General features: G+C 60.6%; 47 protein-coding genes and 1 tRNA gene (2 of these 48 only partly in view). 23 read left to right on the plus strand and 25 right to left on the minus strand.

Annotated features, from left to right (window positions below):
• From AB5287_RS02945 to AB5287_RS02970, 6 genes are all read left to right on the plus strand, one after another.
• Nucleotides 1-40: the 3' end of a deoxyguanosinetriphosphate triphosphohydrolase gene (locus AB5287_RS02945; protein ID WP_368220613.1), read on the plus strand. 1247 nt of this gene lie to the left of the window's left edge; the window shows 40 of its 1287 coding nt (coding positions 1248-1287); its start codon lies off the left edge, out of view; its stop codon occupies nt 38-40.
• Between the two features lie 163 nt (nt 41-203).
• A complete protein-coding gene (gene dnaG, locus AB5287_RS02950) occupies nt 204-2303 on the plus strand; it encodes a DNA primase (RefSeq protein WP_115769058.1) in 2100 nt (699 codons plus the stop codon).
• A gap of 193 nt (nt 2304-2496) precedes the next feature.
• On the plus strand, nt 2497-3372 hold the full coding sequence (pdxS, locus tag AB5287_RS02955) for a pyridoxal 5'-phosphate synthase lyase subunit PdxS (protein WP_007053677.1): 876 nt from the start codon (nt 2497-2499) through the stop codon (nt 3370-3372).
• An 85-nt stretch (nt 3373-3457) separates the two neighbouring features.
• A complete protein-coding gene (pdxT, locus tag AB5287_RS02960) occupies nt 3458-4096 on the plus strand; it encodes a pyridoxal 5'-phosphate synthase glutaminase subunit PdxT (RefSeq protein WP_007056414.1) in 639 nt (212 codons plus the stop codon).
• 57 nt (nt 4097-4153) lie between these two features.
• Nucleotides 4154-5818 (plus strand): PLP-dependent aminotransferase family protein, encoded by a 1665-nt coding sequence (locus AB5287_RS02965; protein WP_032745911.1) that lies wholly within the window; start codon nt 4154-4156, stop codon nt 5816-5818.
• A 354-nt stretch (nt 5819-6172) separates the two neighbouring features.
• Nucleotides 6173-7105: an isoaspartyl peptidase/L-asparaginase family protein gene (locus tag AB5287_RS02970; RefSeq protein WP_007051252.1), complete on the plus strand. Its 933-nt coding sequence runs from the start codon at nt 6173-6175 to the stop codon at nt 7103-7105.
• 124 nt (nt 7106-7229) lie between these two features.
• On the opposite strand, the gene AB5287_RS02975 is transcribed toward AB5287_RS02970, so the two are convergent.
• Entirely contained in the window at nt 7230-7352 is a 123-nt protein-coding gene (locus tag AB5287_RS02975) for a hypothetical protein (protein WP_007053676.1), read from the minus strand.
• Between the two features lie 301 nt (nt 7353-7653).
• On the opposite strand from AB5287_RS02975, the gene AB5287_RS02980 reads away from it, so the two are divergent.
• Nucleotides 7654-8841 carry an anion transporter gene (locus tag AB5287_RS02980; protein WP_368220617.1) on the plus strand — a complete coding sequence of 396 codons (1188 nt, stop codon included), beginning with the start codon at nt 7654-7656 and terminating at the stop codon, nt 8839-8841.
• Nucleotides 8842-8865: 24 nt separating this feature from the next.
• Here AB5287_RS02980 and AB5287_RS02985 read toward each other — a convergent pair whose 3' ends face one another.
• Nucleotides 8866-9126: a hypothetical protein gene (locus AB5287_RS02985; RefSeq protein ID WP_007053674.1), complete on the minus strand. Its 261-nt coding sequence runs from the start codon at nt 9124-9126 to the stop codon at nt 8866-8868.
• A gap of 180 nt (nt 9127-9306) precedes the next feature.
• Nucleotides 9307-11562 (minus strand): alpha-L-arabinofuranosidase C-terminal domain-containing protein, encoded by a 2256-nt coding sequence (locus tag AB5287_RS02990; protein WP_269354536.1) that lies wholly within the window; start codon nt 11560-11562, stop codon nt 9307-9309.
• Between the two features lie 151 nt (nt 11563-11713).
• Here AB5287_RS02990 and AB5287_RS02995 point away from each other — a divergent pair, with 151 nt between their 5' ends.
• Nucleotides 11714-12583, plus strand: coding sequence for a MurR/RpiR family transcriptional regulator (locus AB5287_RS02995; protein WP_007051246.1), 870 nt, complete (start codon nt 11714-11716; stop codon nt 12581-12583).
• 86 nt (nt 12584-12669) lie between these two features.
• Here the strand turns inward: AB5287_RS02995 and AB5287_RS03000 are convergent, their stop codons facing one another.
• Complete coding sequence (locus tag AB5287_RS03000) at nt 12670-13878, minus strand: ATP-binding protein (RefSeq protein WP_007056437.1); 1209 nt, start codon at nt 13876-13878, stop codon at nt 12670-12672.
• Between the two features lie 76 nt (nt 13879-13954).
• Here AB5287_RS03000 and AB5287_RS03005 point away from each other — a divergent pair.
• The 4 genes from AB5287_RS03005 to AB5287_RS03020 all read left to right on the plus strand — a co-directional run bounded on the left by AB5287_RS03005 (nt 13955) and on the right by AB5287_RS03020 (nt 17769).
• A tRNA-Arg gene (locus tag AB5287_RS03005) sits at nt 13955-14028 on the plus strand.
• 251 nt (nt 14029-14279) lie between these two features.
• Complete coding sequence (locus AB5287_RS03010) at nt 14280-15035, plus strand: ABC transporter ATP-binding protein (protein ID WP_013582439.1); 756 nt, start codon at nt 14280-14282, stop codon at nt 15033-15035.
• Nucleotides 15032-16198 (plus strand): COG1361 S-layer family protein, encoded by a 1167-nt coding sequence (locus tag AB5287_RS03015; RefSeq protein ID WP_007051243.1) that lies wholly within the window; start codon nt 15032-15034, stop codon nt 16196-16198. The genes AB5287_RS03010 and AB5287_RS03015 overlap by 4 nt, the downstream gene beginning before the upstream one ends.
• 11 nt (nt 16199-16209) lie before the next feature.
• Entirely contained in the window at nt 16210-17769 is a 1560-nt protein-coding gene (locus AB5287_RS03020; RefSeq protein ID WP_013582440.1) for an ABC transporter permease, read from the plus strand.
• On the opposite strand, the gene AB5287_RS03025 is transcribed toward AB5287_RS03020, so the two are convergent.
• Nucleotides 17753-19933, minus strand: coding sequence for a 1-deoxy-D-xylulose-5-phosphate synthase (locus AB5287_RS03025; protein WP_131228833.1), 2181 nt, complete (start codon nt 19931-19933; stop codon nt 17753-17755). The genes AB5287_RS03020 and AB5287_RS03025 overlap by 17 nt on opposite strands.
• Nucleotides 19934-20106: 173 nt before the next feature.
• Here AB5287_RS03025 and AB5287_RS03030 point away from each other — a divergent pair, with 173 nt between their 5' ends.
• The 4 genes from AB5287_RS03030 (at nt 20107) to AB5287_RS03045 (ending at nt 23300) form a co-directional block, all read left to right on the plus strand.
• Nucleotides 20107-21099 (plus strand): zinc-binding dehydrogenase, encoded by a 993-nt coding sequence (locus tag AB5287_RS03030; RefSeq protein WP_021975485.1) that lies wholly within the window; start codon nt 20107-20109, stop codon nt 21097-21099.
• Nucleotides 21100-21200: 101 nt separating this feature from the next.
• A complete protein-coding gene (gene purE, locus AB5287_RS03035; RefSeq protein WP_007057689.1) occupies nt 21201-21701 on the plus strand; it encodes a 5-(carboxyamino)imidazole ribonucleotide mutase in 501 nt (166 codons plus the stop codon).
• The gene (purK, locus tag AB5287_RS03040) at nt 21685-22863 is read left to right on the plus strand and encodes a 5-(carboxyamino)imidazole ribonucleotide synthase (protein WP_014484029.1); all 1179 of its coding nucleotides are present in this window, start codon (nt 21685-21687) and stop codon (nt 22861-22863) included. The genes purE and purK overlap by 17 nt, the downstream gene beginning before the upstream one ends.
• Before the next feature lie 8 nt (nt 22864-22871).
• A complete protein-coding gene (locus tag AB5287_RS03045) occupies nt 22872-23300 on the plus strand; it encodes a Fur family transcriptional regulator (protein WP_003828581.1) in 429 nt (142 codons plus the stop codon).
• Between the two features lie 34 nt (nt 23301-23334).
• Here the strand turns inward: AB5287_RS03045 and AB5287_RS03050 are convergent, their stop codons facing one another.
• Complete coding sequence (locus tag AB5287_RS03050) at nt 23335-23550, minus strand: hypothetical protein (protein WP_007053664.1); 216 nt, start codon at nt 23548-23550, stop codon at nt 23335-23337.
• A 261-nt stretch (nt 23551-23811) separates the two neighbouring features.
• Here AB5287_RS03050 and AB5287_RS03055 point away from each other — a divergent pair, with 261 nt between their 5' ends.
• The 3 genes from AB5287_RS03055 to AB5287_RS03065 all read left to right on the plus strand — a co-directional run bounded on the left by AB5287_RS03055 (nt 23812) and on the right by AB5287_RS03065 (nt 28829).
• Entirely contained in the window at nt 23812-24735 is a 924-nt protein-coding gene (locus AB5287_RS03055) for a metal ABC transporter solute-binding protein (protein ID WP_008783577.1), read from the plus strand.
• 260 nt (nt 24736-24995) lie between these two features.
• Nucleotides 24996-27071 (plus strand): LTA synthase family protein, encoded by a 2076-nt coding sequence (locus AB5287_RS03060; protein WP_077321717.1) that lies wholly within the window; start codon nt 24996-24998, stop codon nt 27069-27071.
• Nucleotides 27072-27191: 120 nt separating this feature from the next.
• Nucleotides 27192-28829: an aldehyde dehydrogenase family protein gene (locus AB5287_RS03065; RefSeq protein WP_007051231.1), complete on the plus strand. Its 1638-nt coding sequence runs from the start codon at nt 27192-27194 to the stop codon at nt 28827-28829.
• 373 nt (nt 28830-29202) lie between these two features.
• Here the strand turns inward: AB5287_RS03065 and purD are convergent, their stop codons facing one another.
• From purD to AB5287_RS03110, 9 genes are all read right to left on the minus strand, one after another.
• Nucleotides 29203-30471, minus strand: a complete 1269-nt coding sequence (gene purD / locus AB5287_RS03070) for a phosphoribosylamine--glycine ligase (protein ID WP_007051230.1) — start codon at nt 30469-30471, stop codon at nt 29203-29205.
• Nucleotides 30472-30497: 26 nt separating this feature from the next.
• Entirely contained in the window at nt 30498-31535 is a 1038-nt protein-coding gene (gene purM / locus AB5287_RS03075) for a phosphoribosylformylglycinamidine cyclo-ligase (protein WP_007051229.1), read from the minus strand.
• 119 nt (nt 31536-31654) lie between these two features.
• Nucleotides 31655-33166 carry an amidophosphoribosyltransferase gene (gene purF, locus AB5287_RS03080; RefSeq protein WP_007051228.1) on the minus strand — a complete coding sequence of 504 codons (1512 nt, stop codon included), beginning with the start codon at nt 33164-33166 and terminating at the stop codon, nt 31655-31657.
• A gap of 403 nt (nt 33167-33569) precedes the next feature.
• Nucleotides 33570-34355 carry an amino acid ABC transporter ATP-binding protein gene (locus AB5287_RS03085; protein ID WP_077389372.1) on the minus strand — a complete coding sequence of 262 codons (786 nt, stop codon included), beginning with the start codon at nt 34353-34355 and terminating at the stop codon, nt 33570-33572.
• A complete protein-coding gene (locus tag AB5287_RS03090) occupies nt 34352-35239 on the minus strand; it encodes an amino acid ABC transporter permease (RefSeq protein WP_007053659.1) in 888 nt (295 codons plus the stop codon). Before AB5287_RS03090 ends, AB5287_RS03085 begins: the two co-directional genes overlap by 4 nt.
• 109 nt (nt 35240-35348) lie before the next feature.
• Nucleotides 35349-36212 carry an ABC transporter substrate-binding protein gene (locus AB5287_RS03095; protein WP_022527414.1) on the minus strand — a complete coding sequence of 288 codons (864 nt, stop codon included), beginning with the start codon at nt 36210-36212 and terminating at the stop codon, nt 35349-35351.
• 201 nt (nt 36213-36413) lie between these two features.
• Entirely contained in the window at nt 36414-36884 is a 471-nt protein-coding gene (locus tag AB5287_RS03100; protein WP_007051224.1) for a cupin domain-containing protein, read from the minus strand.
• A gap of 69 nt (nt 36885-36953) precedes the next feature.
• Nucleotides 36954-38327: an amidohydrolase family protein gene (locus tag AB5287_RS03105; protein ID WP_065443802.1), complete on the minus strand. Its 1374-nt coding sequence runs from the start codon at nt 38325-38327 to the stop codon at nt 36954-36956.
• A gap of 39 nt (nt 38328-38366) precedes the next feature.
• Nucleotides 38367-39869, minus strand: a complete 1503-nt coding sequence (locus AB5287_RS03110; protein ID WP_022527416.1) for an adenosylhomocysteinase — start codon at nt 39867-39869, stop codon at nt 38367-38369.
• Nucleotides 39870-40033: 164 nt separating this feature from the next.
• Here AB5287_RS03110 and AB5287_RS03115 point away from each other — a divergent pair, with 164 nt between their 5' ends.
• Together AB5287_RS03115 and AB5287_RS03120 are read left to right on the plus strand one after the other, a co-directional pair.
• Nucleotides 40034-41623: a Y-family DNA polymerase gene (locus AB5287_RS03115; RefSeq protein ID WP_012471946.1), complete on the plus strand. Its 1590-nt coding sequence runs from the start codon at nt 40034-40036 to the stop codon at nt 41621-41623.
• On the plus strand, nt 41620-41838 hold the full coding sequence (locus AB5287_RS03120) for a hypothetical protein (protein ID WP_007051220.1): 219 nt from the start codon (nt 41620-41622) through the stop codon (nt 41836-41838). The genes AB5287_RS03115 and AB5287_RS03120 overlap by 4 nt, the downstream gene beginning before the upstream one ends.
• A gap of 33 nt (nt 41839-41871) precedes the next feature.
• Here AB5287_RS03120 and AB5287_RS03125 read toward each other — a convergent pair whose 3' ends face one another.
• Entirely contained in the window at nt 41872-42849 is a 978-nt protein-coding gene (locus tag AB5287_RS03125; RefSeq protein ID WP_007051219.1) for an aldo/keto reductase family protein, read from the minus strand.
• Between the two features lie 107 nt (nt 42850-42956).
• Nucleotides 42957-43922, minus strand: a complete 966-nt coding sequence (locus tag AB5287_RS03130; protein WP_007051218.1) for a LysR family transcriptional regulator — start codon at nt 43920-43922, stop codon at nt 42957-42959.
• A gap of 218 nt (nt 43923-44140) precedes the next feature.
• Here AB5287_RS03130 and AB5287_RS03135 point away from each other — a divergent pair, with 218 nt between their 5' ends.
• Nucleotides 44141-45664 carry a Na+/H+ antiporter NhaC family protein gene (locus tag AB5287_RS03135; protein WP_368220623.1) on the plus strand — a complete coding sequence of 508 codons (1524 nt, stop codon included), beginning with the start codon at nt 44141-44143 and terminating at the stop codon, nt 45662-45664.
• Between the two features lie 13 nt (nt 45665-45677).
• Here AB5287_RS03135 and AB5287_RS03140 read toward each other — a convergent pair whose 3' ends face one another.
• The 7 genes from AB5287_RS03140 to purT all read right to left on the minus strand — a co-directional run bounded on the left by AB5287_RS03140 (nt 45678) and on the right by purT (nt 55392).
• Nucleotides 45678-46337 carry a DUF6320 domain-containing protein gene (locus AB5287_RS03140; protein WP_007056333.1) on the minus strand — a complete coding sequence of 220 codons (660 nt, stop codon included), beginning with the start codon at nt 46335-46337 and terminating at the stop codon, nt 45678-45680.
• Nucleotides 46334-47704, minus strand: coding sequence for a hypothetical protein (locus AB5287_RS03145; RefSeq protein ID WP_007051212.1), 1371 nt, complete (start codon nt 47702-47704; stop codon nt 46334-46336). Before AB5287_RS03145 ends, AB5287_RS03140 begins: the two co-directional genes overlap by 4 nt.
• Nucleotides 47677-48975 (minus strand): alpha/beta hydrolase, encoded by a 1299-nt coding sequence (locus AB5287_RS03150; RefSeq protein ID WP_007051211.1) that lies wholly within the window; start codon nt 48973-48975, stop codon nt 47677-47679. The genes AB5287_RS03145 and AB5287_RS03150 overlap by 28 nt, the downstream gene beginning before the upstream one ends.
• A gap of 137 nt (nt 48976-49112) precedes the next feature.
• Nucleotides 49113-52847 carry a phosphoribosylformylglycinamidine synthase gene (locus tag AB5287_RS03155; RefSeq protein ID WP_202571444.1) on the minus strand — a complete coding sequence of 1245 codons (3735 nt, stop codon included), beginning with the start codon at nt 52845-52847 and terminating at the stop codon, nt 49113-49115.
• Between the two features lie 62 nt (nt 52848-52909).
• Nucleotides 52910-53662, minus strand: a complete 753-nt coding sequence (purC, locus tag AB5287_RS03160) for a phosphoribosylaminoimidazolesuccinocarboxamide synthase (protein WP_007051209.1) — start codon at nt 53660-53662, stop codon at nt 52910-52912.
• A gap of 85 nt (nt 53663-53747) precedes the next feature.
• Nucleotides 53748-53870: a hypothetical protein gene (locus AB5287_RS03165; RefSeq protein ID WP_256866874.1), complete on the minus strand. Its 123-nt coding sequence runs from the start codon at nt 53868-53870 to the stop codon at nt 53748-53750.
• Nucleotides 53871-54054: 184 nt separating this feature from the next.
• Entirely contained in the window at nt 54055-55392 is a 1338-nt protein-coding gene (gene purT, locus AB5287_RS03170; protein WP_008783583.1) for a formate-dependent phosphoribosylglycinamide formyltransferase, read from the minus strand.
• A 173-nt stretch (nt 55393-55565) separates the two neighbouring features.
• Here purT and AB5287_RS03175 point away from each other — a divergent pair, with 173 nt between their 5' ends.
• Nucleotides 55566-56726, plus strand: a complete 1161-nt coding sequence (locus tag AB5287_RS03175) for a glycosyltransferase (RefSeq protein WP_008783584.1) — start codon at nt 55566-55568, stop codon at nt 56724-56726.
• Between the two features lie 146 nt (nt 56727-56872).
• Here the strand turns inward: AB5287_RS03175 and AB5287_RS03180 are convergent, their stop codons facing one another.
• Nucleotides 56873-57671: the 3' portion of a low specificity L-threonine aldolase gene (locus tag AB5287_RS03180; protein ID WP_007056348.1), read on the minus strand. Its footprint extends 227 nt past the window's final position; 799 of the gene's 1026 nt are visible here — the last part of the coding sequence; its start codon lies off the right edge, out of view; it ends in the stop codon at nt 56873-56875.

A 57671-nucleotide genomic window follows, 5' to 3' on the forward strand; every position in this document is an offset into this window, starting at 1 on the left:
CGACAACTCCGCCCTGGCCCTGCACTCCATCTTGTGCTGAGGGCGTGTTGGGCGGGCGCTTCCCTCAGTCTCGCTGCGCGAGCCAGCTCCCCTCGGGTGAGGGGAGCTGTCGCTGTAGGCGACTGAAGGGAGTTTCGCGGAAGAAATGATAACCGACGGTAAAAATTTACCGTGTCTCAGGTGAGGCGGTACTCTAGAGACTTATGGTCGGAATGATTAAGAAAGAAGATGTCGAGAAGGTGCGCGCCGCCGCGGACCTGTATGACATTGTATCTGCGACCGTAACGCTTAAGCCCTCCGGCACCGGCACCTTCGTGGGCCTGTGCCCGTTCCACGACGAGAAAACCGGCAGCTTCAACGTGCGTCCCTCGCTCGGCGTGTGGCACTGCTTCGGCTGCGGCTTGGGTGGCGACGTATTCAAATACGTCGAACAATCCGAAAACATCGACTTCCGCGAAGCCGTGGAACTGCTCGCCGACAAGTACCATATCGAGCTGCACTACGAGAACAGCGGCAACGGCCCGGCGCGCGAGAACACCGGCTCCAAGCGCACGCGACTGCTGGAAGCCTGCGAGGAAGCCCAGCGCTTCTTCGTCTCCCAGATCTTGACCAAGGAAGCACTGCCCGCCCGCAAGCTGCTTGGCGGCCGCAACTTCTCCCAAGCTGATTGCGAACGTTTCGGCTGCGGCTACGCGCCGCAAGGCTGGGATAATCTCGTGCGCCACTTGGCCTCCAAGGGGTTTACGCAGAAGGAAATCCTCGACGCGGGCTTGGCCCGTCAAGGCCAGCGCGGCATCTATGACTATTTCCGCGGCCGAGTGACCTGGCCCATCCGCGATTCGACCGGCCGCACGCTCGGCTTCGGCGCGCGCAAACTATACGAAGACGATCAGATCGCCGCCAAATACATCAACACGCCGGACACGCAGCTCTACCGCAAAACCCAGGTGCTTTACGGCATCGATTTGGCCAAATCCGCCATCGTCAAGAAGCGGCAGGTGGTGATCGTCGAAGGCTATACGGACGTGATGGCCATGCACTTGGCCGGCATCGACACCGCCATCGCCACGTGCGGCACGGCGTTCGGCGCCGAGCACGCCAAGATTGTGCGCCGCCTGATCGCCGACGATTCGCTGGGCGCGGTCCAGCTGGTCGGGCCGTTGAAGGTCAAGGACCAGCCGTTGAGCTCGCGCATCGTGTTCACGTTCGATGGTGACGCCGCCGGCCAGAAAGCCGCGCTGCATGCCTTCGGCCTTGATTCGGCCTTCCTCTCCCAAACCTTCGTGGCCGTGGCCGACGACAATCTCGACCCGTGCGACCTGCGCATCGAGCGAGGCAACGAAGCAGTGCGTTCGCTGATCGCCCGCGCCAAACCGTTGTATGACTTCGTGATCGACGCCGCCATCAGCCGGTTCGACCTGACCTACACGCCCGGCCAAGTGGGTGCGATGAAAGCCGTGGCCCCGCTGGTGGCGCAGATTCGCGACCGCTCCCTATGGGACGCTTACGCGCGCAAGTCCGCGGGCCGTATCGGCGTGGATCTTGAGGTGATGCGCCGCGAGGTGATGAACGCGCGCCGGCAGATGCATGTACGCGATGAGGACGCCTACGCGCCCAAACGTCGATTCGAGCGTGACGAGCCGCGTGTGGAACCCGGCACCAACCCATACGCCAATCCGGCCACGCGCAAGGCGTTGGAGCGCCGTGACGCCGCCGAACAGGCATATTTCAAGATCGACGACGCCGTATTCATCGCCGAACAGCAGTTCATGGCCGTGCTGATTCAGGTGCCGCGCGCCATCGACCGCACCATGTTCGGGCAGCTGACCATCGACCATTTCATGACTTCGGTGTTCCGCACCCTGTTCCAGGCGATCGCGGCCGCCGGCGGACTGCCATCCGACGATACCCCGCAGGGGCTGTGGATGCACAACCTCACTAAGGCCGGCGGACCGATGCTGAATCAGGTGATCAACGAGCTGGCCGTCATGCCGTTGCCACTGCCTGGCGACGACGGTGGTAATGGCGCACAACCTCCGCAGTCGAACGTGCCTGGGGGAGTCGGCGGTGGTGCGGCCGCCGTGCAGCTACGCCCTGCCACGCCGGAAGAGCAGCGCTATGCCACCGAACTGCTCACCCGATTGTTGGACATGGGCTTCATGCGCCAGATCGGTTTGGCCAAACGCCGCATGGCCCAGCTGCCCGACGGCGAAGAGAAGATAACCCTCCTCGGCCAGATCACCCGCATGGAAACCGCCCGTAAAGACCTCCAAGCCCAAATCTACGGCAACACCATCGGCTAATACCCCCCCCCACTGATTGCGCGCATCCTCGAATACGTGCCGGATGCATAAGTCCATACAACCGGTTGCCGGATTGGATGGGTGCAGAAGTTGCGGATTGGCCCCATCCAAATTGGACTGGTTTGGGTGGGCCAATCCAATCCGTTCAATAATGAAGCGCGATACCAAGCAGCGTCGAAACGAAGGGAAACTCATGACGCAGAATCGTGCGGAACTCAACCGTAATCTGGCCCAGATGCTCAAGGGTGGCGTGATCATGGACGTCACCACGCCCGAACAGGCGAAAATCGCGCAGGATGCCGGCGCATGCGCGGTGATGGCGCTGGAGCGCATCCCCGCTGACATTCGTGCCGCCGGCGGCGTCTCCCGTATGAGCGATCCGGCCATGATCAAGGGCATTCAGGAAGCTGTCTCCATTCCGGTCATGGCCAAGGTGCGTATCGGCCACATCGCCGAGGCCCGCATTCTGCAGGCCATCGAAATCGACTACATCGACGAATCCGAAGTGCTTTCCCCGGCCGACGACGTGTACCACATCGACAAGAACCAGTTCGACGTGCCGTTCGTGTGCGGCGCGAAGAACCTGGGCGAGGCACTGCGCCGCATCGCCGAGGGTGCTGCCATGATTCGTACCAAGGGCGAGCCCGGCACCGGCGACGTGATTCAGGCCGTGCGCCACATGCGCACCATGAACAAGCAGATTCGCGAACTCGTCGGCCTGCGCGACGACGAGGTCTACGAGGCCGCCAAGCAGCTGGCCGTGCCCTACGATCTGGCCAAGTACGTGCACGACAACGGCCGTCTGCCCGTCGTGAACTTCGCCGCCGGTGGCGTGGCCACCCCGGCCGACGCCGCCCTGATGATGGAGCTTGGTGCCGAAGGCGTGTTCGTGGGCTCCGGCATCTTCAAGTCCGGCGACCCGGCCAAGCGCGCCGCCGCCATCGTCAAGGCTACCGCCAACTGGCAGGACGCCGATCTGCTCGCCAAGCTGTCCGAAAACCTCGGCGAAGCCATGGTCGGCATCAATGAGGACGAGATTCAGACCATCATGGCCGCTCGCGGCGAGTGAGTGCATTACCTTGGCTCCCCTCTTTGAGGGGAGCCAGGAAAGGGTGACGCTCCCGCCAGCGGGAGTCAAGGCCCAAGGAGACAACATGGTTGTAGCTGTTGAATATATTTCCAAAGAAGAATCCGCGGACGCCAAAAACGCCAAGCACGGCGTGACCGGCATCCTGGCCGTACAAGGCGCATTCGCCGAACATGCGGCGGTGCTGGACAAGCTCGGTGCGCCGTGGAAACTGCTGCGCGCAGCCGAGGATTTCGATGAATCCATCGACCGCGTGATTCTGCCCGGCGGCGAATCCACTACACAGGGCAAGCTCCTGCATTCGACCGGACTGTTCGAGCCGATCGCCGCCCACATCAAGGCAGGCAAACCGGTGTTTGGCACTTGCGCCGGCATGATTCTGCTGGCTAAAAAGCTCGACAATGACGACAACGTCTACTTTGGCGCGCTCGACGCCGTCGTACGCCGCAACGCCTATGGTCGTCAGCTCGGTAGTTTCCAGGCTACTGCCGATTTTGGTGCAGCGGATGATCCGCAGCGTATCACGGACTTCCCACTGGTATTCATCCGCGGACCGTACGTGGTGTCGGTCGGACCCGAAGCCACGGTCGAAACCGAAGTCGATGGCCACGTGGTGGGCTTGCGTCAAGGCAATATCCTGGCCACCGCCTTCCACCCGGAACTCACGGACGATACCCGCATCCACGAGCTCTTCCTGTCGCTGTAGTCGATTCGTCTGCCGTTAGACTGGTATCCGATTGACGAATCAAGGAGACGATCTGCCATGCAGCTTGAGCTGAATCGACGCAGCAAGGTGCCGATGTACCGGCAGCTGGCCGCCGAGCTGCGTGAACAGATCGTCTCCGGCGCGATGGCCGAGGGCTACCGCCTGCCTCCCGAACGCGAGCTGTCCTCACGTCTCGAAGTCAATCGCACCACGGTGTTGCAGGCGTATCAGCAGCTCAAGGACGAAGGTCTTATCGCCTCCAAAGTCGGCAAAGGCACGTTCGTGCTGCCGGCTGCCTCCGCAAGCCGAACATCGCACACGTCAAACAGTGACTTCGGGAATGCAATAACGCGAACAACACGATCGTCGGCAGAAATGGGAACATCGCAAGCCTCCTCTTCCGGCGACGTAGAACGTGCTACCTCCACTGATTTCTTGACGACAGACCAGGGCAGCAGCTCTGCGGCGGTCCATACGATTCGTGAAAGCCGTTCGGTTCAGGGCCCGGAACCAACCGTCGTGCGTCCGCCATGGTCGGTGTTGTTCTCTGATTATTCCAACCGGTTTACCTACCATGACATCGCCTCGGCCGAGCGGGCGCAGCGCGGCGACACCATTATTGACTTCGCCACCGGTTCGCCGAACCCGGCGGATATCCCGGACGATCTGCTGCGCAAGGTGAGCATCGAGGCGTTCGAATCGCGGGAATTCGACGGCCAACCGGAATCACCTATCGAGGGATTCGAAGAGTTGCGTGCGCTGCTTGCCGAACATATGCGCGCACGAGGCGTACAATGCGGCGTCCGCAACGTGATGGTGCTCTCCGGCTCCGAGCAGGGCATCGACCTCATCGTGCGCGCGTTCATCAACCCCGGCGACTGCGTGCTGGTCGAACAATCCACGTTCTTCCCGGCATTGCAGACCTTCCGCTCGGCGGATGCGCGCATCATCGGCGTTCCAGTGGACGAGCACGGTATGCGTACAGACCTGTTGGACGGCTATTGCGCGCGATTCCGGCCCAAGCTCATCTACACCGTCCCGACGTTCCAAAACCCCACCGGTACCACGCTGCCGCCCGAACGACGCAGCGAACTCATCGACGTGGCGCGGCGCTATCAGTGTCTGATCGTGGAAGACGATGCTTACGGCGATTTGTGGTACGGCGGGGAATCGTCCGACGCACATCGCCCCATACCGCTTAAGGGCATGGAGAATGCGGGATACGTGATGTATTTGTCGACGTTCTCGAAAACCGTCACTTCGGGCCTGCGCACGGGATGGGTTGTGGCCGACCCGCATGTGATTAACCGGCTGGCGGCTCTGCGGCGCATGGTCGACCAGCATACGAGCACGTCATCGCAGCGCATCTGTCTGGAACTGCTTAAAGAAGGCCGCATCGCCGAACATTTGCGCGGTTTGATCAAGACTTACCGCATTCGACGAGATGCAGCAATCGCAGCATTGGAGCGGTATGCGCCGGATGAAGTGTATTGGACCGTGCCTGCAGGCGGCTACTATATTTGGGTTTCCTTACCGGACGGCGTGCGCTCTCTGGATGTATTGGAATCCTGCCGTTCCCAAGGCGTCACGTTCATGCCGGGCAGCGTGTTCGACGTTGACGAAATGGATGATTCCCACATCCGTCTCAACTTTGTGCGCCCGGATGCTGCTGACATTGATACCGGCATTCGAATCATTGGCGAGACGATAGCACAGATGTAGCCAAGTGACTGGCTCATTGCGGTTGTCGAGTTTTTTTGATGGCTACATACCCACATCGATGGGTGCATTCGACGAATGAATAAGCGAGGAAGCCATCATCAGTTCGCTGTGGCATGCGCATAGCGTTGTCGGGCGAACGGGGCAGACCACGTGGTCGTTGCGTGACCTGGCCGATCGAGCCGGCATCGCATTGCCCCTGGCGTAGTGGCGAGGTGGCGCAGTAACGAGTCACGCCATCGCGAGCCGATGATGCGAAATGCGGAACCGGTCGCGGCCATCAACGGCTATCATACATGCGGAAGCAACGATACGTTGGCGTCAGCACATCCATCTGACTCCAGAAAGGGACACGATATGACCACATCCTCCGTTTCGCCGGTGACCACTGAACTGGCGGGCAGCGAAACCGGCATCACGCTTGTCATTCACGCCGGAGCGGGCAGTCGTGGCAAGCACAGCACGCCTGAACGCATCGCCCAGGTCGAACTTGATCTGCAGCGCGCCCTCGATGCCGGATACCAGTTGTTGGAATCCGGAGCACCGGCGCATGAGGCTGTGGTCGCCGCCATCCACGTCATGGAAGACGCTCCCGAATTCAACGCCGGCCGTGGTGCCGCCCTGACCAGCGATGGCATCGCCCAGATGGACGCCTGCCTGATGACCGGCGATGGCGAGGTCGGTGCGGTCACCGGCGTAAGCACCGTGAAGAACCCGATCGATGCGGCGCGTGCCGTCAAAGAGCAGACCAAGCATGTGCTGTTCGCGGACCCGACCGATGCCGAGATCGCCGATTGGGGCGTCGCGACCGAAAGCAACGAGTACTTCATCACCGAACAGCGTCGTCAGTCCTTGGCCGAGGCTCAGTCCGGTGGCGATGAGTGGGAGAAGCATGGCACCATCGGTGCCGTGGCGCGCGATGCCGAGGGCAATATCGCCGCTGGCACGTCCACTGGCGGCATCACCAACCAGATGCACGGTCGTGTGGGTGATTCGCCGCTGCCTGGTTGCGGCACGTTCGCCAACCAGTCCACGGTGGCGGTGTCCTGCACCGGCATCGGCGAGGCGTTCATCAAGGTGGTCGCCGCCCATCAGGTGTCGGATCGTGTGCGTTTCTCCGGCGAGAACGTCGAGGATGCCGCGACGGCCACTTTGGACGAAGTCGCCGCGCATCATGGCGATGGCGGCATGATCGTTCTGCCGGCGGTCGGCCGTGGCGTGGTCGCCTACAACAGCGAGATGATGAACTTCGGATACCGTAGCGCGCAAGGAGGTAAGGTGCAGGGCTGATTGCCCCCTGTATTGCGGCATATATCATAATGGCCGGTGTGCTGCGGATTCTTGGTAAGGAATCCGCAGCACACCGGCCATTCATGTATGCGGCAAGTGCCGCCGATCAGTGCGGCAGTGCGCGCTACTTGGTGATCGTGTTGTACGTGGGCATGTTCGTGTAATCGAACTGCACGTTCTTCACGTTCTGTGCAGACACGGCGGCGAAACGTTTGACCGGGAATACTGGGGTAATACGCAACTTCATCGCTCCTCTTCCTCGAATGAAACTATGTTCCATTGGTATGAGCCAGCCACGTACGGTATTCGTGTCTGGCCTGCCACACAATGATGCAGCCGTATATACGGGCACAGCATTGCGCGGCAGTTCATTGTATGGAAGACATGCAAACTCAATGTTTCCTTGTCCAAATAAAAAAACGAGCGCGGCTGATGTGCGGCACCGGTCCAAAAACTCATGTCCGCCAGCGCAACGCGACTACGTACCTTATGCTGGTCTGCGCGTAAAATAGAATGGTTGCGATATTGGGTTATTCACGGAGGAATGGATGCGACGCTGGCTGATCAATGTAGCCAAAAATGAGACGATTCTCATCGTCGCCGCAATACTCGCCCTGATTTCGTGTTTCATTGTGCCGCCGGACGCCGATTACAAAAGCTACATTCACGCCAGCACCATCAGCCAGCTCATCTGCCTGATGATTGTGGTGTGCGGATTCCAGCGTATCGGCGTGTTCCGCATCATCGGTTCGCGATTGCTGGAGAAGGTCAGCACCATGCGCGGACTGGTCATTACGCTTGTCGCTTTGACGTTCTTTTCCGCGATGTTCATCACCAATGACGTTGCGCTGGTCACGTTTGTGCCGTTCGCGGTGGCCGTGCTCATCATGGCTGGGCAAGAGGATAAGACCATCCTCGTGGTCACGCTGATGACCATTGGCGCGAACGTGGGCAGTATGCTCACCCCGATCGGCAACGCGCACAACCTGTATCTCAAAGCCCTGACCGGCATGCCGACCATGGAATTCCTCGGCATCATGGCACCGTATTCCGGCATGGCGGCCGTGTTGCTGGTCATCGTGATTTCCGTGGTGTTTGGCGGCAAACCGGTCGGCGACCTGGGCGACCTCGAAACCGGCGTGCTGGCTCCCGAGCGCAACAAACACCAGCCCGACGAGATTCGTATCACCGGCTACGGCGCCGGTTATGGCGGCTGGCGCACCATCGTCTACTCGCTGCTGTTCATCGTCTGCCTACTGGCCGTCTCCGACGTGATTCCCCTGTGGGTGATGTGCGTGATCGTGGTCGTCGTGTTCCTGTTCACCGATCGGCGCGTATTCAAATACGTGGATTGGGGACTGCCGCTCACCTTCTGCATGTTCTTCATCTTCATCGGCAACATGAAGCGCGTGCCCGAATTCTACGAACTGGCGCGCTCGCTGGTCGGCGGCCATCCGCTGGAGGTGGCGGTCGGCTCCAGCCAGGTCATCAGCAATGTGCCCACCACGATTCTGCTTTCCGGCTTCTGCGACCAATGGCGCGATCTGATCATTGGCACCAATTTGGGCGGCATGGGTACGCTCATCGCCTCGATGGCCTCGCTTATTTCTTACAAGAACGTCGTGCGCCAATACCCGCACAAGAAAGGCCGGTATCTGGCCGTCTACTCCGCCGTCAACGTTCTGTTTTTGGCCGTATTGCTGACCTTGAGCTGGATCATCGAGCCGAGTCTCTGAGCCGCCGTTGTGGGTTGGGCCGGTCTACCGCGCGTATACGGTGGGGGAGCCGGTCAGTCGGCTCATGGCCGACTGCGGGATGTCGTGGATGCGGCCGATGGTGGCATCCAGCGTGGATACGCCGGATACGCCGTCTGTGTTGGCTGTGTTGGCTGCAGAGGTGATGCTGGATACGCCGACTGCGGACGATGATACGGCCGCAACCATCGGCTGACGATAGGCGTTGGAGTTGCGGGCCAGCCGGGCGAGCGCAGGGCGCTGCCTGCGGAACAGATTGATAAACATACCGCATACTCCTTCATCGTTGGCCGGCGGTCTTCTGGCCGCCGTGGTTTCCATCCTGCCCTCCCGTGCTTGTATTCGCTATGGGGGATAGCCCCTATTATTCCCTGAATCTGCACGATTCCCCCTCATCCTTGAGGGTGATTCTAACGGCAAAGGAATCGGCCTAATGGCCGATGTCGATCAGCGCGAAGCCACCAGCGTGACGCTGTACGGCTTGATCTTCATCGCCAGCAATGAAGACGGCGACGGCAATGTGTAAGCCCGACGTTCCGGCACAATCGCCCCCGAAGCCTCGCCGCGGTATCCGATAGTGGTTTTCGCCGTCGGACTGGCGCTTAACGTCGTCACCTCCAAACGCACCGGTCGCGATGGCGAGGCGCCCAGCCCGGCCAGTCCGCGCGCGATTTCCAACGTCACATCCACCGGGGAATCGGAGGTATTGACGATTTTGATGTAACGGCAGGCGTCATCCCCGTCATGCCCGGTGGCACTGACATACAGATGTTTGGCGGGGCGTGACGCGGTCTGCTCGATGGACACGGCATATGTCGTGTCGCCCAGATGCGTGGAAAACAGCCGCTCCACCTCATAATTCACCGTGGGGTTCACATGCGCCGGATTGAGTTCGATAAGATTCTGCGCCCACCCCTTAGCCGGGATATGCGCGAGCAGCGGTGCATAGGAGGTCATGCGCACCACGTCGGAATTGCGCTCGCAACCGGTCAGGAACGCGGCCTCGCCGAGTGCCGACTTCCACGTGTTCGCGCCCTGTTCGGTCTGCGGTTGGCCGGCAAAATAGCCGTTGGCTGAATATTCGCCGAAATAGACGCCGGCGCCGCAACGCGGGTAAGCGTCGAATCGTGACGCTTGGTATGCAAACCATTCGGGGGAGTGGTAAGAATGTTCGTCGACGATAATCGCGTCACCGGTGGCGGAATCATGTGCCCCGGAATCGGTTGCGGCCAACGCTCGCGCATGGTCCCAGCTGCGCTTCATCGCCGGCTGGAAGGGGAACAGTCCGGCGCTCATCACACACAGCATATCCGGGTATCGTTCATGAATGGCCTCGCTGATCATGTCAAACTTGGCCACGTAGTCAGCCCCGAAGTTTTCGTTGCCCACGCCGATCATGTCCAAGCCGAACGGCTCAGGATGGCCCATATCACGCCGGACCGCGGCCCACGAGCTGGACTCCGGATCGCCATTCGCGAATTCGATGAGGTCCAGGTAGTCCTGAATCACATTGTTGCGGAAGGTGGCCGAATTGATATCCATGTGGCGCGGATCTCGGCCGGGCGACTGGCATGCGATGCCGGCGAACAGAGTAGGCAGCGGCTTGGCCTTGAGGTCCTCGCACAGGCAGAAATACTCGTAGAAGCCGATCTGATAGCTCTGCGAATAGCTGGAACCATCCGGCATCTTGAACGACCACATCGAATACTGTTGGCGTCGCGCGGCCAGAGAGCCGACGGTATCCTTCCAGCGATACTCATTGCCGGGCGTCACACCTTCGACGATGCAGCCGCCGGGGAATCGCAGAAACGCTGGATGCAACGCCTGAATGGTCTCCACCAAATCGCGGCGCAGCTTGCCGTAACGCCATTTCGGGTCGCCCGCGCCCCAATAGTCCGCATCCATGAACTGCACCAGATCCAGATCGAACGTGGTGCGTTCGCCGGCGTCAATGGTGATACGCAGCTTGCCGTAATCGGTGTTCAGTCCGGTTACGTCGGCGTTGAACCGGTACCAGCCGTCACGGCCGATGACGATGGCACCATCCGACGAATCCGGACTGATCGAAACGCCGGAATCCTGCGCATCGGCCCCATCGTCCTGCCTCAGACCGGTCTCTTCCGTATCGTCAAGCGGATCGGAGTCCACGATATACGACAATCGAGTGATACTGGTGAGCGGCAGGCCGTACCTATCGACCACGCCGACGGACAGCTCGGCCCGCCCATGAACCGGACGTACCGCGAGACTGACGGAATAGGTGTGGTCGGCGACGATGGAGAACGCGGGCTCGCCCCCGTTGTCGCCGCCTCCGTTATAGCCGAGGTTTTCCAGATATGCAGGGCCGGTTTCGGAAGGAACATCGGACGTGATGCGAGCGTATCGGCTATGTGCGTGAATTGGCGGGGCGGGGCAGTCGGTGGTCACCCGCTGGCCGTGAATCCCGCGTATCTCACTGCCAAGGCTGGCGGCGGAACAGTTGATGAAATCCCAGAAACGCAGGGAATCAGCCTGCGTACGCCACCGTTCGGCACCGGCCATACGCCACGTGTGATGGTCGAGATAAACGCCGTCAAAACTGTAGTTGTTCACCATGTTGGCGTTCAGCCCGCCATCCGCACCATGGTTGATGTCCTCGAAGAACACGCCGTACAGTCGCCCGCTTGTGTGATGGGTGGGGCTTCCCACGCTAATCCGCACCATGGTTTCGATTGTAGAGGGAATGGAGCGGAAAGGTAAACGGAAGAGTTCGCTCACCGTTCATGTTGCGGTCAATCCAAGTCGACTGTTCGCCGGTATACAGCCGGTAACCTCGAAACAGGAATGGAAAATACGGACGACTAGGAGCGCGGCTGTGCAATCCTCGGTGGGAATACGTGAGCGCATCGACCACGTGTATCCGTCGCTGCGTCCGGCGGAGCGCGCCGTAGCCCAGTATATTCGGAATCATATCGAGGAGGCGGCCGACCTGACCGTCGGTCAGATGGCCGACATCGCCCACGTCAGCCAGCCGACGGTGATTCGGTTCGCCCGCAAGCTCGGCTTCGGCGGTTACCGTGAACTGCGGTACGTGTTGCGCAACCCGGCCGCCGAACACAAAGTGACCTTCAATCCGCTGGCCGGATTCGATCTGAATCCGTGGGATGGCGAAGATGAGATTCCCGGCAAAGCGGCCGATGGCGCGAAGGCGCTGATCGACGAGCTGCACAGTGCGTTGGACCCCAAGGCCTATCGCAAGGCGGTCGCCCTACTCGCCGAATCGGAGTTCATCGACATTTTCGGCGTGGAGAATTCGTTGACACCGGCGATGGATCTGTTCACCAAGCTCGGCTACCTGGGACTGACATGCCGTCTCAATACCGACGCTTACCTGCAGCAGATCGGTGCCGGGCACCTGCCCCACGGCGCTGTGGCCGTCGCCTTCTCCCATTCGGGCAGTTCGGCGGATACGGTCAAAGCGTTGCGATTGGCGAAGTCGCATGGCGCGAAAACCATCGCCATAACCAATGCCATCGGCGCGCCGCTGGCCAGCTGGGCCGACGTGACGTTGCTGACGGGTCGTGATTCGCACACGATCTATGGCAATGCGATTTTCTCGCGTGTGGCCGATACCGCGCTCGTGGACATGCTGTACATGGGCGTGATTCTGTCCGGCTATGGCCGGTTCTCCACCGCGCTCGACGAATCCGGTCGCATGATTCGCGACCGCGTATTCGAGAACTGAGCTGCTGCTTTATCGCGCCTTGGGCCGTATTGCTCTGGTCGTTGCTGCTTGGGTTGTTGACGATTTAGTCGTTGTCGCCCTGGTCGCTACCGTCCTGAGGCATGTGCCAGCGAATACGTAGTGGACTTGGCGTGCGTATGACGTTCGATCTTGCCGCTCAACTCCAGCTGGTCCAAGAGCTGCGTCATCTGATCCTTGTTCAGGCCAAGCGCTTTCTGCATGGTTTTACGGCTGAGCTTCACACCGCGGAACGCGAGGAAATTGAGCGTGAACTGTTCCAACGTTTGAGGCGACGGTTCCAGCGTCGCCGTATCAAGCGGGCGGGTACTGGCCTGATCGTCACCGTCCGGGCGTTCGCCGAATCCACTGCCGAGAATCAGCGTCTGCAGTGGCGCGCAGCCGATGATGCGTGCGCCGGCCAAAGCATCTGCGGCGTTATCCGTCATGCGCTGAATCGTGGGGAATGAGTACATTTTGGCATGCTGTGCTTCGTCAGTGGTGCTGGGCGCGGCGGAAGCATCGGCATCGGTCCGATGCGAGGACGCGGCCTCGGCCGATACAGGGATAGGCAGTACCATTGCCACCGAAGTGGGGCCCACGCGCAGTTGCGGACTGACCGCGCTCTGCGCGTAGGCGTCCATAATGCGTTGAATGCCGGTACCGCAGTTCTCGCAGAGGCCCAAATCGGCGAACAATTCAGCCAAACGCGGGGTGCGTGGCTGGCATACGCCGTTGAGTAGATCGTTGATTTCCAAACCATCGGTCAGGCCGCCGAGCGACACGATTTCCAAGCGGGAATCGAAGATATTGATCAGTGTGGGGCCGGAGTACGTGTAATCGCGATGTTCCAGTGCGTTGACCAATGCTTCGCGCAGGGCTATGGCCGGGTATTGGCCGGATTCGTTGATGCCGTTCAGCAGGGCGCTGGCTTGGTCGAGCTGGCGCAGCACCGAGCCGGTGAATGTGTGACGTTCGCGAATGGCGTTTTTGCCATTGCCCTCGAAAATGGTGGCCTTGATAACGAACGGGCATTGGTTGGACAGCAGGGTGGCAAGCGACGATTCGGTGGTGCTGGTGAAGGTGTTGTTGGTGCCGGTGTTGGTGATGCTGCCGGCGGGGACATTACCGGCATCGGCAGAGACGGATGCAGCCATGTTGGTCACAACCGGGCTTTCCCAATCCTTGCCTTCACTGGCAAAACGACCCTGTGCGTATGTGAAAGTGAGCTCACCGCTATCGCCTGCGACGGTCTGGCCCGATGCGGCGTGATCTACGTTGCTCTCCGTTGTCCCCATATCGCCGATGGTACCGGTGCAAGCCGACGTTACGCCGAGGTGTTTTACACCCCTACGGCTAGACTTACACGAGTTTGGCCCCGTAGCTCAGCTGGATAGAGCATGTGACTTCTAATCTCAAGGTCGACGGTTCGAGCCCGTCCGGGGTCACGATGTAATAAGCCCTTGGTCCCTCATCGTTTGTGAGGGGCGGGGGCTTTTGAATATTATGCCGGTCTGGGTCCGTCTGGAGCCTGAACTGTCGACCTTGAGATTAGAAGTCACATGCTCATCACCACCATCCGGGAACACCCTTAAGGGGTGCGTCTCCTGCATAACGGTTATACTCTGACTTGAGATGTGCTGAATAATAACCAGCTATCGCGCGTCCGCCAATGGCGACGAACGAGGGAAGAAGGCCCGTGCCACGAGCAATCATCGAGGTAAGAAACCTACGCAAGGAATACCCCGTCGAGGATGAGACGGTGGTGGCGCTTGACCGTGTCAATCTCAGTATCCCGCAAGGCCAGATCTGCTGCATTTTCGGCGAATCCGGCTCCGGCAAATCCACGCTGCTCAACCAGTTGGCCGGCATGGAAAAACCGACGCGCGGCGGCGTGAGAATCGGCGGCGTACCCGTCAGCAAACTCGACGAGCGTGAGCTGGCGGCCTTCCGCCAGAAGCATCTTGGCTTCGTATTCCAGTCGTACAACCTGCTGCCCAATCTGACCGCGCTCGAAAACGTGGCAATGCCGCTGATGTTCCGCGGCGTGCCCAAGGAACAGCGCGAACGTGCGGCGCGTGGCGTGCTCACAAGGGTCGGTCTGGGACATCGTCTCAGCCATTACCCGCGCCAGATGTCGGGCGGCCAACAGCAGCGCGTCGGCATCGCCCGGGCGTTTGTGACCAAGCCCGAGGTGGTGTTCGCCGATGAGCCGACCGGCAACCTTGACTCCAAAACCAAAACCGAGGTCATGACGATGATCTGCGCATTCGCCCATGACTTCAACCAGACCATCGTGCTGGTCACACACGATCCGCAGATGGCCTCATACGCCGACCGCATTGTCACCTTGCTCGATGGCCGCATCACCAGCGATCGGCTCAACACCGACCTTTCCCGCCCAACTGTTCCGTCCACGCCGTCCGCCCAAAGAACCCAAGGAGTTGACCGATGAAGCACCTCTCCCACCGCACCATCGCCATCATCGTCGCGTTGCTCTCCACGCTGTCACTGGCACTTGCCGTCATCTCCCTTCCGCACCAGGCGTACGCAGTCGACGGCACAGACGGCACAAGCGGCACGAACAGTACGTCTCAGGGAAGCGACGGCGATTCCGCGCCAATCGCCGGCCCGGTGCCGAACATCATCGTCACCAACTTCACCTATGGCGGCGATTCCGTGGCCGCCGGCGCCGATTTCAACCTCGACTTCACCTTCCAGAACATGGGTCAGGTGGCGGTGACGAACATGGTCATCACCGTGGACGGCGGCGAGAGCTTCGCCATCGCGGGAGGCACGAACACGTTCTACGTCGACGCGCTGTGGGGCGGTTACGCCATGACGCAAAGCGTGCCGATGCAGGCGCTCGCCTCCGCGAAAAGCGGTGCCCAGCCCGTGACCGTGAACTTCCGATACGAGTATGTGGACGCCAGCGCCCGCTCCTCAAGCCAGTCCGATGTCAAGATTTCCGTGCCGATCAGTCAGCCTGACCGGTTCGAAATCAGTGATCCCGTAGTGCCCGACCAGGTGATCGCCGGTCAGGAAAACACGGTCACGATGGAATATGTGAACAAGGGCAAAGGCGATATCGCCAACGTCGAGGCCACGATGGAGGGCGAAGGTTTCGATGCCACGATGAAAACCCAGTACGTGGGCAATGTGGCTTCCGGCGCCACCGGCACGATTGGTTACGCCTTTACGCCGCACGCGTCAGGCGAGCTGAAGACCACGCTCAAAGTCACGTACGAGGATTCCGACGGGCAGACCAAAACCAAGGAATTCCCGCTCGCCATACCCGTAACCGATATGCAGCCGGTGGATGATTCCGACATGGCCGATCCGAACATGGACCAGAGCGCCAATCAGGGATTGCCGGTGCTGGTGTATGTGGTCATCGTCGTGATCGCCGTGGTCATTATCGTGGTGATTGTGCTGCTCGTGCGTCGCCGGCGCAAGCAGAAGGCCAAGAAGAACGATATTGATGAGGACTGGGATGATTGGTCCGAAGGCAAGGATGATAAGACCGATACCGACGTGACGGATGGTGCTGCGGCAGACACCGCTCCTATTGCACCAGCCTCACCAGCCTCACCGGCCGGCCCGTCCCACAAGGCCTGAAAGGCCCGACCATGCGATTCGGCGACATACTGCGGCTTTGCAGACAAAACCTATGGCGGCGTAAATCCCGTACGATTCTGACCGTGCTGGGCGTTATCGTCGGCTGCTGCTCGATTGTGCTCATGGTCTCTTTGGGCCAGGGCATTAACGAGCAGAACGAGAAGATGCTCAAATCGATGGGCGATCTGTCCATCGTCACCGTGTACACCAACGGTTATGCCGGTCCGATGGGCGGTGGCGGTTCGTCCGAGATGGGCGATACCAAGCTCGACGACAAGGCCGTGGAATCCTTCCGCGCGATGAGCGGCGTATCCGGCGTGACGCCGATGATGAACTTCCCTTATAACGTGACGGCCAGAGCCGGCGCGGGCGGCCGTTACCTCTACGATTACGTGCAGATCATGGGCATCGACATGACCCAGTTCGACCAGATGGGCTACAAGCTCGTCGGTGGCGAGAAGCCGGTCAAAAAGGATCAGGTGCTTGCCGGCGAATGGTTCGCCTATGGTTTCATGGACACCCTGAAGAACGGCGAACAACGCACCAGCACACGCGGCGGTCAGTATTCCTCATGCACGTTTGACCAGACCACCGGCCAGTGCGAGGAAGACCAGGACGAGGATCCGTTCTTCGATCCGCTCGCCACGCAAATCAGTCTGACCACCGGCACCAATTATCAGGGCGACCAGTACACCATGAACATGTACGGCGGCGGTGGCGGCACAGGCGGTGCGGGTGGCAACACCGCGGGTCAGTCGGAAAACGTCACCTTTGATGTGCGGGCTTCCGGCATTGTGGCGGGCGACTACAACAAAGGCTATGCCACCTCCGACGGTCTGGTCATGGATTTGCAGGCGTTGAAGGAACTGGCCGCCAAAGTCGATCCAGCCGCCGCCAAAAAAGCCACCGCCTATAATCAGGTGCTGGTCAAGGCCGCCGACCTCAAGTCCGTGCCCGAAGTCGAATCACAGATCAAAGCGTTGGGCTACGAGACCTCCTCCTATGAAGACATGCGTAAGTCGTTGGAAGAACAGTCGCGCGCGATTCAGCTGATTCTGGGCGGTATCGGTGCGGTTTCGCTGTTGGTTGCGGCCATCGGCATCGCCAACACAATGGTTATGTCCGTAACCGAGCGCACGCGCGAGATCGGCATTATGAAGGCGCTTGGCTGCTACGTTCGTGACATTCGCGTCATGTTTCTTGCGGAGGCCGGCGCGATCGGATTCTTCGGCGGATTGGTCGGCTGCGTGCTGAGCGGACTGATATCGCTGGGCATCAACGTTGTCGGCGCGTTGTATGCGGGCGGCATGAGCGGCGGCATGTCTGGCGGTATGGTCAGCGGTGCAGGCGGGGGCTCCGGCGACGGTACCGGTGGCGGAACATCTATCTGGACCATACTCTGGCAGGCGATAGTTGGTGGCGAGAATGTGACCCGTTATTCGGTGATTCCGTGGTGGCTGTTCCTGTTCGTCGTACTGTTTTCCACGCTGATCGGCTTGCTGTTCGGCTTCGGCCCGGCCAATAAAGCCGTTAAAATCCCGGCCCTAGACGCCATCAAAAACAACGAGTGATCGCCTCTGTCACCTGCTCCACCGTTAGTCCATAACGTTCGTTCAGTTCGCCCAGCGGCACGCGGTCGGTAAATTCCTTGGCTGCGCCGAAGTTCAGCACATGAGGATTACGGCTGCCGTCCGAGACATGATGATTCGCATAATATGCGGTCACTTTCTCGCCCCAGCCGCCTTCAAGCTGCCCGTCTTCAAGGGTGATGACCTGCTGGTGGCCATCACGCAACGACTCCAGTACGTCTGAATCCAGCGACGTGCACTGGCGCGGGTCGATAACCGTTGCCGTGATGCCATAATCGGCAGACAATGCGGCGGCCGTCTGCTCCGCCAACGGATACGCATTGCCCAGTCCGATAATCGCGACGTGCGAGCCCGTCTGATTGACCCGCCAATCCAGCATGTGACGCACACCGGCACGCTGAGCCGTTACGCTAACGGTCCCGCGGACTGTTGCGGCAGATATGCCCCCGCTGGCGGAGGCTGGCAGCGAAGTTGACTGGGGGCGGTCAGCGATCTGCCCACCCGTCACCGGCAGCAGCGTCGCATCCCGTTCCGCCGTCAGAATCGCCTCGCCCGGCACTCGAATCACCACCGGACCAGCAGGGGCGTCCGCCGAACCGGCCGGCGCGGTAGCCCATGCCAGATCAGCCAGATAGTCGCGAGCCGAAGTCGGCACCAGCATCGTAGCCCCTGGAATATTGGAGAACATCGTCACGTCATACGCGCCGGAATGCGTATTGTCCGAACCGGACAGGCCGCCCAGAAAATCAAGTACCGTGACTCGCGAACGGTTCAGGCTCATCTCCTGGAAGAACTGGTCGTACGCGCGCTGGAAGAAGGACGCCGTGGTGGCCACCACCGGCGTGCCACCCGCCCGTGCGATGCCGGCAGCGTACGCCACGGCATGCGATTCGGTGATGCCCGTGTCTACATAATGTGCGCCCGCGCGCTCTCGGAACTCATGGGTGATGCCGTTCGAGCCCGGCGTGGCGGGGGAGATGACCACGAGTCCCGGCTCGGCGGCGAAACGCGGTTCGAGTGCGGCCATCGCCATTTTGCCGTAATGCTTGCGCGGATCGTCCGGCTTGCCGATTGCGGCATCCGGATTCTGCCAATGCGAGGCCTCGCACTGGCCCTCATGCGGTTCATGATCGGACAGGTTGCAGTGATCCGAATGCCACGGCTCGCTGTGGTTCACGTTATCGGTGGGATGCACGCCGGTGGGGGAGTCGAACGAAACCGGTGAGGCCGAGGCGGTTTGCCGATCTGCGTGAGTCTCCTCACCGTCATATCCTGCGCCCTTCAGCGTATGAATATGGACCACCACCGGATGATCGATATCGCGCACTTCCTCGAAAGCTGCGACCAGCGCGGAAACATCGTTGCCGGCCTCCACATACCGATAATCCAAGCCAAACGCGTTGAACAGATTCGGCTGGGCGGTGCCACCGGACGCGCGCAGGCGGGCGAGCGGACCGTACATGCCACCGAAATCGCCGGCAATCGACATCTCATTGTCGTTGAACACAATGATGAGATTGCCGCCCTGCTCAGCCGCGTTGTTCAGTCCTTCAAACGCCACGCCCGAACTCAGCGAACCATCGCCGATCACGGCGATCACATTGCCGATGCCGCTGTTCGGGCCTTCCATATCGCGGGTTTTCGCCAAACCGCAAGCCAATGAAATCGAGGTACCGGTGTGACCGAGCACGAACTGGTCGTGTTTGCTTTCGTCCGGATTGGTGAAGCCGGTCACCTCGCTGAAACGGTCCGGGTCCAGATAGGCGGCGGCGCGGCCCGTGAGCATTTTATGCACGTAGCTTTGGTGGGATACATCGAACACGATGCGGTCACGCGGCGAATCGAATACGCGGTGCAGGGCCACCGTGGCCTCCACCATGCCCAGATTGGAGCCGATATGACCGCCGTGTTGGTGGCCATATGCCAGCAGCGTGGTGCGAATCTCACGGCAGAGTTCGGCGAGCTCGTTGGGGGCAAGGGCCTTGACATCGGCCGGGCTGGCAATGCGGCTCAGCAGATGGGAGTCGTCGCCATGGGAAGGGGTAATGCTCGGGGGTATGTCGTGAAGGCGTGCGGTCCTCTCGGCAGCGCCGGAGACGGCGAAGGAATCGCTTGAATCAAATCCGTTTCCTGACGCGCTGCGCATACCCTCGAATCTCCCTTCGCTAGTCTTTCCGAAGTTGAATGCTAACGCCCGGCATTGTCCGAGGTCCACATGACGAAGCAATGCCCCCAACATCTCCGTAAATGGGTGATTCGTTCGCTGCGCGATGTGGGACAATGAATGCGGTAATTCCTTTTGATACCAAGGAGCGCGCAATGAAGGCCGTATACGCATCCACCGTCAACCATGCCGATCCGCTTGCCGCGTTGGCAGTGGGCGAGCAGCCCGAACCCCAGGCCCGCCCGTTCTGGTCGACCGTTTCGGTGCGCGCGGTGACCGTAAACCATCACGACGTCTGGTCGCTACAGGGTGTGGGTCTCGCCGCCGAACAGACGCCGATGATCCTGGGCACCGATGCCGTGGGCATTCTGGACGAGGACATCCCCGGCAAGCATGGGCTCAAGGCCGGCAGCGAAGTGGTGCTGTACACGTTCGTCGGCACCGATGGCGCGGGCGTGGCCCCGGGCGAGCGCCGCACGATCCTCTCCGAGAAATACCCCGGCACGATGGCCGAGAAGACTTCCGTGCCGTCCGCCAACGTGTTCGCCAAGCCCGCAAGCCTCACCACGGCTGAGGCGGCCGCACTCGGCACCAGCTGGCTGACCGCCTACTCGCTGTTGTTCGATGCCGCCGGCATCAAGCCGGGCGACTCCGTGCTCATTCAGGGCGCGGGCGGCGGCGTGTCCACTGCGGCCATCCAGCTCGCCCATGCCGCCGGTCTGGAGGTGTTCGTCACCTCGCGCGACGCGGACAAGCGCTCCAAGGCGCTGAAACTTGGCGCGAACGCCGCGCTGGAGATCGGTGCCCGCCTGCCGCGCAAGGTCGATGCGGTGATCGAATCCGTGGGCGCGGCTACTTGGAGCCATTCGATGAAATCCGTGCGCCCCGGCGGCACCATCGCCATCTGCGGCGCCACCACCGGCGACCAGCCTGGTGCGGAGCTCACGCGACTGTTCTTCCAGGACATCCGTGTGCAGGGCTGCACCATGGGTTCGCGCGAGGATTTCGCACGATTGCTGCGCTTCGTGGAGCACGCCAATCTGCATCCGGCGATCGACTCCGTGGTCAGCGGGCTGGACGCCGCGCCCGAGGCCTTCGCCAAGATGATTGCCGGTGACGTGTTCGGCAAGATCGTTATTGAGCTGTAAGCCTCACAGAATTATGTATTGAGAACGATTCGCTGCGTGGCTTAACTCCGCTATCAGGAGTACAGTGGGCCTTATTCTCAATAACTAGGGAGTAAATGATAATGGCAAATGAATCCAAGCCCGAAGTCGCGGTGGTCATGGGATCGGCCAGCGACTGGGAGACCATGAAGCGTGCCTGCGATATTCTCGACCAGTTCGGTGTCGTCTACCACAAGCAGGTCATTTCCGCGCACCGCACGCCCGAGCTCATGGCCGAGTTCGCGCACAATGCCCGCGCCAATGGCCTGAAGGCCATTATCGCCGGTGCCGGCGGTGCCGCCCACCTGCCGGGCATGATCGCCGCGCAGACCACGCTGCCCGTAATCGGCGTGCCCGTGCGCTCCCACGCCCTGTCCGGCTGGGATTCGCTGCTGTCCATCGTGCAGATGCCTGGCGGCATCCCGGTGGCCACCACCGCCGTCGGCAACTCCGGTGCCACCAACGCCGGCCTGCTCGCCGTGCAGATGCTCTCCGCCTTCGAGCCGGAACTGGCCGACAAGCTTGAGGATTACCGTAACGAACTGAAGGAAAAGGTGGCCGAATCCAATGCCCAGCTTGTCTGAAGAAACGGGCGGCCGCGTCTCCATGCTGATGCCGGGCTCGACCATCGGCATCATCGGCGGCGGCCAGCTCGGCCGCATGATGGCTTTGTCCGCCCGCTACATGGGCTTCCGCGTCGGCGTGCTTGACCCGACGCCGAACTGCCCGACCGGTCAGGTGGCCGACTTCCAGATCACCGCCGAATACGATGACAAAACCGCCATCCATGATCTGGCCGTGCAGTCCGACGTGCTCACCTACGAGTTCGAGAACGTGGACGCCGATGCCATCGACGAGGTGCGCGGCATCACCGCCACCCCGCAGGGCACCGACCTGCTGCGCGTGACCCAGCACCGCGTGCACGAGAAGCAGTTCATCAACGACCACGGCACCGCCACCGCACCGTGGCGCGCCGTCAACAACTTCGATGAGCTTGACGCCGCATTGGATGATATTCATTATCCGGCCGTGCTGAAGACCGTGTCCGGCGGCTACGACGGCCACGGTCAGCTCGTGCTGCGTTCCGACGCCGACTTGGAGAAGATCCGCTCCCGTTCCGACCGTGGTGGCGGCTTCCCGCCGAGCATCCTGGAAGGCTTCGTCGACTTCGCATTCGAGGCTTCGATCCTGGTCTCCGGCAACGGCAAGGACTTCGTCACCTTCCCCATCGTGCGTAACGAGCACCGCAACAACATCCTGCACATGACCATCGCCCCCGCCGAAGTGTCCGAACATGTGGCTCGCGAAGCGCATGAACTGGCGATTCGCTTGGCCAAGGGCTTCGAACTGGCTGGCACGCTGGCCATCGAACTGTTCATCACCAAGGACGATCAGGTCATCGTCAACGAGCTCGCCCCGCGCCCGCACAACTCCGGCCACTACACCATCGAGGCCTGCTCGATGGACCAGTTCGACGCCCACATCCGCGGCATCGCCGGCTGGCCCATGCCCAAGCCCAAGCTGCTCTCGCCGGCCGTGATGGTCAATGTACTCGGCCAGCATGTGGAGCCGACGCGCGCGCTGATCGCCACCCACCCGGAGTGGAATGTGCACGACTACGGCAAGGCCGAAGTGCGCCACGACCGCAAGATGGGCCACATCACCGTGCTCACCGACAACCCTGATGCCACGGTTGCTGACCTTGAGGCCACCGGCTGCTGGGACGACCTGAAAAAGAAGGCGTGACCTTATCGATGGTTGAACATATCGAACGCCAGACCAAGCAGAAGGACGCGATTCGCGCCGCCTTGGCCGACTGTGAGGAGTTCATCTCCGCTCAGGACCTGCACCGCAGGCTGGAGGACGAAGGCTCGAAAATCGGCTTGGCCACCGTGTACCGCCAGCTCAACGCCTTGGCCGATGCCGGTGCCGCCGACACGATCCGCCTGGACGGCCAGCAGCTGTTCCGCCTATGCGGCGACGACGGACATCACCACCACTTGGTGTGCAAGCGGTGCGGCAAAACCGTGGAAATCGACCCGCCCAGCGAGGCTTGGCTGCGCAAAGTGGCCGACGGCCACGGCTTCACCGTCGAATCCCACACCCTGGAGGTCTTCGGACTATGCCCTGATTGCCAAAAGGAGCAGAAAGCGCAGAAGGCTCAGAAAGCAGTGAGCGAATAACAAATGGGATCGGCTTCAAAGCCGATCCCATTTGTTATTCCGCTGCTATTCCACTGACTTCAGCGCGCCGAGCATGCTGTTTCTTTGAGGTCGTGTTCTGCACGATGCCTTTCACGCCGTCCAGCTTCATGAGCTTGGCGCTGCGCGACTCCACATTGGAGGTCTCGTGGTTCTTGAGCCGCACCATATAGGCGTTCGACTGGTGCTGCTCGCCGAACACGTGCTTATAGCCACCCGAAGTCATGAACATGAAATGCCCGAAGTAGGGAAGCCGGCTTGTCACGCAGCTTGCGTTTGGCCGCTACCCAGGCCGGTACCACGGTGCTCGCCCAGGCCAGCAGGAACGCCGCCAGGGTGATGGCAGGGTGGAACGCCAGCATGACACGCCGATGTAAATGCAAATGATAATAATTCTCAATACATGTTATTCTGTCGTGTTGGTGGCTGGGCGATGATGCAGCAACAGCAGCATCGCCCAGCCGTTCGGCTAATTAGAGAGGAAAACCCAATCATGTCCATCATGTCCAACGCCAAGCGCGCGCTCGCCATCGCGGCCGCCGCGGCGACCCTGCTCTCGATGGCCGCCTGCGGTTCCAGCAACGCCGCCAGCGGCAAGTCCGATTCCAGCGGCGCCGCGTCTTCCGGCAAGATCGAGGTCGTCGCCTCCATCAACCAGTGGGGTTCCGTGGCCGAAGACCTCGGCGGCAGCAACGTCGAAGTCACCAACATCATGACCAAGACCAACGTCGAGGCGCACGATTACGAGCCCACCAGCCAGGATGTCGCCAAGTTCGGCACCGCCAAGGTAGCCGTAGTCAACGGCGCCGATTACGACCCGTGGGCCACCAAGGCCGCCCAGCCGACCAAGGCCACGCTGGTCACCGCCGCCGAAACCGCCGGCATCAAGGAAGGCGACAACCCGCACGTCTGGTTCTCCGCCAAGGTGCGTTCCAACACCGCCGACGCCATCACCGCCGCCTACCAGAAGGCCGACCCGAGCCACAAGGACGACTACGCCAAGCTCAACAAAGAATGGCACGCCAAGGAAGACCAGCTTGAGTCCAAGATCAAGGAGACTTCCGCCAAGACCGAGGGCCTGCCGTACGCCGCCACCGAATCCGTGGCCTGGTACCTGGCCGACGACCTCAAGATGACCGACGCCACTCCGAAGGGCTACGCCCAGGCCTCCGCCAACGAGAGCGAGCCGACCCCGGCCGACATCAAGGACTTCCAGGACACCCTGAAGGCCGGCTTCATCAAGATGTTCGTCTTCAACAGCCAGGAAGCAAACTCCACTACTGACCAGATCACCGGTGCCGCCAAGGACGCCAACGTGCCGATCGTGGAGCTCGCCGAGCAGATGCCGAAGCAGTACACCAACCTGCTCGACTGGATGAGCGCACTGGTCGACCAGTTCGCCGCCGCCGTGAAGTAATGCGGCAGTAGCCGTCAATCCGCAACAGCGATAAGGGGAATAATCAAGTCAGATAGCGAGGCGTTGTCTAGGGGAGAACAGAACACTTCGCTATCAGGGATAGGCTCCTTATATATCAGGGTGCTTCGGGGATGTCCCGAGGCACCCTTTGCGTTAGGGTGAATAGTTAGGAAACGGTAAGAAAAATAGTGGAACTATGGATTTTCCAAGGTTCAGCGGCAACAATATGCCCTTGAAAAGTCACATACGGAAACAGGCGAATGAGCGAGAACACTAGTAATACCACCACAGTGAAACCCCATTTCAAGCTTTGGGCCAAAAAGGTCGAAGCCAATGAAGTCACGCCCCAACACCCCCACAAGCCCTTCCCCGGCTGGGTGTACGGCGTGCTCTTCGTTATCTTCGACATCATTGTCGTGACGGCGCTCGAAGTGGGCGTTTCGTCCAGCTCCACCCGTGTGCAGCTGTCCAGTCCGACCGTCGGATTCGGCTTCGTGAGCAAGATGTGGACCGACGGCAATTTCGTATTCGTGCTCAACGTGATACTTGTCGCGTTGCTGTACCTCATGTTGCTGATGCTGTTCAACCGGTTCTGGACGGCAAGCATCGTGATTCTCGCGGTCGGAATCATCGTGGCCGCCATCGAACATTTCAAGGTCGAGATCCGTTACGAGGCCATTCTGCCCGCCGATCTAGGCTTCCTTGGCTCGAACACCGGCAACATGCTCACCTTCATTCCGGCCGGTGCGCATGTGACCATCCTCGTGGCACTCGGCGCGTTCGCCGTACTGCTCGCGCTGATTCTGGTGCTGCGTCATTTCGATGGGCGCAAAGGTCGCATGATTCGTACGGATAACCTGAGCCTGAACCTCACCTCCCGTCTGATTCTTCTGCTGCTGCCGATTCTGGTGTTCGCGTTGTACTGCATTCATGTGAGCACCACCGATTCGCTGGCCAACAAGTTCTCCCGCGCCTTGGGAGACACGCCATCCATGTGGGATTCCGTGTATGACGCGCAGCGCAATGGTCCGCTCGTGGCCTTCACCCGCCAGCTCAACCCGAAGATCATGGACAAGCCGAGCAACTACTCCGAGGAGACCATGAAGAAGGTCGCCGCTCGCTATCAGAAGGAAGCGGAGACAATCAACGCCTCCCGCACCAACAACCTCACTGATTCGACAGTGGTGTACGTGTTGTCCGAATCCTTCTCTGACCCGAGCCGCGTGCCGGGACTGAAGACCAATAAGGATTCGATGCCCAACATCCGCAAGATCAAGGCGGGCACCACCTCCGGCCTGATGCTCTCCTCCGGCTACGGCGGAGGTACGGCCAATCTCGAATACATGGGACTTTCCGGCCTGAGCATGGCCAATTTCGAGTCCTCCCTGTCCAGCCCGTACCAGCAGCTGGTCCCGAGCCAGCATTGGACTCCCACCATCAACCAGCTGTGGGGCGCGCCCGTCAACTCGCTCGGCTACCACCCGTACGAATCCAGCATGTACTCGCGTGCCACGAACTACAAGAAGTTCGGCTTCTCGCACTTCTACACGTTGACCGGTCCGGACGTGATCAAGTATCAGGACAAGATCGACGAGTCGCCGTACGTCTCTGATAAGTCTTCCTATGATTCTGCGTTGGAAGGCATCAAGTCCGGCAAGACGAACAAGTTCATTCAGATCATTACCATGCAGAATCACATGCCCTACCACGAGTGGTATGAGAATAACGACTACACCGCCGAATCCACCACGGGTACGCCGCTGGGTGATGATGAACAGCAGTCGATTGAGACCTATCAAAAGGGTGTGGAGATTACCGATCAGGCCACTCAGGAGTTCCTGAACGAACTGGATGCGCTGGATAAGCCCGTCACCGTGGTGTTCTACGGCGATCACTTGCCGGGCATCTACTCGTCCGCCAGCGAGGATGGCAACAACTCCTTGGCCCTGCACCTGACCGATTACTTCATCTGGTCGAATAAGGCTTCCAGCTCCCAAGGCAATAAGGCAAGCGATGCAGCCTACTCTTCGCCGAACTTCTTCGTGGCGCAGGCCGCCGATCACATGAACGCCAAGGTCAGCCCGTATCTGGCGTTCCTGACCGAAATGCATTCCAAGATTGCCGCTATGGAACCGCCTGTGGTCAACAAGGTCCAAGGCTGGGATCGTATTCCCGAAGGCCAGAACATCTATCTCGACCAAAACGGCAACCCGATGTCCACCGATGACTTCGACAAGGAAACCAAGCAGTTGCTTGCCGACTACAAGCTCATCCAATACGACATCACCGCCGGCAAAAACTACCTCAAAGACACGGACTTTATGACGCTGCCGTAAAGCAGACAGCCTAGTAGGCTGTCTGTAGGCAGCGTGCGAGCCGACAGACGAGCCAGCAAGGCGCGGGGCGTAGCCCGTCCAAAATTGCAGTAGCGCTGCCGTAAAGCAGGGGGTGCTTTCATGACGAACCAGACTTTCGAACAACTGAAGAAGACTTACGAATCCGGTCGTACCCGGCCGCTGGCATGGCGCCGCGCGCAGCTGAACGCACTACGCCGTCTGGTTACGGAGAACCGTGATGCCTTTGTCTCCTCGGCTATGGCTGACTTGGGCAAGCCCGCGGCTGAAACCGTGCTCATGGAACTGAACCTGGTGGCTGGTGAAGCACAGTTCGTGCGCAATCGTCTGAGCCTTTGGACCGCCCGGCATCCCAAAGCGATGCATTGGATGTTGCAGCCGGCTGCCGGATGGACGATTGCCGAGCCCAAAGGCGTGGTGCTCATCATTTCACCGTGGAATTATCCGGTGCTGCTGGCCTTGGAACCAATGGCTGATGCGCTCGCTGCCGGTAACGCCGTCTGCTTGAAACCGTCCGAGCTTTCACCGAATACGTCCAAGCTCCTTGCTGAGTTGGTGCCGCAATACCTTGACTCCGAGGCCGTGCGCGTGGTCGAAGGCGGGCCCAAGGAAACCGGCGAACTGCTGAAATGCCCGTTCAACCACATCTTCTATACCGGTGGCGGCCACGTCGGCAAAATCGTCATGCGCGCGGCGGCCGAGCATCTGACGCCGGTCACGCTGGAACTCGGCGGCAAGTCGCCATGCTTTGTGGATCGCACTGCGGACATCAATGTGGCTGCACGCCGCATTGCGTGGGGCAAATTCACCAATGCCGGGCAGACTTGCGTGGCACCCGACTATGTGCTCGCCACGCCGGATGTGGCCGAGGCTCTGGCCGAGCGCATCGCCGTAGCCATCACCGAATTCTATGGCGAAGATCCGAAGGCCTCGCCTGATTTTGGTCGTATTATCAACGATCGTCATTTTGAACGACTGTGCAAGCTATTGCCGGTCGGCACCGTGCCGCCTGAGGAGCCGAGCTCGCCGCTGGTGCAGGTGGCATCGGCGGTAGGCGCGGCCATGGATATGGTTGGGCGGCGCTTCAATGCCGTGACTACTGGGCGCGGTGGCGCGGGGGAGATGGCCGGCAGCGCGAACAATGCGGCGAAGCCGACGGCCGGTTCGAATATGGCAGCCGCTGATGATGGTGCGACTGCCTCGGCCGCTGTTGAGCCGAGCGAGATTCACAAGGTGCCCGGCGTGTTCGACCTGGCCGGTCGAATCGTTTGCGGCGGCAAGGTCGATCGTGCCGCCCGGTATATCGCGCCTACCGTGCTGTACGGTACGTCGCCAGATGCGCCAGTAATGAAGGAGGAGATTTTCGGGCCGATTCTGCCGATTCTGGTGGTCGAGGATGCCGAGTCCGCAATCCGATTCATCAACAAGCGGTCCCGGCCGTTGGCTGCATATGTGTTCTCGCGCGATCACGAGGTTCGGCTGACTTTCGAACGTCAGACCAGCTCCGGAGCCTTGGGATATTCGCTGCCGTTGGGCCATCTGCTGTCCAGCCGGTTGCCGTTCGGTGGCGTGGGCGCGTCCGGCATCGGCACCTACCACGGCAAAGCAGGCTTCCTCACCTTCAGCCACGTCAAAACCGTGGTTACCAAGCCGCAGTTCCCCGACACTCTGCGCCTCGTGTACCCGCCCTTCAATGAAGCCAAGGCCAAACTGTTCGACATCATCGCCAAATTCAGCTAGCGTGATATCGCTCGCTGATATTGGGTGATGGCGTTGTCATAGTGACGTTCGCTGTCCCGGTAATTACGTCAATCGATTGATTCGTGTACCGGGCCAGATTTTTCTGTCCTAGTATTTGATTTCGGGTCATTTTTGCTTACCGGGACAAAACTGACGCCGGAAGTATCGTCCGCGTATTACGAAAATGGCGGAATAGTGCGGTTTCGTATGGAAGGGAATTTCAAATATTCCTATATTCGAGGGGTTCAGCTGTCCTGGTTTGCGAAAAAGAGCCGAAATCGGCTACCGGGACAGAAAAATCTGGCCCGGTAGCCACGTCAATCGATTGACATGTCTGCCAGGCCAAAAATATGCAGCAGATGCGCCGCTTCTGTTACTTCAGGGCTTTGAAGCCGATGTCGTGGCGGTAAAACAGTCCGCGCAGCTCGAGCTTGTCGATGATTGCGTAGACCTTGTCCTGGGCGGACTTGATGTCCGGAGCGGAGGTTTCGACGAGCAGCACGCGGCCAGAGTTGGCCACAAGGTTACCGTGCTCGTCAGAGGCGACACCGGCGTAGTAGACGTGCGAATCCTCGTCGACTTCGATTTCGGGCACACGGGCACCCTTGATGACGTTCTCCGGGTAGCCGTTGGAGGCGATGACCACGCCGAGGGTGGCGTTGGACTCATCCCAGGTGAATTCGGGGGTTTCGCCGTCGAGAATGGCGGAGATGCCGGCACCGAGGTCGGAGGTGAGCTTCGGGAGCACGACTTCGGTTTCCGGGTCGCCGAAGCGGGCGTTGAATTCGATGACCTTCGGGCCGTCGGCGGTGGCGATCAGACCGGCGTACAGGATACCGGTGAATGGCGTACCTTCCTCGGCCATGCCTTCGACGGTGGGGCGCACGATTTTCTCGATGGCCTCGTCGACCACGGACTGCGGAATCTGCGGCACCGGGCTGTAGGCACCCATGCCACCGGTGTTCGGACCCTCGTCGCCATCGTGGGCGCGCTTGTGATCCTGGGAGATGGGCATCGGCCAGAAATCGGTGCCGTTGACAAAGCTCATCAGGGAGAATTCCTGGCCGTCCAGGAAGTCCTCGATAACGACCTTGGCACCGGCGGAGCCGAAGCGATGGTCGATGAAGATGTCTTCGAGTGCGCGCTGGGCGGTGTGCTCGTCCATGGCCACGGTCACGCCCTTGCCTGCCGCCAGACCGTCGGCCTTGATGACAATCGGGGCACCGTGCTCGTGTACGTAGTCCTGCGCCATCTCGAGATCGCTGAAGGTCTTGTATTGGGCGGTCGGGATGTTGTGTCGGTCCATGAGCTGCTTGGCGAAGTCCTTGGAGCCTTCAATCTGGGCGGCGGCCTTGGACGGGCCGAACGCCTTGATGCCGGCGGCGGCGAAATCGTCCACGATGCCTTCGATCAGCGGGACTTCCGGGCCTACGAACACCCAGTCATAACCATTGTTCTTCACGAATTCGATAAGTGCGGCGTGATTCGACTGGCTCAGCTGCGTGGTGTGGATGCCGTCCTTGAGCATGCCCGGGTTGCCGGGAGCCACGGTGACTTCGTCGATGCTCGGTGCCTTGAGCAGCGTGTAGGCAATGGTGTGCTCGCGCGCGCCGGAGCCGATAACCAATACTTTCTGACCCATGTTGTTCCTTTCCTGCGGAAAGCGAGTTACTTCAGTACGATTTGCGTGCCGGTGGTGTCGGCTGCGATCTGGCCGAGCACGTAGGCGGGCTCGTTGTTGTCGGCGAGCAGCTTCAGCGCCTCGTCCTTGCGAGCGGGGTCGATGGCCAGCACCATGCCGATGCCCATGTTGAAGATGTTGTACATCTCCTTATGATCGATGTTGCCGGCCTTCTCCAGCACGTCGAAGATCGGGAGCACGGGCCAGGTGCCGAGCTCGATTTCGGCGGCCAAGCCGTCCGGAATCATGCGCGGGATGTTCTCGATGAAGCCGCCGCCGGTGATGTGGGCCACGCCCTTGACCACGCCCGCCTTGAACAGGGGAGAGAGGGCCTTGACATAGATCTTGGTGGGGGTGAGCAGCACGTCGCCGAGCTTTTCGCCGCCCAGCTCGTCGAGTTCGGTGTCCACGGTGTAGCCGGCCTGCTCGAACAGGGCCTTGCGCACCAGGGAGAAGCCATTGGAGTGTACGCCGGTGGAGGGCAGGCCGATGAGCACGTCGCCTTCAGCGATGGTGGAACCGTCCACGATGGCGGACTTTTCGGCAACGCCGACCGAGAATCCGGCGAGATCGTATTCGTCTTCGTCGTACATGCCCGGCATTTCGGCGGTTTCGCCGCCGACCAGCGCGGAACCGGCCTGTACACAGCCGTCGGCCACACCGGCCACGACCTGCTCAAGCAGTGCCGGGTCGTTCTTGCCGCAGGCGATGTAGTCAAGGAAGAACAACGGCTCGGCGCCCTGGGCGGCGATGTCGTTGACGCACATGGCCACGCAGTCGATGCCGATGGTGTCGTGCTTATTGGCCAGCTTGGCGACCATGAGCTTGGTGCCCACGCCGTCGGTGCCGGAGATGAGAACCGGCTCCTTGTAGCCCAAGGAGGCCAGATCGAACAGGCCGCCGAAGCCGCCGATGCCGCCGACCACGCCGGGGCGGTTCGTGCGGGCCACGTGCGACTTGATGCGCTTGACGACTTCGTACCCGGCTTCGACGCTCACGCCGGCGTTCTCATATGCTTTTGGCATTTGGTTGGCCTTTCTACTTATTTTGGCTCCCCTCTGGAGGGGAGCTGTCGGCAAAGCCGACTGAGGGGAGGCAAGCGCCTCTGGTTCAAAGAATTGTTATTGAGCGGATTGGTGGTGAGCTATTCGGCATCCGGCTGCACGGTGTTGTACTCGTTGCCGATGTACTTGCTCTTGTACAGCGCGAATTCAGGCAGACGCACACGGTCCTCGGGCGTGAGGGACTTCAGGAAGTCGGCCTCGTAGTCGTCGAGCGCAGTGGGGTAGTCGCCGTTGAAGTAGGCGACGCACAGGCCACCGTATGGGGCGTCGGCGTTCAGTCCGATGGATTCGACCAGACCGTCGAGCGAAAGGTAGGCCAAGGAATCCGCGCCGATGTATTCACGGATTTCCTCCACGCTCATCTTGGCTGCGATGAGTTCCTTGGTGGTGGAGATATCAATGCCATAGAAGCAGGGGTACTTCAGCGGCGGGGAGCTGATGCGCATATGCACTTCAGCGGCGCCGGCTTCCTTGAGCAGCTGCACGATGCGCTTGGACGTGGTGCCGCGCACGATGGAATCATCGATGACGATAACGCGCTTGCCTTTAACCACGCTGCGCACAGCAGAGAGCTTCATACGCACACCCTGCTCGCGCAGTTCTTGCGTGGGCTGAATGAAGGTGCGGGCCACATACTGGTTTTTGATTAGACCCATTTCGTTGGGCAGGCCTGCTGCTTCCGCATAGCCGGATGCGGCGGACAATGAGGAGTTCGGCACGCCGATAACCATATCGGCCTCCACCGGGGATTCGGCGGCGAGACGTGCGCCCATGCGCTTGCGGGCGGAGTGCACGTTGACGCCATAGATATCGGAATCCGGGCGGGCGAAGTAGATGTACTCCATCGAGCAGATGGCCAGCTGCGTGTTGTTGGTGTACTGCACGATCTTGTAGCCGTGATCGTTGACCACCACGATTTCACCCGGGCGAATGTTGCGCACCAGCTCGGCGCCGACGACATCCAGTGCGCAGGTTTCGGAGGCGAGCACGTAGGCGCCGTTCTTCATCTTGCCGAGGGAGAGCGGGCGGAAGCCGTTCGGGTCGAGTGCGCCGATCATGGCGTCTTCGGTCATCAGCAGGTAGGCGAAACCGCCATGCACCGTGTTGAGCGCTTCCTTGAGCTTGTCCATAAAGGTGCGCTGCATCGAACGGCGAATCAAGTGCATCAGCACTTCGGTGTCGGAGTTCGAATGGAAGATGGCGCCTTCGTCTTCAAGCTTGCGGCGCAGTGACGGGCAGTTCGTCAGGTTGCCGTTATGGCACAGAGCCACGTCGCCGTCATGGAAGCGGAAGATGAACGGCTGGATGTTGTCTGTGGTGCCCGAGCCGGCCGTTGCGTAACGCACGTGGCCGATGGCGCAATTGCCCTTCAGTCGTTCGATTTCGCGCTCATCGCCGAACACCTGGGTGAGCAGGCCGAGTCCGCGATGACCGATGAGATGACCGTTATCGTTGGAGACGATGCCGGCACCTTCCTGACCGCGATGCTGCAGCGCGTGCAGGCCAAAATAGGTGAGTCGTGAGGCGTCGGGGTGGCCCCATACGCCGAAGATGCCACATTCCTCGTGAATGTCTTCGAGTTCAGCCGACAAGCCAAAGCTCCTTTTTCAAACAGGGGATTAACTATCTATCAACCCTACCAATCGGCGGCTACATCGCGTGTTGTGGGGTGGTGGAACTTGTTGGGGTTTGCGGACGCGGTTTAAGCACCAGATCAGTCAAGTATGAATAGTGGCTTAGGATTTTGGCCTTTCGCTGTTTGTGGTGGGTGGTTGTGGTGTGGGGTGATGCCGACGGGTAGGTTGGAAGCATGGATACCTCTTACCTGTTCACCGCCGCATTACCTGGTGCTCCACTTTGTGCTCAAGCGTGATACCGAATTGTCGGTGTGACGTGATCGGTTGACTTTCGTCAACGCAATTTGAAAGGCTCCGACGGTATTATCCGTCGGAGCCTTTCGTCGTATGAATCCGGTGCTTGTTTTTCGGCTTCGTCTCAGTGCCTGAAATGGCTGAAGAACTCGATGGTCTCGGGATCCTGCGACTCGTCCATCACCTCAGCGGGTGTGCCGTTCTCGGCGATGACGCCGTGACGGAGCAGTACGATGCGGTCGGCCGCTTCGTGGGCGAAGCTCATTTCGTGCGTGGCCATGAGGATTGTGGTGCCTTGGGCCTTTAACTCGGCAACCATGTTGAGCACTTCGCCGACCAGCATCGGATCAAGAGCGGATGTGATCTCGTCAAGCAGCAGCAGTTCCGGGTCGGTCATCAGTGCGCGCGCAATCGCCACGCGCTGCTGCTGGCCGCCAGAGAGCTGATCGGGGTAGGCACTGGCTTTATCGCGCATGCCGATGCGTTCAAGCAGTTCCATAGCGCGGGTTTCGGCGCGATCCTTGCTCCAGTGGTGAACCTTGATTGCGGCAAGGGTCACGTTCCTGAGCACCGACATGTGGGGGAAGAGGTTGAACTGCTGGAACACCACGCCGATACGTGCGCGAATCTTGTCCTGGTCGGCACGCGGGTCGGTGATATCGGTATTGCCCAGCCAAATCTGGCCGTCATCGACCTGTTCAAGCAGGTTGACGCATTTCATCAATGTGGATTTGCCTGAACCGGAAGGCCCCAGCAAAGCCACCACCTCATGTTGGTGAATGTCAAAGGAAATGCCACGCAGCACCTGCGTGTTTCCAAAGGATTTGCGCACGTCATCAAGACGCAGCACCGTCTTGTTGCTCACGGGGGAGTCACTCGCCTCGGTGGTGATATTGGTTATTTCGCTCATACCGTTCCTCCGCTGAGTTCGCGCTTACGCAGACGTTCCGTGTACCAGTCGTTCAGCAGGATGAACGGCACGCTCATCAGGATGAACAGCAGGCTGGCGACCACATACGGCGTGAAGTTGTAGGTGCTGGCCACGTCGATCTGTGCGGCGCGCACGGCATCCACCGCACCCAGCACGGAAATCAGGCCGACGTCCTTTTGCATGGAGATGAAGTCATTCATCAGTGCGGGCGCCACTTTGCGCAATGCCTGAGGAATGACGATCAGTCGGGTCGTCTGGCCGGAGGTCAGGCCCAACGAGCGGGCCGAGGCTCGCTGAGAAGGATGTACGTCGTTAAAACCGGCACGCAGCACCTCGGAGACGTAGGCGCTGTATCCCATTACCACTGCAATGGTGCCGAGTACCGAGGGATCGATACGGCCGAACAAGCCTAGGCCGGGAATGCCGAAACCGATTAGATACAGCACGACGATAATAGGCACGCCGCGCATCACAGTCGTGTAGATCAATGCCAGGATACGCAGCGGGAACAGAATAGGGGAGCGGCTGGTGCGCACCAGCGCGATCAGCGTGCTCAGAATCGCCACGCCGACCACTGCGACGAGCAGAACGCGGATGTTGAGCCATAGGCCGTCAAGCACATGGGGAAACGATTTGACGAAGTATTCGCCGGAGAAGAAGGTCTCCTTGACTCGTGGCCAGCCGGGGGAGAGCTTCAAGCCGATGACGATGACCACCACGAACACAATGGTGCTGATCAGACTGGTAATCGTCGATTGAATTTGCTGATGAACACGATATTGGCGTCGTTCGAGCTCGACCTGACTTACCTCGTGTCCGTCAGGGGCATTGTGCTGCCTGGTTTCGGTTGGTGCTGCGGTCATGTGATGAATGTCGCTCGCTTCCTGAATGCCGGGATGGCCGGGTGCCACAGGAAAATTCCCGCAGCGCCCGGCCAAGGTGTTGTGACCTTATGATGTAAGCCTACTTCACTTACTTCTTCAGTTCGGTCAGGTCGGTGGTGTACTCGGCCAGCCACTTGTCCTGAAGCTTCTTGATGGTGCCGTCGGCGTTCAGGTCATCCACTGCCTTGGTCACGGCTGCAGTCAGCTTGGAATCCTTCGGCAGCACGATGCCCATGCCGCTCTTGTCTTCGGAGTCAGGCAGACGGCCGAGCACCTTGGAGTCCTTGACCTGCTCGGACTGCACCATGTACACGCATTCCACGGTGCTGGTGACCAGTACGTCGATCTGACCGGCGTCAAGTGCCTGAGCCAGTGCGGCATCATCATTGAACGTCTGGATGTCGTCCTTGATGTTCGCCTTGGCGTAGTCGTAGGCAAGGGTGCCGACCATGACGCCCACGGTCGCATCCTTCAGATCGGATACCTTGGTGGCGTTGGCGAACTTGCTGTCTTTCTTGACCACGACGGACTGGCTGTCGTTGTAGTAGCTGGACGAGAAGTCAACGGCCTTCTTGCGCTCGTCGGTGATGCCGAACTGCTGGATGTTGAAATCCCAGTCCTTGGCGCCGGGAGCGATGGCGGTGTCGAATGCGGTGCGGGTCCACACCACGTCGCTCTTCTTGAAACCGAGCTTGTCGGCCACTGCGTAGGCGACGGCCGCCTCGTAGCCCTCACCGCTTTCCGGCTTGTCGTTCATAACCCACGGCTCGTAGGCCGGCTGTCCGGTGGCGATGGTCAGCTTGCCCGGCTTGTACGTCTGCTGGGTGATGTCGTCCGAATCGGTGGAATTGGATGCGGTGGACTGGCCGGAACCGCAGGCTGCGGTGAACGACAGAGCCAGGATGCTGACGGTGGCCGCAATGGTACGGACGATGTGTCGCTTATTGAACATGGGTTTCCTCTCCTCAAGTGTTCGTCATGCACACGGTTCAAACCGTGCTTGATGCATTCGCGCCAATTGTATGGCTATTGGGTTACAAAACATCGATATTTTCGGATGCTGGCTATCGCCATTGCTTATGGCCGACTAGAGCCGCGCAATCTGGCGCGTAAGCGGACGGATATCTCATATTGGCGCAGAGCGAAATGGCGTTCACTGTTCGAGTGTGAAGCCGTCGAATACGAATCCCGGACTGACCACACAGGAGACCAGCGCATCGCCCTGGCCTGGCACTGTGCGCTGCCAGACGCCAGCCGGTACGACCGCATGTCCCGATACGGTTACGTCGGCCTGATCGGTGGTGATGCCGGAACCCAAGGTGATTACGGTTCGCTTGGATTCGTCGGATTCCGGAGTCTCGTCGCTGCCGCCGAGCTCCAGTTTGACCGATGCCGGGCCATGCCACAGCCAGACCTCATCCGCATCGACCTTATGCCAGGCGCTGGCATCTCCCTCGGGCAGCAGGAAGTAAATCAGTGACGATAGCGGTCGGCTTGAGGCCTCATCCGTGTGCGGGGATTGCCAGTCACGCGTGTACCAGCCGCCTTCGGGGTGGGTTTCCAGTCCAAGGCGTTCCACTATGGACCGGGCGTATGGACTCATGTCTTGCAAAGCGACGCTCATAATGAGATCTCCTGTTCTTGGCGGGTTTGCTGGTTTTTGGCTTCTTGATATCAGGTCAGGTCAGCGGTGTCACCAGGCGTTGTTGTAGGCTTCGCGCCCGGATATCACCGTGGCTCGGTTCGTGCCTGCGCCGTGCTTCACCAGTGTTTCCAGCGTTTCTTCGATGCCGGCCGGAGATGATGTGTCGACGGGGATGTCGAAGAACGCGAAATCAGCCAATGCGCCCGCGTTGATTTGTCCAATGCGGTTGCGGCCCACGTGCATACCCATGGAGGCGGCGCCGCCCAGCGTCATCATACGAATCAGGCGATGTGTCAGATCGTCGCTGGCATAGCCTTGTTCGCGGGCCAGGTCGTAAAGCATCGACACGTCATCAAGCAGATCGAGGGTCGGCGTGCTGGAGAGCGAATCGGTGCCCACGCTTACCAGATTGCCTTCCTCGAGGTATTCGCGCACCGGTGCATCTTTGCCGGTGTTGGTAATGCGATTCGATCGGGGGCACAAGGCCACGCCCACGCCGCGCTGACGTAGAATACGCCGATCCTCGCCATTGGCCCACACGCCGTGTGCAATGTGCACATCCGGTCCAAGCGAGCCAAGCTGATCGACGAACTGGATGGCGGAGGCGCCTTTGCCTACTTCCTTGAGCTGCCGGTAGCTTTCCCAATCGTGGTCACTCCAGTCGGCCGCCGAATAAGTGGTGAGCACCGGCGGATAAGTGCCGGCCTCGAGCGGGGTCTCCGCCAGATGGATATGCAGTCGCATGTTCAGCTGACGAGCAATGTCTGGAAGATCAACGAACGGTTCGGACTCCAGCGTATACGGAGCATGCGGGCTGATGCCGAGGTTTGGCAGCTGCTCCTCGTTCATCCGGCGCAACTGCCGGATGAGCTCAGTGCGGCCCTTTTCCATCCATTCGGCGTTGTGCCAGCCCATTACCTCCCAATAAGCGATGCCGTGCATGCCCTGCGAAGCCAGCGCGCCGGCGGCGTCCAAATCGGTGACGATGTCTGCGGCGGCCGTCGTTCCCGATTCGACCATCTGGCGAGCGCCGTCCTCGGCCCACTGCTTCCATGGCTGGGTCTTCTGCGCCTCGGCGTACACCTCGTTGAATGCCAGTTCCCAGGCGCGGAACCGATCGTAGGTGCCTTGCCCGACCTGCACCATGCCGCTGTACTGCAGATGAGTGTGCGCGTTGATCAATCCGGGGGTGAGCACCCCATCCCAATGCCGTTCATGGATGGTGCCGTGAGCCGTCATTTCCTGCTTCAGCGCCTTCAGCACCCAGCGGCGTTTACCTACATGAACCACGCGGTCGCCATGTATGGCAACTGCGCCATCGATGATGACGGGGCCCGTCACGGGGATGATGAGTTTGGCGGAATACAGTGTCACATCATCGATAAGCTCGGTATCGACGGTCGGCCAGGTGTTGTCGGTCATATTCTCCTCGCTGCGTTGTGTTCGGTGCCGTGTCTATGGCTATCGGTCGGCGTTCTCTCGGTCGTTTTCCGCGAATCTGGTCAGTCGCCAATTGTAGCCGTTGTCCTCCACGGCATGGCTGGCTCGGTATCCGCGCGCCTTGAGCGCGCTGGCGGCGATGCGCTGGTCGGTCGCTGCGTCAAGTCTGATAAGCGTGTGATCCAGTGTGCCTCGATGTTCCAGAAGATATGCGACGGCGCTGGCCTGTACGGCGAAGCTCAGATCCATGATCTCGATTGGATTGCCGCCTCCCACCGTGTAGTTCACGCCATCGCCGTCGGCGATTAGCGTGAGCGTTGGTCCGTCGGGAACATTGAGTTGCACGGTGTCCCTGTTGACCTGTGGGGTGAAGTCGCTTACCTCGTCCAAGGCGATTTCGTTGGCGATGCCGCCGATCACTGCGAGCGCCGCGCCCTCGTGCATTGCGCGCATGTGCTCAAGTGTGACCGTATGTCTCACGCCAGTGGCGGACACCACCATATCCGCGCAAGGGAGTGCCTCGTCAATGTCTTGTGCGGCGAAGCCGTCGAACACCGCTTTGAGTGAAGCCACTGGATCGATATCGCAGATGGTGACTTCGGCGCCAAGCGCGCGAATGCGCCGTGCGAAGCCTTGGCCGACCGGGCCGTAGCCGATGACGGTGACGTTCTTACCGTCGAATGCATGCTCGCCGAGAATGCGCTGCATGGTGGTCACGCATGTCTCCCCAGTGCCGTGGGCGTTGTCGAATCCGGTTTTCAGCACACTGTCGTTAACGGCTACGACCGGGTAGGTGAGGGCTCCCGCTTCCTGCATCTGCTGGAACGCGCGTACGCCACTGGTCGTTTCCTCGGCCACTCCAATGAGATTCGCCGTGAGTTCGGGGCGTTCGAGCGAGGCGAGGCGGGCGAAGCTGGCGCCATCGTCGATGATGATGTCCGGCTGTATTTCGTCCAGCAGGTGCAGGGCCGCCTCGTGCGCCTGTTCCGCGGTCCAGTCTCGGCTGGATTCGACCGTGATTCCTTCCCGGCGCAGCTGTTCCGCCACTCGGGGATCCGTGGAATCCGGGCCGCAATATACGCCGACGATTGCGCCGGCGGCCTTAAGCTTGCGCAGCAGAATCGCGGTCTTTGGCTCCAGTATCAGACAGACGGCAATACGAATGCCTGAGAAATCGACGCGAGTGGTGAGGCTATCCATGGTGTCGCGTAATACCGGCATGTGCTGTTCCGCGTACTCCATTGCCTCCAGTCCGCTTGCCTTGCGCATATCGGTGATGGAATCGATGCTTTGTGTGCCGTCGCATAGGAATTCCTCGCTGTGCCCGTCGGTCATCGTGGCATCTTCGACGGTCATGCCCCATTGCTGGGCCTGAGACTTGATTTCGGCATGCTTCTGCGGCTCCGGAATCGCGAGTCGGGCTCCTGCCAGTGATCGATTCGTTTTCTGGGATCGGGCTGCCGCCCACGCTGCAAAATCGCTGTCTGCTGTAATGCTTTTCTTCATATTCCCCATGGTACGCATGCATGCCGCTGCTCTGCCGCTGCGCGTGTGGCGTGGGTGAAGAGCGTGTTTGGGCGCGTTGCGTGCGTCGACTTCGGCAGTTTCGAACAGGCATGTTGCATCGAACAAATGTTCGACTGTGTTGATATGCTGGTCGGGCCAGCGGTGGTAAGGAGGTGATGGCGATGGGCAGCGGAACGGTATCGACGCAACGCGAGCATACCTATATTGCCATTGATCTCAAGTCCTTCTATGCCTCGGTGGAGTGCGTGGCGCGCGGACTCGACCCGTTGACCACGCATCTGGTGGTGGCCGATGAAACCCGCACCGATAAGACAATATGTTTGGCGGTCTCACCCTCGCTGAAGAACTATGGCATTCCCGGTCGTGCGCGGCTATTCGAGGTAAAACAGCGCCTGAATGGAGTCAACATCGAGCGCGCGGTCCATGCTCCCGGCGGCCGATTAATCGGGGAGTCCTGCGATGCATGCGACCTGGAACGCTCGCCGGGACTCAAAGCCTCGATGGTCATCGCCAAACCTCGCATGGCGCACTATCTGGAAATCAGCGGGCAAATATATGGCATCTACCTCAAATACGCCGCACCCGAGCACATCCATGTCTACTCGATTGACGAGGTGTTCATCGACGCCACGCCATATCTGCGCTCGCTGGGTATGGGGCCGCATGCGATGGCGCGAACCATCGTGCGCGAAATCCTCACCAAAACCGGCATCACCGCCACTGCCGGCATCGGCTCCAACATGTATCTGGCCAAAGTCGCCATGGATATCGTCGCCAAGCACATGCCCGCCGACAAGGACGGCGTGCGCGTGGCCGAACTGAATGAAATGTCATATCGTCGGCTGCTTTGGGATCATCGTCCGCTCACCGATTTTTGGCGGGTTGGGCGCGGCTATGCCAAGAAGCTCGAGCATGCCGGACTGATGACCATGGGCGATATCGCCCGATGCTCGGTGGGTCGTGCTTCGGATTACTACAACGAAGACCTGCTGTATCGCATGTTCGGTGTCAATGCCGAACTGCTCATCGACCATGCGTGGGGCTGGGAGCCGTGCGAAATCGCGGATATCCGATCCTATGAGCCAGGTGCGCACAGCATTAGCAGTGGGCAGGTGCTCACCGGCCCCGCCGACTATGCCACGGCCCGGCTGATCACCAAGGAGATGGCCGATGCGCTGGCCCTCGATCTGGTCGATAAAAGCGTGCTGACGAACCGACTGACGCTCGCCGTCGGCTATGACATCGGCAGTCTTGATTCGTCAAAGCTCGATTCGTGCGCTGATTATGCGATGAAACGTGCCGCTGAGCGGGCAGCGAAAAGCTATCAAGGGCCGGTGACCATCGACCGATTTGGGCGCAAGGTGCCCAAGAGCGCGGTCGGGTCGATTGGTTTGGGTGATTTCACCTCGTCGTCGGCACGTATTCGTGAGGCCATGACGATGTTGTACGAGCGCATTGTGGATTCACGCTTGCTTGTGAGGCGGTTGACCGTCATCGCCGATGATGTGGCCACTCCGGAGGAGCTGGCCGCCGGCAAACGCTATGAACAGCTCGACTTGTTCGGTGATGACGAGGCCCAATCGTATGGATCCGATTCCACCAGCGAAAAAGATGGAGAGCATGATATCCAGCGTGCGCTGCTGGATGTGAAACGTAAATTCGGCCGCAACGCCGTCATCAAAGCCATGGACATGGAAGACGGTGCCACCGGTCAGGACCGCAACCGTCAGATCGGAGGCCATCGCGCATGACCCTGCAAGAGACCCGTGCGTACGACGACATCATCAACCTGCCACACCATCAGTCGCGCAAGCATCCGCACATGTCCCGCCACCAGCGGGCCGCGCAGTTCATGCCGTTCGCGGCCCTGACCGGCTACAACCAAGTCATCGAGCAAACAGCAAAAAACGCCGAAACCGCCATCGCTCAGGCCGAAGCCCAAGGCGATACCGATTTCGGCGCTTGACAATCGCTCTCGTTGGAGGAAGTCTCAGATTCGTCAGCCTACGTGACGTTCGAAGCGGTGGAAGCCGGTGATCTTGTCGATTTCGGCCATCGCGTCAGCCGGAATCACAAAGCCCGCGGCCTTCATGTTGTTCTCCAGTTGGCTGGGCTTGGAGGCGCCGGCGATCACACAGCTGATCTCCGGGTGCTGCAGGATCCATGCCATGGAAAGCACCGGCAGGTTCGTGCCGAGCTCGTCGGCCACCTTGCGCAGCTGCTCGACCTTGTCGAGGTTCTCATCGGTCAGCAGATCGTTGATCTGGTGGTCGGACTGCCAGGTGGCGCGCGAGCCGGCCGGCAGCGGCTGGCCCTTGCGGTACTTGCCGGTCAGCAGACCCTGCGCGAGCGGGGAGAACGTGGTGATGCCGATGCCGAGCTTGCGGCAGGTGCCCATGATCTCATGCTCGATGTAACGGTCGTTTAGGTTATACTGCGGCTGAACCACGGTAATCGGGTACAGGTTGTAGCGGTCGATGATGCGCTGGGCCTCTTCAAGGCGAGCCGAACCCCACTCCTCGGAAACGCCATAGTACAGCACCTTGCCTTGGGCGACCAGGTCGCTCATCGCGCGCAAGGTCTCGGTAAGGTCGGTGGTCTCGTCAAAACGGTGGCAGAAGTACATGTCCAGATAATCGGTCTGCATGTTCTTCAGCGTCTGGTCGATGCTCTCGAAAATGTGCTTGCGGGACAGGCCGCGGTCGTTCACGCCTTCGCCGGTGGGGAAGTAGACCTTGCTGGAAATGACCAGTTCCTTACGCGGGTACTGCTTCAGCGTCTTGCCGAGGAAGCGTTCGGCCGCGCCGCCAGAATAGGCGTCCGCGCAGTCGAAGAAGTTGACGCCGGAATCGTAGGCGAGCTTCACGGTCTCCTTGGCCACGTCCTCAGCCGCCGTGCCCTTGAGATCCGTGACCCAGCTGCCCAGTGCGACCTCGCTGATCTTCAGTCCCGACTTGCCAACGCTGCGATACTTCATGTGTGCTCCTTGATAATCAATCGTCACCGTCGTCTCTTCATGGCCGGCCGTGAACGCTAACAATTCTTATTGAAACAGTTCAACCCCACTTGAACGCAAGTTGGCGGCTATTGCGACACGCCGGTGGTGACTTCGCGGGCGCAACGAATGAAATCATCAATGACGCTCCACCGATACGATGTGGCCGGAACGCCGAACTGAATGGCATATGCGGTATCCGGGCCGCAATCCAGCACGCGCAAAGTACGCAACCGTTCGCCGTCAAGCAGCGCTGGCAGGAACCGCTCCGGGCATAGGCAGGCACCCATGCCGTAATGGCACAGTTCCAGCAGAGTCAGTACGTTATCCGAACGGGCTGTGACTTTCGGCTCAAAACCGGCACGGCGGAACAGCAGATCGGCAATGCGTCCGTCAATATCTTGTGGGCTGCCTAGGAGAAACGGGCAATGCTCCAGTGAGGAAAGGTCACCTGCGGCAATGGCGCGCTCGTCCGGCGCGGTTCTGACGGCATCGACTTGGCCATTCGCCGCGCCACCGGTAGCGGCCAAATCCATCCACAGTGATTGTGCGAGGACCAGCACCATGCGCTCGTTATAGAAATCCATAAGTTCGATGCCGGCCGGTTTCCCGGCGAAGTCCGCCACCGCCAGATCAAGATCGCCGTTCGCCAGCCATTGTTGAATCTGATCGTTGCGGCCCTCAATGAGTTCAACGATGATATTCGGGCAGTCACGTTGCATCGCCTTCACAATCGGCGGCATGATCGCCCGGCTACGCGTGTAGGCAACACCCACGCGCAGCACGCCGGCCTGATCGCCGGCGATGTCGCGCATTTCTTGGCCAAGTGCATCGCGATCGCGGCGGAATCGCTGCGCATATCGCGCGAACACCGTGCCGGCATAGGTCAATTCGAGCGGCACATGGCGTACGAAAAGCGTGCATCCGAGCTCCCGCTCTAGGGCGGCGATGTTCGCACTCAGCGTCTGCTGCGTGATCCCCAACCGTTTCGCCGCCTTGCTGAAGCTATGTTCCGAGGCCACGGCGGCGAAGTATTCGATGCTGAGAAAGTTCATGGCGATACTCCCGTGTGTATGGCGTTTGCGTGGTGTGTGTATGACGTGTCGTGGCGCGAATCAATGCCACAGTATTAAACCTGTAATAGATATCAGTTTAGTCTGTATTTCTCCTGTTATCTTAGGTCATGGCTCGTGCGAATAGCGTTGATGTTTGCGACTGCGGGTCATGAGATGGAATCTGAGATGAGGCTGTAGCCGGAAGAGGAGAGGATCGCATGCTGGAAGCGGGCACGATGTTGCTGTTCTGTGCGGTGCTGTTTGCCAGCGTCGCCCTCGGCTGGTCGATTATTCCCGCGCTGTTCGTTGGTGTGCTGCTGTTCATGGGGTATGGGCTGGTTCGCCGGTGCTCGTTGCGCGCGATGGCGAGCCGTGCGGCCGGCAGCGTACGGTCCGCGGGGACCGTGGTGGTGGCCTTCGTGCTCATCGGCGTACTGACCTCGCTGTGGCGGGCCAGCGGGACCATCGCCTTCATCGTGGCCCATTCGACCGCGGTGATTCACGCCGCCACGGTGATTCCGCTGTCGTTTCTACTGTGCTCGGCGATGTCGGTGCTGGTCGGGTCGTCGTTCGCCAGTGCGGCGACTATGGGCACCATCTGCATGTCGTTGGGATTGTCGATGCAGGCGAACCCGGTGATGCTCGGTGGCGCGATTCTTGCGGGCGTCTATGTGGGCGATCGTTGTTCGCCGGTTTCCACCAGTGCCTTGCTGGTCAAACAGCTTACGCATACGAACCTGTTCAATACTATTGCCCGCATGCTGCGCACGGGTGCGGTGCCGTTTGTGCTGAGTTGTGTGGTATACGTTGCGGCTGCGGTGGTGGAGTGGCTGTGCGCGAGCGGTGGTTCCGGATTTGGTGCGGCTAGTGCGGCTAGTGCGGCTGCTACGGCTGGCTCGGCTGGCTCGGCTAGAGCGGCTGTTTCAACCAACGCAAGCAGCATAACCGATATCGGCGGATTGTTCTCATCGGCCTTCGATTTGCATTGGCTTACCCTAGTTCCAGCATTACTGGTCATCGTGTTGGCGTTGCTGCGTGTGGATGTTCGGCTGCTTATGCTCGCCAGCATTGCCGCCTCGGTCGCGGTATGCGTGGGCGTGCAGCACATGGAATGGGCAGAACTGTTGCGGCTGCTTATTTTCGGTTACCATGCGCAAAATCCGCAGGTGGCCGCACTCCTGGACGGCGGCGGCATCCTCTCCATGCTCACTGTGATGGCCACTGTCTGTATCTCCTCCGCCTACGCCGGCATTTTTGCCGAGACGCGGATGCTTGCTCGGCTGCAGCAGGTCATCGAGATGCTCGGTCATCGCATCGGCGCATGTGGTGCCACCATGATTACCGCGACTTGCGCGGCGGCGCTCGCCTGCAACCAAACCCTCACCATCATGCTCACTCACCAGTTGTGCGGTGGGCTGTACGGCGACGACGAATCCGAACGCTCCGCACAAGCTATCGATTTGGAAGACAGTGCCGTGGTGATCGCTCCGCTGATTCCTTGGTCGATCGCCGGTGCCGTGCCGCTTGCCACCATCAACGCGCCCACACTCAGCCTGGCCGCCGCGACCTTCCTCTACCTGCTGCCGCTCTCGCGGATGCTCGCCTCGGCTGTACGCCGCCGCTCGGGATTTCGGACTCGGCATCGATCCCAAAATCAAAACCCGGGACTCGCCATCCCACACCGGCCCAAACCCATGCTCCACATGTTCGCTCATGGTTTCCATCCTAAGTCGGGCGATTGAGCGCACGAGGCAATCAGGCCGAGAACTGTTTGCCGAATTCCGAGAAGAGCTGACGGCGGGCGAAGACGAGCAGGCCGAGCAGCACCAGCAGGGAGACCAGCCCGCTGACCATCACCAGTACATCCCACGGAGCCCAGCCGAGCGGAATGAACGTCAGAGGCATCAGACCAGCGACGATGTCGAACGCCAGATACTTGGCGTACTCGTCAATGGCCTTGGCCCGCAGCACGATAAGCAGCACCACGTCAAAGACCAGCGAAACCAGACACGTGATCGGTATGACGAACATGGTGACGACATGATTCATCGTCGCCACAAACCAGACCAGCGCAATCGCCAGCATGATATAGAAATATCGAAACATGAGGCGAAGCGGCCGCGGCACGTGCAGAATCGCACTATTGATGAACAGCACGCTGATGATCAGCGCGGCCGCCGATGCACTGGCAATCGGTATCGGCCACGAAAACAGATAGCTGAAGAAGCCATGCAGCAGCAAAATCGCGCCGGTTACAAACGTGATGATTTCCACCGCCAAACGCCTCGGACGCAGATAGATCTGCTGCGCGGGGAATGCGGCGGGGGAGGCCTCGCCGCGCAATTCGTTCTGGCAGAGCGGGCAACGGGCCATATCGCCGGTGAAATCGACGGTGCAGGCATCGCAATGCTTCATGCCGACGCTCCTTTCTCCACATGCACGCCAGCGATGTTCATACGGCCGCTGATGCCCTGCGCGGCGAGAATCCGACACAGGTTCTTGATGACGTTCAGATCATGGTAGATGGTGGAGATGCCGATGCTCAGGTCGTCGCCGAACGAGCAGACCGTGAAATTCAGGCTGGCCGGTGTGGTGAGGAAGCTCACCGAACGTACATGGCGCGCGAGTCGTTCGTCCAAGGTGACTCGGCCAAGGTTCGAGACGGTGGTCGTGGTCTCGCGGTCGGCGATGAACCGGGCCAGCTCCAGCACCCAGTCCTTGGCAGGGGAGGGCGCAAGACGCAGCACCGGATTCTTTTCCAGCGCAATCATACGGTTCATATGCGATTCGACGCGCTCGCGACTGGTGGCATGGCCGAGCTGCTCCTGCACATGGCGGGCGATGTCGGCCAACGGCTCATCGGTCAGCAATCCACCCATACCGTTGCCGTGCGCGGTGCGGGCGGCGGACTGCTGGCCGTCGCCGGCTGCGTCTGGGCTTGTTGCGGAAGTTTTCGCGGAGTCCTCATCGGCTTCGATTTCGGCCGGCGTGTACGCCACGTAAGTCATGCCGTAGAAGTTGCGCACGGTCTCCGACCTGAAGAAGGCGCGCAAGTCGACCGGAATATCCACGCGAATCGCGCGATTGCGGGCGCGCGAGGGCATGACGTCGCGAATCGCGCACAGTATCGCGGCGATGAGGTAGGAGGTGAGACTCACTCCGCACTGATGCGCTGCACCAAGCACCTTGCTGGCGCTGACGTGGTATTCCATGAACGTAGGCGCGGCCCGGTCGATGGGGCCGGCCAGCCGGTAGATCTTCGTGCCTGGCGCAGCGCCGGCCTTGTCTTTCTCGTAGTATTTGTCGAAGCTGTTTTCGGCTTTGTCGCTATCCGAACCGTCGTAATCCGAAGGCACGCCCGGCACGTCGTATCGCTCGGCGATGTAGGCGTGCAGCAGCGACTTGAACAGGTTGATGGCGCCGCGACCGTCCGAAATGATGTGCGAGACCTCGAGATTGACACGATTGCGGAAATAGCTTACGCGGAACAGCATGCTTTTGGGCCCGTAATGCAGTCGCGAGCATATCGGCAGATGTTCCGGCTCCACCAGCGGCCGGCCGTCTGACTGTTCGAGGTAATGCCAGAACATGCCGTTGAGCAGGTGCACGTTGAAGCTCGGGAACTGGGCGATGGCATGGTCGAGCGCGTGCTGCAGGATGTCCGGATCGATGCCGTCCGCCAGCTCGGCCGAATAGCGGAACACGGTCTGCGAGGAGCGGCCAGCCTGGGAGGAGTAGAACTTGCCGATGTTGTCTAGTCGGTACCAAGTACGTCTTGCCACGCGTCGCCTCCCTCCGGTGCGTTGGCGGTGGTGCCGGTGCCGGGAGCTGGTTCCAGCGGTGTGCCGTCGAGGAAATGCTCGATGATTCGGTAGGTGGTGGCCACCAGTCCCACGGCCGACGTATTGAGCAGGTAGCCGTGGATGCCATCGTGAATTCGGTAACAGGAGACGTTGTCGTTCACCAATTGCAGGCGACGGGCGTACGCTTCGTCCTCGTCTCTGAGCGGGCAGTATTCGGCGGACAACACCAGCGTGCGCGGCTGATTGCTCAGGTCGTGCGCGGTGAGCGGCGCGAAATACGGATTGGTCAGATCGGCCACGGACGAACGGTACATGTCGATGTAGTCGGCCATGTCCTGTGCGGTGAGGATGTAGTCGGTGCCGTTGGTCCGCACCGATTCGAACGGGCTGGTCTCGGGATTGTAATCGTTGCCGACTACCGGGTAAAGCAGCATCTGCGTGCGCGGCATGAACTCGCCGCGGTCGCGGGCCATGAGCGAGACGGCGGCCGCAAGATTGCCGCCCGCGCTGTCGCCAAACAGCACGATGCTGTCGGGATCCGGTGCTGGGATTGTCGCAGATATATCGCCCCCGCCGGCGGGGGCTGTCGGCGCAGCCGACTGGGGGTGATCAACATCAACAGAACCACCCACCCCAGAAATCGGCAATTCCCCAGCAAACAGCTGCCGGGCTACCTCATAGCAATCCTCAACAGCAGTAGGGAAGCGGTATTCAGGAGCCAGCCGGTACTCGACTGAGATCACACGGCGTTGCAGACGTACGGCCATATGCGCGCAAGCCTGCGTGTACAGGTTGATGCCGCCTGTGGTCCAACCGCCACCGTGGAAAAACAGGATCGTGCCACGCGGCGTGACTGAGGGAAGTTCCGTGTTGGCATTGCCGGAAATACCGTCGGCGTTGCCGCTCGACGTGCTTTCCTTGATGAGTATTTTGGGTAGGACTTTGGGTAATACGGCGGGCAGAATCGCGGATATTGCCGAGGCCACGGGCGTGCCATTGGCGGAAGATTCCTCCAGGGCTTCGGGCAGGGGCGCTCCATAGGCGACCAGCGGCGTGAACACTCGCAATGGTACGGCATATCCATCCGCCATAGGCGCGAAGGCGTCCTCGACACGGCATTTCGGATTGTCGGGTGCCTGCTTGGCGATAAGCTCTTCCGCCACGCGCTGCAATTTGTACGACTTGCCCGCGTTGGGCTTGATGTAGCTGGCGGCCTTCATCGCGGCGAACAATGCCTCGTTGATCGGCATGACGACAGGTCCTTTCAGCGGCGGATTCGGTAGTGCGAACACCCCAACCTTAGCCCATGACCGGCATGAACAAAAAAGGGAAGGAACCCGAGAGTTCCTTCCCTGTGTGCCGTATCAGACGCGATACGCGCCGATTATCAGGCGGTGAAGTATTCCACGCCGGCCTCGAAGATCGGCTGGTACTTGTTGCCGGGCACGTTGACGTACAGGCCGTTGCCGGAACGCTCCGAGTGACCCATCTTGCCAAACACGCGGCCGTCCGGGCTGGTGATGCCCTCGATGGCGAGCAGCGAGCCGTTCGGGTTCACATCCAGGTCCATGCCGGGGGTGCCGGCCTCGTCCACGTACTGCGTGGCGATCTGGCCGTTGGCCCTGAGCTGGGCGAGCACCTCGTCGGAGGCCACGAAGCGGCCCTCGCCGTGGGAGATGGCCACGGTGTGAATGTCGCCGACCGAAGTCTTGGACAGCCACGGGGAGAGGTCGGAGGCCACGCGCGTGCGGACCAGTCGGCTCTGGTGGCGGCCGATGGTGTTGAAGGTCAGCGTCGGGCAGGCGTCGGTCATCGGCACGATGTCGCCGTACGGCACCAGACCCAGCTTGACGAGCGCTTGGAAGCCGTTGCAGATGCCGAGCATCAGACCATCGCGGTTCTTCAGCAGGTCACGCACGGCCTCGGTGACGGCCGGCGCACGGAAGAACGCGGTGATGAACTTGGCGGAACCGTCCGGCTCGTCGCCGCCGGAGAAGCCGCCCGGGATCATCATGATCTGGCTCTTGTTGATCTCGTCGACCAACGCCTGCGTGGATTCGGCGACGGCGGCCGGCGTCAGGTTGTTGACGATCAGTGTGGTCACATCGGCGCCGGCACGCTCGAAGGCGGCGGCGGAATCGTACTCGCAGTTGTTGCCCGGGAACACCGGGATCACCACATGCGGCTTGGCCACGGAAGAGCCGACGTACACGGTCTTCTTCGGCGCGTGGAAGTCGATGGTCTCGACGGTCGCGCCCTTGTCCTCGCCCTTGGAACGGTACGGGAACACGGATTCGATGCCGGACTCCCAAGCTTCCTGCACAGCGTCCAGGTCCAGCGTCTCGCCGGCGGCCTTGAACACGTACTCGGAGGTGGTGGTGCCGATTTCGCCGATCTCGACCAAATTGGAGACGGCCGGAAGCTTGGCATCGTCCGCCAGCTCGACGATGAACGAACCGTATGCCGGGGTGAACAGGTCGTCCACGGCGATGCTGTCGTTCAGGGTCACGCCGATGCGGTTGCCGAGCGTCATCTTGAACAGGGCTTCGGCGGTGGCGCCATAGCCCGGCGTAGAGACGGCCAGGGCATCGTGGAAGTCGGTGAGCTCCTCGATCACGGAGAACACCTCAAGCAGCGCATCCTTGTCCGGGGTCAGACCGTCGGCCAGGTAGCGCGGCGCGATGCGTACGATACGGTGATCGGCGTCCTTGAATTCAGGGGAGGTGGCGCGCTTCATGTTGCCCACGGCCACGGCGAAGGAGATCAGCGTCGGCGGCACGTCGAGATCCTCGAACGAACCGGACATGGAGTCCTTGCCGCCGATGGCGCCGGCGCCCAGGTCCACCTGGGCCATCAGCGCGCCGAGTACGGCGGCCGCCGGCTTGCCCCAGCGTTCCGGCTCGTCGCGCAGCTTCTCGAAGTACTCTTGGAAGCTCAGGTAGGCCTTCTCATGCTCGAAGCCGGCCGCGACCAGCTTGGCCAGCGACTCGACCACGGACAGGTAGGCGCCGGTGAACTGGTTCTTGGACATGATGTACGGGTTGAAGCCCCACGCCATCGCCGAAGCGGTGGTGGTCTCGCCGAACACCGGCAGCTTGGCGACCATGGCCATGTTCGGGGTGAGCTGACGCTTGCCGCCGAACGGCATGAGCACGGTGCCCGCGCCGATGGTGGAGTCGAAGCGCTCCGAAAGGCCCTTGTTGGAGGCCACGTTGATGTCGGTGACCAGCTTGTTCATGCGTTCGGCCAGCGTGCCCTCGCCCCACGGGGTCTCGTAGGACTGCTGTTCCTCGACATGCACGGTCTGGTGCTTGGAAGCGCCGTTGGAGGCCAGGAACTCACGGGACAGATTCACGATCTTGTCGCCGTTCCAGGTCATCACCATGCGCGGGTCCTCGGTCACGGTGGCAATCACCGTGGCTTCGAGGTTCTCTTCGCGGGCGTAGGCCAGGAACTCGTCCACGTCCTCGGCGGCCACGTCCACGGCCATGCGCTCCTGGGATTCGGAGATGGCCAGCTCGGTGCCGTCCAGGCCCTCGTATTTCTTGGGCACGGTGTTGAGGTCCACGAACAGGCCGTCGGCCAACTCGCCGACCGCCACGGACACGCCACCCGCGCCGAAGTCGTTGCAGCGCTTGATCAGACGGCAGGCATCGCCGCGGCGGAACAGACGCTGCAGCTTGCGCTCCACCGGAGCGTTACCCTTCTGCACTTCGGCGCCGTCGAGCTCGAGCGATTCCACGTTATGCGCCTTGGACGAACCGGTGGCACCGCCGATGCCGTCACGGCCGGTGCGGCCGCCCAGCAGGATGATCTTGTCGCCAGGGGCCGGGGTTTCGCGGCGCACATGGTCGGCCGGGGTGGCGGCCACGACCGCACCCACCTCCATGCGCTTGGCCACGTAGCCGGGGTGGTAGATCTCGTCGACCTGACCGGTGGCCAGACCGATCTGGTTGCCGTAGGAGCTGTAGCCGGCGGCGGCGGTGGTCACGAGCTTGCGCTGGGGGAGCTTGCCTTCCAGCGTCTCGGAGACCGGCACGGTCGGGTCCGCGGCGCCGGTGACGCGCATCGCCTGATACACGTAGGAGCGGCCGGACAGAGGATCGCGGATGCAGCCGCCGATGCAGGTGGCCGCGCCACCGAACGGTTCGATTTCGGTGGGGTGGTTGTGGGTCTCGTTCTTGAACAGGAACAGCCAGTCCTCGTCGTGGCCGTTCACGTCAACCTTGACCTTGACGGTGCAGGCGTTGATTTCCTCGGACTCGTCAAGGCCGGTCAGGACACCGTTCTTCTTGAGCCACTTGGCGCCGATGGTGCCCATGTCCATGAGGCAGACGGGCTTGGCGTCACGGCCGAGCTCGTGGCGCATCGCCAGGTAACGCTCGAAGGCGGCCTTGACGGTGGCGTCATCGATGGTCACTTCGTCCAGCTCAGTGCCGAACGTGGTGTGACGGCAGTGGTCAGACCAGTAGGTGTCGATCACCTTGATTTCGGTGATGGTGGGCTCGCGGCCCTCCTCGCTGAAGTACTTCTGGCAGAATTCGAGGTCGGCCAGATCCATGGCCAGACCGCGCTCGTCGATGAACTTCTGGCCGGCTTCGGCGTCCATCTCGTTGAAACCGGCGATGGTCTCGACCTTGCCGGGCACCGGCACCTGGGTCTTCAGGGTTTCCTTGGTCTCCAGGCTGGCCTCGCGGGCCTCGACCGGGTTGATCACGTAATGCTTGATGGTGTCCACGTCGGCGTCGGTCAGGTCGCCTTCCAGCGCGTACAGCTTGGCGGAGCGGACGGTCGGGCGCTCGCCCTGGGAGATGAGCTGGATGCATTCGGCGGCGGAGTCGGCGCGCTGGTCGAACTGGCCGGGCAGGAACTCGGTGGCGAAGACCTTGGCGCCGGCGAAGTCGGGCAGGTCGTAGGCCACATTGTCCACCTGAGGCTCGCTGAACACGGTGGGTACGGTCTGGTCGAACAGCTCCTGGGAGATGCCTTCGACGTCATAGCGGTTCACGATGCGCAGGGCCTTGAGGCCGGTCAGTCCGAGGATCGTGCGCAGTTCGCCCGCAAGCTGCTGGGCTTCGACATCAAAGCCGGGCTTCTTTTCCACGTACACGCGAAAAACCATGGAAATCCTTTCTTGAAATTAAAGACAATTGGCTCCCCTCGAGAGGGGAGCCAGATAATGCATTACTCGGCGACTTCGATGCCTTCGGACTTGGCGAGTTCGGCGAGGCGCTCCTCGATCTCTTCGTAGGCCGGGATGATGCTGCCGAGACCACGGCGGAACAGGTCCTTGTCAAGGTGCTCGACCTTGCCGGAGTGGTCCTTCTGGTCCCACAGACGGCAGGAATCCGGGGTGATCTCGTCGGCCAACAGCAGCGTGCCGTCGGTGGCGCGGCCCATTTCGATCTTGAAGTCGACCAGCTTGACGTCGATCTTGGCGAAGATCTCGATCAGGGCCTCGTTGATCTTGCGGGCCAGCGGGGCGATCTCGGCGAGATCCTCGCGAGTGCATACGCCGAGGGCCACCAGGTCATCGTCGTTGACGAACGGATCGTGCAGATCATCGTTCTTCAGGAAGTACTCAAGCACCGGCTCCTTGAGCGGCAGGCCTTCCTCCACGCCCAGACGGGAGCAGAAGTGGCCGGCGGCCACGTTGCGCAGCACGATCTCCAACGGGAACATGTTCACCTTGCGCACCAGCTGGCCGGTGTCGTCCACTCGCTTAATAAGGTGGCTGTCGATGCCGCGCTTCTTGAGCAGGTCGAAGATGATGGTGGTGATGAGGTTGTTCAGGCGGCCCTTGCCGGTGAAGTCTTCCTTCTTTTCACCATCGCCAGCGGTGGCGGTGTTCTTGTATTCGACCCACAGAACCTCGGGATCGTCGGTTGCGTACAGTTGCTTGGCCTTGCCCTCGTAGAGCTTTTCCAGCTTCTCCATGACTCACCTTTCAGGAGTGGAATTTCTGGGTGAACTAACGGTAAAAGGGTACCAATCGAGGGCTACAACAACACTCAGCATGACGCTACGATGCGGCCAGCGCATCATACGTCGCTGCATCGAACGGCCATACGCTGTTGGGATGGCGGAGGCGGCCGTCATTGGCCAGTACGATCAGCTCGTCTCCGGTCGTGTAGCCTTCCGGCATGAAGGTATCTACAGAAGCGCGTGTGAATACTCAGATGTTCGTCAATAGACGAAACATGACTCTTCGGCCATATGCACACGATAATGGGAGTGACGAAATGGTACAAGGAGGTTCGTCATGATCGTTCATCCACGACCCGGACGGCAATAATATTGAGGCCATGCTGAGCTGATCAGGCCGTGGACTACTCCACGGTAATCGTCAACGCATCGGCCACGAGGCCGGCCTTGGCACGGGCGTCGGCTTCGGACTCGCCGACGGCCAGTGCCACGGCCATGCGGCGGTGGCCATGCACTTCGGGCTTGGCAAAAATGCGCAGGTCCGTGCCGGGTTCGGCCAGAGCAGCGGCCACATCGGTGAACTCGGCCTCACCGTCGCCGGCCACCACAATCGCATGGCTTGCCGCCACCGAGCCGGCCGGAATCGTGAGCGCCACATGCTCGGGGGTGATCGGCAGGCCGAGAATCGCGCGGGCGTGCAGCGCGAACTCGCTCAGACGCTGGGAGGCCATCGTCACCATACCGGTATCGTGCGGACGGGGGGAGACCTCGTTGAACAGAATCGAGCCGTCGGTGAGCACGAACAGTTCCACGCCGAATACGCCCCAACCGGTTTCGCCGGCCGCCTGAGCCTTGGCCACCAAGCCTTCAACGGCGGTACGTGCGATGTCGCGCGCCCGCTCGGCCTCACCATCGGGTTCGGTAGCCGGCTGCCAGGACTCGCGGTAATCGCCGGACTCCTGACGTTGGCCGATCGGCGTGCACGTCACAATGCCGGCGGACGAAGAAACAGTCAGTACCGTCAGCTCACGCTCCAGCGGGGCAAGCGCCTCAACGATCACGCGCGACACATCGCCCTCATCGGCGGCGCGACGGCCCTCCTGCGCTTCGGTCCAAGCGGCATCGATGGCGTCGGCGGAACGCACCACCGACTGGCCGTGACCAGACGAGCTCATCACCGGCTTGACCACGCACGGATAGCCGACTTCCGAAGCTCCGGCGCGCAGCTCTTCCAGCGAGCCGGCAAAACGATACGGTGTAGTCGGCAAGCCCAATTCTTCGTGGGCCAGTACGCGCAGGCGCTCGCGGTCCATGCAAATCGCGGCGATTTCGGCGCTCGGCACCACCTGGGCGCCCGCGGCCGCAGTACCGGCCAGCACATCGGTGGCGATGGCCTCTACCTCGGGCACGATGATGTCCGGCTTGATTTCATCGAACAATGCCTGCAATTCGGCGGCATTCGCCATATCCAACGCGCGATATTCATGCGCCACCTGCTGGGCCGGAGCGCCGGCATACGAGTCAGCGGCGCACACCCACGCGCCCAGTCGCATGAGCTCGATGGCCACTTCCTTGCCCAGCTCACCAGCGCCCAAAAACAGCACGCGGGTGGGGTGCTTGCCCAGCGGTGTGCCCAGCGGGCGGTTGGCTGCGCGAGTTGCGGGGGAGACGGCGGAAGTCTCGGCGGGAATTGCGGGAGAGGAGGTGGAAGTCACGGCAGTATTTACGGCGTTCTCAGTCATACCCACATTCTGCCATGCCGCGATGATTTCGCCTATGCGGGGCTCGGATTCGGCGACGTGCGCTGCGGAGCGCGTGATTCAATATTGGGCAAAATGCGGCAGCCCATACCATTTCACACGCGTTCATGCAGCGCGGCCGACGCCATTGCAGCGCGGTGGTTTAGGATGGGGCAATGCGCGAAAACGGGATTGAAGAGAGCATTGATCGTCCTCTGACTATCGCTCTTGTGGTCGATACGGTGGGCAATCAGGGCAACGGTACCTCCAATTCGGCCTTGCAATGGGCTGCAGAATTGGAGCGGCAAGGCCATCATGTGAGGCTTGTCGGTATAGGGGCGCCCGAATATCCGGCGCGCGTGAATAAGGTGCCGCTCGTCTCGTGGGTGGCCGCCAAGCAGCTCATGCAATTCGCCGAACCCAGCGACACGTTGTTCCGCACCGCCTTCCAAGGCGTGGATGTGGTGCATATCTATATGCCGTTCAAATTCGGCCGTCGTGCCGCTAAAGTCGCCCACCAAATGGGCATTCCCGTGACTGCCGGATTCCACCTGCAGCCGGAGAACGTGCTGTATTCGGCCGGCCCGCTACGTCGCATTCCCGGTATTTCCAGCTTCCTGTACTGGCTGTTCAAGCACTGGCTGTACAAGCACATTGACCACATCCATGTGCCCACCGAAATGACCGCGAGCCTGTTGCGCGCGCACGGGTATAAAGCCAAGTTGCACGTGATTTCCAATGGTTATTCACCGGTGTATTCGCCGAAGAAGCCGGCCGATCCGGATGCCTCGGCTCCCGTGCCGTTCCGCGTCATCGCTTCCGGCCGACTGGCTAGCGAGAAAGATCAGATTACGCTGATCAAGGCGGTGTCGATGTCCCGGCACGCCGGCGATATTCAGCTGGTGATCGCCGGTACTGGGCCGCTCAAGCAGTATCTCAAGTTCCGCGCCGGGCGTTTGCTGGCGCGCAAGGCCGATATCGGATTCCACAAGCACGCCGATATGCCCGATTTGTTGCGTTCGGGCGATTTGTTCGTGCATTGTTCGATTGCCGACATCGAATCGGTGAGCGTGATCGAGGCGATGGCGTGCGGATTGGTGCCGGTGATCGCCGCGTCCGAACTGTCGGCGGCCAGCCAGTTCGCGCTGATCGACGAGTCGTTGTTCCCCGTGCGAGACGCGGCCCTGCTGGCCCGACGCATCGATTGGTGGATCGCACATCAGGCCGAGCGCGCCGAATGGGGCGAAAAATACGCCGAATACACCAAGGCGCATTATTCCGTGGAAGCCTCGGTCCACAAGTTCGTGGATATGGAACGCAAGGCGATAGGGGAATAGGAGCCTTCTCGTTTGCGGAGAGGTCTTTCCCTCAGTCCGCCTGCGGTGGCCAGCTCCCTCATCAGAGGGATCTACGAAAAAACCTCCCTCTGATGAGGGAGGTGGCATCGCGAAGCGATGACGGAGGGAGAGATTAGCGAAGGGTTTTACAACAACTCAATAAGTTGATCGACCTCTTCAGGCGTGGTGGCCCAGCTGGTGCAGATGCGCATCACGGTGTGCGTGTCGTCGGCCTTTTCGGTAAAGCCGAGCTTGATCTCGCGCTCCAGACGGTCGATGGTCGGCTGATCCATCGTCACGAAAATCTGGTTGGTGGGCGCTTCGAAAGTGAGCGTGTAGCCCTTGGCGCGCAGGGCCTCGCGAATACGATCGGCCGCCTCATTGGCGTTGCGGGCGATCTTGAAATACAGGTTGTCGGTGAACAAAGCGTCAAACTGCGCGCCCAGCACAAAGCCCTTGGCCAGCAAGGCACCGTGCTGCTTGATGAGGGTCAAGAAGTGCTTCGGCGTGTTGTGCTTGGTAAACACCACGGCCTCGCCGAACAGGGCACCCACCTTGGTACCGCCGATGTAGAACACGTCGGCGATGGTCGCCAGATCCGCGAGCGTCATGTCTGAACCGGTGGCGGTCAGCGCGTAGCCGAGTCGCGCGCCATCCACGAACAGCGGCATGTCGTACTTGTGCGCCACATCGGCGATGGCCTGCAACTCGGCCTTGGAGTAGATGGTGCCATATTCGGTGCTTTGCGAGACGTACACGGAGCCCGGGAACACCATGTGCTCGTAGTTGCCGTCCGCATAGAAGGTCTTGCAGAACTCGTCCAGTTCGGTCGGGTCCATTTTGCCGTTGTGCTGGGGAATCGTGAGCACCTTGTGCCCGGAGAACTCGATGGCGCCGGCCTCGTGCACGTTCGGATGGCCGGAGGCGACCGCGACCACGCCTGCA

The sequence above is a fragment of the Bifidobacterium sp. RTP21102st3_E2_RTP21102_210122 genome (assembly GCF_040916945.1).
Lineage (GTDB): Bacteria > Actinomycetota > Actinomycetes > Actinomycetales > Bifidobacteriaceae > Bifidobacterium > Bifidobacterium longum.

Coding starts and splice junctions, on each gene's coding strand:
- dnaG (WP_115769058.1), top strand. CDS start 204: ATGGTCGGAATGATTAAGAAAGAAGATGTCGAGAAGGTGCGCGCCGCC.
- pdxS (WP_007053677.1), top strand. CDS start 2,497: ATGACGCAGAATCGTGCGGAACTCAACCGTAATCTGGCCCAGATGCTC.
- pdxT (WP_007056414.1), top strand. CDS start 3,458: ATGGTTGTAGCTGTTGAATATATTTCCAAAGAAGAATCCGCGGACGCC.
- AB5287_RS02965 (WP_032745911.1), top strand. CDS start 4,154: ATGCAGCTTGAGCTGAATCGACGCAGCAAGGTGCCGATGTACCGGCAG.
- AB5287_RS02970 (WP_007051252.1), top strand. CDS start 6,173: ATGACCACATCCTCCGTTTCGCCGGTGACCACTGAACTGGCGGGCAGC.
- AB5287_RS02975 (WP_007053676.1), bottom strand. CDS start 7,352: ATGAAGTTGCGTATTACCCCAGTATTCCCGGTCAAACGTTTCGCCGCC.
- AB5287_RS02980 (WP_368220617.1), top strand. CDS start 7,654: ATGCGACGCTGGCTGATCAATGTAGCCAAAAATGAGACGATTCTCATC.
- AB5287_RS02985 (WP_007053674.1), bottom strand. CDS start 9,126: ATGTTTATCAATCTGTTCCGCAGGCAGCGCCCTGCGCTCGCCCGGCTG.
- AB5287_RS02990 (WP_269354536.1), bottom strand. CDS start 11,562: ATGGTGCGGATTAGCGTGGGAAGCCCCACCCATCACACAAGCGGGCGA.
- AB5287_RS03000 (WP_007056437.1), bottom strand. CDS start 13,878: ATGGGGACAACGGAGAGCAACGTAGATCACGCCGCATCGGGCCAGACC.
- AB5287_RS03015 (WP_007051243.1), top strand. CDS start 15,032: ATGAAGCACCTCTCCCACCGCACCATCGCCATCATCGTCGCGTTGCTC.
- AB5287_RS03020 (WP_013582440.1), top strand. CDS start 16,210: ATGCGATTCGGCGACATACTGCGGCTTTGCAGACAAAACCTATGGCGG.
- AB5287_RS03025 (WP_131228833.1), bottom strand. CDS start 19,933: ATGCGCAGCGCGTCAGGAAACGGATTTGATTCAAGCGATTCCTTCGCC.
- AB5287_RS03030 (WP_021975485.1), top strand. CDS start 20,107: ATGAAGGCCGTATACGCATCCACCGTCAACCATGCCGATCCGCTTGCC.
- purE (WP_007057689.1), top strand. CDS start 21,201: ATGGCAAATGAATCCAAGCCCGAAGTCGCGGTGGTCATGGGATCGGCC.
- purK (WP_014484029.1), top strand. CDS start 21,685: ATGCCCAGCTTGTCTGAAGAAACGGGCGGCCGCGTCTCCATGCTGATG.
- AB5287_RS03045 (WP_003828581.1), top strand. CDS start 22,872: ATGGTTGAACATATCGAACGCCAGACCAAGCAGAAGGACGCGATTCGC.
- AB5287_RS03050 (WP_007053664.1), bottom strand. CDS start 23,550: ATGTTCATGACTTCGGGTGGCTATAAGCACGTGTTCGGCGAGCAGCAC.
- AB5287_RS03055 (WP_008783577.1), top strand. CDS start 23,812: ATGTCCATCATGTCCAACGCCAAGCGCGCGCTCGCCATCGCGGCCGCC.
- AB5287_RS03060 (WP_077321717.1), top strand. CDS start 24,996: ATGAGCGAGAACACTAGTAATACCACCACAGTGAAACCCCATTTCAAG.
- AB5287_RS03065 (WP_007051231.1), top strand. CDS start 27,192: ATGACGAACCAGACTTTCGAACAACTGAAGAAGACTTACGAATCCGGT.
- purD (WP_007051230.1), bottom strand. CDS start 30,471: ATGGGTCAGAAAGTATTGGTTATCGGCTCCGGCGCGCGCGAGCACACC.
- purM (WP_007051229.1), bottom strand. CDS start 31,535: ATGCCAAAAGCATATGAGAACGCCGGCGTGAGCGTCGAAGCCGGGTAC.
- AB5287_RS03085 (WP_077389372.1), bottom strand. CDS start 34,355: ATGAGCGAAATAACCAATATCACCACCGAGGCGAGTGACTCCCCCGTG.
- AB5287_RS03090 (WP_007053659.1), bottom strand. CDS start 35,239: ATGACCGCAGCACCAACCGAAACCAGGCAGCACAATGCCCCTGACGGA.
- AB5287_RS03095 (WP_022527414.1), bottom strand. CDS start 36,212: ATGTTCAATAAGCGACACATCGTCCGTACCATTGCGGCCACCGTCAGC.
- AB5287_RS03100 (WP_007051224.1), bottom strand. CDS start 36,884: ATGAGCGTCGCTTTGCAAGACATGAGTCCATACGCCCGGTCCATAGTG.
- AB5287_RS03105 (WP_065443802.1), bottom strand. CDS start 38,327: ATGACCGACAACACCTGGCCGACCGTCGATACCGAGCTTATCGATGAT.
- AB5287_RS03110 (WP_022527416.1), bottom strand. CDS start 39,869: ATGCGTACCATGGGGAATATGAAGAAAAGCATTACAGCAGACAGCGAT.
- AB5287_RS03115 (WP_012471946.1), top strand. CDS start 40,034: ATGGGCAGCGGAACGGTATCGACGCAACGCGAGCATACCTATATTGCC.
- AB5287_RS03120 (WP_007051220.1), top strand. CDS start 41,620: ATGACCCTGCAAGAGACCCGTGCGTACGACGACATCATCAACCTGCCA.
- AB5287_RS03125 (WP_007051219.1), bottom strand. CDS start 42,849: ATGAAGTATCGCAGCGTTGGCAAGTCGGGACTGAAGATCAGCGAGGTC.
- AB5287_RS03130 (WP_007051218.1), bottom strand. CDS start 43,922: ATGAACTTTCTCAGCATCGAATACTTCGCCGCCGTGGCCTCGGAACAT.
- AB5287_RS03135 (WP_368220623.1), top strand. CDS start 44,141: ATGCTGGAAGCGGGCACGATGTTGCTGTTCTGTGCGGTGCTGTTTGCC.
- AB5287_RS03140 (WP_007056333.1), bottom strand. CDS start 46,337: ATGAAGCATTGCGATGCCTGCACCGTCGATTTCACCGGCGATATGGCC.
- AB5287_RS03150 (WP_007051211.1), bottom strand. CDS start 48,975: ATGCCGATCAACGAGGCATTGTTCGCCGCGATGAAGGCCGCCAGCTAC.
- AB5287_RS03155 (WP_202571444.1), bottom strand. CDS start 52,847: ATGGTTTTTCGCGTGTACGTGGAAAAGAAGCCCGGCTTTGATGTCGAA.
- purC (WP_007051209.1), bottom strand. CDS start 53,662: ATGGAGAAGCTGGAAAAGCTCTACGAGGGCAAGGCCAAGCAACTGTAC.
- AB5287_RS03165 (WP_256866874.1), bottom strand. CDS start 53,870: ATGCCGGAAGGCTACACGACCGGAGACGAGCTGATCGTACTGGCCAAT.
- purT (WP_008783583.1), bottom strand. CDS start 55,392: ATGACTGAGAACGCCGTAAATACTGCCGTGACTTCCACCTCCTCTCCC.
- AB5287_RS03175 (WP_008783584.1), top strand. CDS start 55,566: ATGCGCGAAAACGGGATTGAAGAGAGCATTGATCGTCCTCTGACTATC.